The following is a 55,852-nucleotide window of genomic DNA, read 5'->3' as shown; positions in this document are numbered from 1 at the left end:
GCTCCGTCCCAGGGGTCTAGCCGAGGAGCCTCGGCGTCAGGGCGCCGCACGGGAGCAGTTCGACCTCGGCGCCCGCGTCCCGCAGGTCCGTCAGGACCAGTTCGTCGTACATCAGGAGGCCGGACTGCTCGGGCCAGACGATCGCCCAGAGCCAGAGGCCGCGCGCCTCCCCCGCGAACACCGCGCGGTCGTGGGGCGTGCCGTTGACGTGCCAGAGCGGGGTGGGCCGTCCTGCGGCGAGCACCTTCGTCTGCGGGGGCTTGTCGATGGCCATGCCGGCGCCCGGGTCGGGGCCGTCGATGCCCGCGTACCGCGCGCCGAGGCCGACTCCCAGTTCCTCCGCGATCAGCAGCAGCTCGCCGAGGCCGCCGAGCGGTCCCGGGCCCGAGCAGGCGACGGCGGTCGCGCGTCCCCCGCTGCGGTCGTCACCGGCGTACGCGACTCCGGTGAAGAGCCAGCCGACGGGCAGGGGCCACGGCATCCACACCGGCACCTGGGACCGATGCACCACGACGCCGAGCGCCTCGACACTGGGCGGGATCACGGGCTGGAGCGGGTGCACCGAGCCGTGCACGTCGCACTGCCAGGAGTCGGCGAACAGCCCGGGCGCCCTGACCCGGCCACCACACTTCGGACAACTGGGTTCGCCCCTCATAGGGCTCAACGGTCCTACCCCCGGAGCCCGGCGTCAAGGACGGCCACGGACGATCACCCGTCCGGCCCGTGCCGTTCACCCTCGGTCGCCGGCGCGACCCGCGGCGCCCGACCGGGGTTCACGGACCCCGGCCGCCGGTGCGGACACCGTCGTCCGGCCGGGGTTCACGGACCTCGGTCGGGCGCGGGCCCACGTCACTCGGCCGGGGTTCACGGACCTCGCTCAGTCCAGGTTCACGGACCTGCGCAGCGGGTCGCGCAGGTCCGTGCCCTGCGCGAGCCAGCGCTCCTCCAGGGCCTGCGCCCCGTGCACCCGCTTCCACGCGGCCTCGTTCGAGGTCATCGGGAGGAGCGGCAGGAAGCGCACGGGGTCCATCGGCTCGTCGAGTTCCAGGTCCTCGATCAGGCCGCCGGACTCCGCGACGAGGACGGAGCTGAAGGCGGCGCCCGGCCAGAGCGGCTCGCCGACGTCGAGCGAGGCGCCGGGGGCCACGATCACGCCCTCGACCTGGGGGGTGGAGGCGAGGACGGCGAGCGGGCGCAGCACCTTGTCGGTGTCGGCGAGTCCGCCGCGCACCGTCAGGACGAGCTCCGCGCGCGGGCCCTTCACGGGGTCGGCGAGGGCGGCGGTCGGGTCGGCCATCGGCTGGGCCGACATGCCGAGGGTCGCGTACCGCACGAGATCGCCGTCCATGAATCGGAGCACCTCGATCCGGTCCGTGCCGAGAAACGTCACCGCGGCGCGCGCGTCCGGTTCTCCGAGGGCCGTACGCAACCGGGCCTCGACCAGAGCAAGAACTTCTCCCATGGGTTGAGCATAAAGCGCGTACGGAACGGGCAAAGGAAGGGATTGACCCTCTGTCGGCTGATAGTCTTGGCCGCTGGTCGGGAGTCCCGAACTCCTGACTACTCGTCACACGTCATCCCTCACGAGGGACCGGCCGGAGGAGGTGGGGCTGCGATGGACCGAAGTCGGTCGGGCAGTACCAGCCGCTCTTCCGCCCCGCACCCGAGCCCGGTGCGTACGACTCTCCGGTGATTCCGGCCCGTACCTCTCCGTACGGACTCCGCTCCCCGGCATCTCGCACGACGGAAGAGCATCTCGCCTTTGCCTGTCTGTAGCGAACGCCGTCACCGCGATCCCTCGGTGCCGCCCGCTTTGTGGACGACCTGACTCCCCGTCCCCATTCCGGGCTGTGCCACGCTCGCCGACGGCCTCTCCGTGAAGGAGCACGCCCATGTCGATGATCCGTGACCTGCGCGCAGCCGTCCGTCCGAGCCTGCGGCACCCCCTGCGCAAGACCCCCACCACGTACACCTCGTACGACCCCACCCGTGACCACTCGGCCTCAAGCGCCGTGGTCGACTGCGCGGTCTACCGCGACGGGCGCCGTGTCGACGACAGCGAGTGCCTCACCCCTCGGGGCGCGATGCGCCAGGTGAGCGAGAGCGGCGGCTTCACCTGGATCGGTCTGCACGAGCCGACGGAGGCCGAATTCGCCGGTATCGCCGCCGAGTTCGGGCTGCACCCGCTGGCCGTCGAGGACGCCGTCCACGCCCACCAGCGGCCCAAGCTGGAGCGGTACGACGACACCCTCTTCACCGTCTTCAAGACCATCCACTACGTGGAGCACGCCGAACTCACCGCGACCAGCGAGGTCGTGGAGACCGGCGAGGTCATGTGCTTCACCGGCCCCGACTTCGTCATCACCGTCCGGCACGGCGGCCAGGGCTCCCTGCGCAACCTCCGGCACCGCCTCCAGGGCGAGCCCGAGCTGCTCGCCAAGGGCCCCTCGGCCGTGCTGCACGCCATCGCCGACCATGTCGTCGACGGCTACATCGCGGTCGCCGACGCCGTCGAACTCGACATCGACCAGCTGGAGATCGACGTCTTCTCGCCGGCCGCGAAGGGCGCCACGCGGGGTACGGACACCGGCCGGATCTACCAGCTCAAGCGCGAGGTGCTGGAGTTCAAGCGGGCCGTCACGCCGCTGCTCCGCCCGATGCAGCTGCTCAGCGAGCGGCCGATGCGGCTGGTCGACCCCGACATCCAGAAGTACTTCCGTGACGTCGCCGACCACCTCGCCCGCGTCCAGGAGCAGGTCGTCGGCTTCGACGAGCTCCTGAACTCGATCCTCCAGGCCAATCTGGCGCAGGCGACCGTCGCGCAGAACGAGGACATGCGCAAGATCACCTCGTGGGCGGCGATCGTCGCCGTCCCCACGGCGGTCTGCGGCGTCTACGGCATGAACTTCGACCACATGCCGGAGCTGCACTGGAAGTACGGCTACCCGATGGTGCTGACCGGCATCGTGGCCATCTGCTTCACCATCCACCGCACCCTGAAGCGCAACGGCTGGCTTTAGGGCGGGTCCGGCGGATCAGGGCCGGATAGGGCGCGGCGTCTGGTGCGGTACATCGCAAGGCGCCGGAGCGCCTTAATAGCGGAGCTATTCAGGCGTTTCGGCAACGCGGCGAGGTGCCGTGCCAGGCGTCGCGACCCCGGCCATGATCCGCCGGACCCGCCCTCGACGTGCCGTTAGGCTTCGGGCCATGACCGAAGAGCTCTTCCTCGTCGAGGAGGCCACCAAGAAGTCCGGCCTCGTCTGGGTGCGCGGCACCGGCCCCGTCCGCGCGCTCTGGCACGTCTGGCACGACGGCGCCGCGCTCGTCGTCGGCGACGGCCCCGGCGAGCAGCCGCTGCCCGGTCTGCTCGACGGCGGTACGGCCGAGGTGACGGTCCGCAGCAAGGACAAGGGCGGCCGGCTCGTGGCGTGGACGGCCGCCGTACGGGAACTCTCCGCCGGAACCGAGGAGTGGGACGCGGCGGTCGCCGAGCTCAAGGGCAAGCGGCTCAACGCGCCCGACGGCGAGGCCATGACGGGCCGCTGGGCGCGCGAGTGCCGGGTGCTGCGGCTCGACCCGCGCGCGGTGACCACGGAGCTGCCGGACGGCTCCCTGGCGGCCGTACCGCCGCCCTCGGGGGCCACGACCCGCGACCCGGTCCCGGCCGGTCTCCCGAGACTGCTCCTCAAGCTCCGTCGGCGGTAGTCGGTCCCGGCGGCGAGCGGTCTTTCCCGGACCGGTGCCCGGGCGCCGCCGGCGGTCGTACGTCCGGGGCTAGGTCCGGGGCAGCTGCTTGCCGTAGTCGAGGGTCTCCTCCTTCGACGGCGGGGCGAGCGGGAAGTCCTTGTTCCACTCGGAGAGCACCACGACCCCCGCTCCCCCGCCCCGCGCGAACTGCAGCGGGTACGGGGAGCCCTCGAGGGCCACGTCGAGGGTGCCGCCCTCGCCGCCCTCGCCGCCCTTGACCTTGACCGTTCGGACCCCGCCGATCCGGTCCCGGTCTCCCTTGACCTTGTCGCCGTGCAGGCCGATCAGCCCGTCGAGGAGCAGACCCATGTCGGTGAAGCCGCGCAGCTGCTTGTACGAGGGGTCGCCCTGCGGCACCTTCACGTACATGTCGTCCAGCTTGTCGGCGGCCTCCGCGTCCGCCTCCGTCGGCCCGCCGCCGTCCTCGGTGTCGTGCGCCCAGAAGCCCGCGTCGGCCTTCAGATAGAGCGCGTCGCCGACCCGCAGCAGCTCGAAGGTGCTGTTCTTCGTCGTCACGGAACCGGTGGCGCCGTCCTGCTTGAGGCGCATGTTCAGCTTGAAGGTGTCGCCCTTGCTGACCAGGGTCCCGGAGAGCCGTACGGCCTTCGCCGTGTCCGCGGCCGACCGCGCCTTGCCCTCGATCTCGGGCGCGGAGAGCTTGCCGACCCCGTTGGTCCCCTCGTCCGGGTCGGCCGCGCAGGCCGAGAGTCCCACCGTCAGTGCGGCGCAGAGCGCCAGGGGCGTGGCAGCCCCGCGGATACGCGATGACGGGGTACGGACGGTCATCTGCGCGCCTCTCGTGTCGTGGGGGTGGGCGACGGGCCGTGGGCCCGTACCGAGTGCCGGGCCGGGGAGACTACCGCGCTTCCGGCCCGGCGGAAGCGCCGGGTCCGGTGTCGGAGCCGAGGTGGGGGGAACGGCAGACCGCAGCGTACCCGGGCCGGGTGACGGACCCGGCGGCAGCCGTACGGAGGCGCTGCCGGGGCGGGGCGGAACGGCACGGGCTAGCCTGAACCCGGCAGAGCTCCGCAGGGATCTGCGCCGATCTGCAGTGATTCGAATCGTGCGGCACCGAGGAGGCGCGTGGCATGGCGGCAGGCGCCCCCCGGATCTTCGTCTCCCACCTCGCGGGGGTCCCCGTCTTCGACCCCGTCGGCGACCAGGTCGGCCGGGTCAGCGACCTGGTGGCCATGCTCCGGGTCGGGCGCAGGCCGCCGCGGCTGCTCGGCATGGTCGTGGAGGTCCTCAGCCGCCGCCGGGTGTTCGTCCCCATGACCCGGATCACCGGCGTCCAGTCCGGGCAGGTCATCACCACCGGCGTGGTCAACATGCGCCGCTTCGAGCAGCGCCCGACCGAGCGGCTCGTCCTCGGCGAGCTCCTCGACCGGCGGGTGACGCTGGTGGAGACGGGCGAGGAGGTCAGCGTCCTCGACGTCGCCATCCAGCAGCTGCCCGCCCGCCGCGACTGGGAGATCGACAAGGTCTTCGTGCGGCGCGGCAAGGGCGGGGCGCTGCGCCGCAAGGGTGAGACGCTGACCGTCGAGTGGTCGGCCGTCACCGGTTTCTCCCTGGAGGAGCACGGGCAGGGCGCCGAGAGCCTCGTCGCCACCTTCGAGCGGCTGCGTCCCGCCGACGTCGCCAACGCGCTGCACCACCTCTCCCCCAAACGGCGCGCGGAGGTGGCCGCCGCGCTCGACGACGACCGGCTCGCCGACGTCCTCGAAGAGCTTCCGGAGGACGACCAGATCGAGATCCTCGGCAAGCTGAAGGAGGAGCGCGCGGCCGACGTCCTGGAGGCGATGGACCCCGACGACGCGGCCGACCTGCTGTCCGAGCTGCCCGAGGAGGACAAGGAACGGCTCCTCACCCTGATGCAGCCGGACGACGCGGCCGACGTGCGCCGGCTCCTCGCGTACGAGGAGCGCACGGCGGGCGGTCTGATGACGACCGAGCCGATCGTGCTGCGGCCGGACGCGACGGTCGCGGACGCGCTCGCCCGGGTCCGGCAGCAGGACCTGTCCCCGGCGCTCGCCGCGCAGGTGTACGTGTGCCGGCCGCCGGACGAGACGCCGACGGGCAAGTACCTGGGCACGGTCCATTTCCAGCGGCTGCTGCGCGATCCGCCGTTCACGCTGGTCAGCTCGCTCGTGGACAGCGATCTGCCGCCGCTGGGCCCGGACACCCCGCTGCCCGCGGTCACCAGCTATCTCGCCGCGTACAACATGGTCGCGGCGCCCGTGGTGGACGAGGGCGGTTCGCTGCTCGGCGCGGTCACCGTCGACGACGTACTGGACCACCTGCTGCCGGAGGACTGGCGCGAGACCGAGTTCCACGAGGAGGGGGCCGGACATGGCCGCTGAGCGTACGCAGGACCGGGAGCGCGAGCGGGACAGGGAGCGGGACCGGCCGGGCCCCCGCATCCGGCTCGACCTGCCGCGCGAACGGCGGGCGAGACTCCTCCCGGAGTACGACCCCGAGGCCTTCGGGCGGCTCTCGGAGCGGATCGCCCGGTTCCTGGGGACGGGCCGGTTCCTCGTCTGGATGACCCTGACGATCATCGTCTGGGTCGCGTGGAACATCTTCGCGCCCGGAGCGCTGAAGTTCGACGAGTACCCGTTCATCTTCCTGACGCTCGCGCTGTCCCTCCAGGCCTCGTACGCGGCGCCGCTGATCCTGCTCGCCCAGAACCGGCAGGACGACCGGGACCGGGTCAATCTGGAGCAGGACCGGAAGCAGAACGAGCGGTCGATCGCCGACACCGAGTACCTGACGCGGGAGATCGCGGCGCTCCGGATGGGCCTCGGCGAGGTCGCCACGCGCGACTGGATCCGCTCGGAGCTCCAGGACCTCATCAAGGACCTGGAGGAGCAGCGCGATCTATTCCCGTCCGGCGACACCCGGCGAAGTGACGTACCCGACCGTTGACAGGGCTTTCATGGCCCGGTGGTCGGCGCCGTACCATCGTCGGTATGGCTATGGAAGACGCGGTGCTCGCAGCACTGGCGACGGTGAACGACCCCGAGATCAACAAACCGATCACTGAGCTCGGCATGGTCAAGTCGGTGGAGATCGAACCGGACGGCAAGGTCGCCGTCACGGTCTACCTGACCGTCTCCGGGTGCCCGATGCGGGACACCATCACGCAGCGCGTGACCGACGCCGTCGCCGGTGTCGAGGGCGTCACCGGCGTCGACGTCACGCTGGACGTGATGAGCGACGAGCAGCGCAAGGAGCTGGCGGCGGCGCTGCGCGGCACGAGCGCCGAGCGCGAGGTGCCGTTCGCGAAACCCGGCTCGCTGACCAGGGTGTACGCGGTGGCGTCCGGCAAGGGCGGTGTCGGCAAGTCCTCCGTGACCGTGAACCTGGCCGCGGCGATGGCCGCCGACGGCCTGAAGGTCGGTGTCGTCGACGCCGACATCTACGGGCACAGCGTGCCGCGGATGCTGGGCGCGGACGGGCGTCCGACCCAGGTCGAGAACATGATCATGCCGCCGTCGGCGCACGGCGTGAAGGTGATCTCCATCGGCATGTTCACCCCGGGCAACGCGCCGGTCGTGTGGCGCGGCCCGATGCTGCACCGGGCGCTCCAGCAGTTCCTCGCGGACGTGTACTGGGGCGACCTGGACGTCCTCCTGCTCGACCTGCCCCCGGGCACCGGCGACATCGCGATCTCCGTCGCCCAGCTCGTCCCCAACGCGGAGATCCTGGTCGTCACCACCCCGCAGCAGGCGGCCGCCGAGGTCGCCGAGCGGGCCGGCTCGATCGCCGTCCAGACGCACCAGAAGATCGTCGGCGTCGTGGAGAACATGGCGGGCCTGCCGTGCCCGCACTGCGACGAGATGGTCGACGTGTTCGGCACGGGCGGCGGCCAGCGGGTCGCGGACGGGCTGACGCGGACGACGGGCGCGACGGTCCCGGTCCTCGGCTCGATCCCGATCGACGTACGGCTCCGCGAGGGCGGCGACGAGGGCAAGCCGGTCGTCCTCTCCGACCCGGACTCCCCGGCGGGCGCGGCGCTCCGCGCCATCGCCGGCAAGCTGGGCGGCCGCCAGCGCGGCCTCTCGGGCATGAGCCTGGGCATCACCCCGCGCAACAAGTTCTGAGGCAGGGAAAAGGGCGCCCCCGAGGGGGCGCCCTTCGCCATGTCTACGCGTACGTCCTGTCTACGCGTACGCGTCGAGGTCCTTGATCTGCGAGAACCCGAGCCCGTACGCGCTCATCCCCCGCCCGTACGCCCCGATGTGGACGCCCTCCGCGGAGCCCGCGAGGACCCACCCGAACTCCGACTCCCGGTAGTGGAACGGCATCGGAACCCCGTCCACCGGAAGCGACAGCGTCGACCACGGCGGACCGTCGAGGTCGTCGGCGAGCTCGAAGGCCGTCTCGGTCTGCTGGTCCAGCCAGTTGTCCCGCGTCGCGTGGTCGAGCGAGGCGGGCCAGGTGTGGACGAGCAGCCCCGAACCGGCCAGCCAGGCGGCCGAGGAGACGGTGGTGGCGTCGAGGACGCCGGTCCCGTCGCCGGTGCGCCGTACGGGGCTCGCCGCGACCGTCACGACGACCGCGAACCGCTCCTTCTCCGCGGCGCTCGCGTCCGTCTTTATGGTCGGCGTGTCACCGTGCCCGGTCGACCCGTGCTGCACGCTGCCGTCCGCCGCCGTGCCGACCTGCATCAGCCAGCGGGGCCCGGTGAACGCCTCGTCCAGGCCGTACCAGGCGAAGGGCGCGCGCAGATAGCCCTCGGCGGTCCGCCGGGCCGCGGGTACGCCCTCCACCCGACTCGTGGTCTCCATCTCGGCCGCCTCCTCGTTCCGTCAACAGAGGTGAGGATAGCCACCGGGACGCACCGGGACGGTGACAGCCCGTCGTCAGGTCGCGTCGGAGTCGTACGGCGGACGCTCGACAGCGCCCTGATCGTCTCGCTTGTCCTGCTTCTTGAGCAGGTCGGGAGTGGAGCCGTTGACCCCGGCGGGTGCGGCGGCGGGGGCGCTGTCCCGGCCGTGGACCGCGTCGGCGACCTCGTTCATCTCCTTCTTGAGGTCGAAGGTGCCGCGCAGCTCCTTCAACTCCTTGAGGTCCTCGTTCTGGTCCAGCTGCTTCCGCAGGAACGTCTTGGGGTTGAGGTCCTCGAACTCGAAGTCCTTGAAGTCCGGCCCCAGCTCGCTGCGGATGTCCTCCTTCGCGCTGTCCGAGAACTCACGGACCTTCCGGATGAAGCGCGAGACGTCCTGGATGACCTTCGGGAGCTTGTCCGGCCCGAAGACGAGCACGGCGAGGACCACGAGCGCCACCAGCTCGAGTGCGCCTATGTCGCTGAACACGTAGTAGCTCCTTCATGCCGGTCAAGGGCCCGGTCCACGGTACCCGCCCGAACCGCCGGACGGGTACCTCTCGATGTCGGCCACATGACGCTCAGGTGCCCTGCGAGGAGCCGAGCGTCAGCGTCTTCGTCAGCTCTTTGCCACCACGGGTCAGGGTGAGCTCGAGCCGGTCGCCGGGACGGTGGGCGCGGATCTTCACGATCAGCTCCTCGCCGTTGTGCACCCGCTGGCCGTCGACCTTGGTGATGACGTCGCCGGGCCGGAGCCCCGCCTTGGCCGCGGGGCCGCCGGGCGTGACGGAGGCGGAGCCGTCCTTGCCCTTCTCGCCGACGCGGGCGCCGTCGCCGTTGAACTGCATGTCGAGGCTCACACCGATGACCGGGTGGGTGGCCTTGCCGGTGTTGATGAGCTCCTCGGCGACGCGCTTGCCCTGGTTGATCGGTATGGCGAAGCCGAGGCCGATCGAGCCGGGCTGGGAGGCGCTGCCGCCGTCGCCCTCGCCGGAGCCGCCGCCGGCGGCGCGGATCGCGCTGTTGATGCCGATGACCCGGGCCTTGGAGTCGAGGAGCGGGCCGCCGGAGTTGCCGGGGTTGATGGGCGCGTCGGTCTGGAGCGCGTCGACGTAGCTGATGTCGCTGCCGTCGCCCTTCTCGCCGCCGGCGGTGATCGGGCGCTCCTTGGCGCTGATGATCCCGGAGGTGACCGTGTTGGAGAGGTCGAAGGGGGCGCCGATGGCGACGACGGGGTCGCCGACGCGGACGTTGTCGGAGTTGCCGAGCGGCAGCGGCTTGAGGCCCGAGACGCCGGTGACCTGGACGACGGCCAGGTCGTAGCCGGTGTCCTTGCCGACGACCTTGGCGCGGGCGGTCTCGCCGCTGGAGAAGGTCACCGAGATGTCCTCGGAGGACTCGGCCGCGTCGACGACGTGGTTGTTGGTGAGGATGTGGCCCTTGGTGTCGAGGACGAAGCCGGTGCCGGTGCCGGACGAACCGCCGCCCCTGACATGCAGGGTGACGACGCCGGGCAGGGCGCTGGCCGCGATCCCGGCGACGCTGTCGGGGGCACGGCCGGTGTCCCCGGCGTCCGCCTGCGGCAGTTCGACGGTGGTGAGCCCGCCGTTCCGCTCGACGTACGCGCCGATCCCGCCGCCGATGACGCCGGTGACGAGCGCGAAGACGAGCGCCCCCACGACGGCGAGCCCCTTGCGGGACTTCTTGACCGGCGCGGGCGGCAGTACGGGCCCGCCGGCCCCCCAGGGGTCGTACTGCACCCAGGGCGCACCGGCCTGCGGGTGCGGCTGGGGGTGCGGCTGGGGCTGGGGGTGGGCCTGAGGCGGTACGGGGGGCATGTGGGCCCCCGGCGGCGGTACGGGCGCCGACGGGCGCTGTACGGGCGGTGCGGGCGCCCAGGGGCCCGGCTCCCCGTAGGGCGGCGTCCGGTACTCGTCGGGCGCGTGCAGGGGCGCGGGCGCGGGTGCCACGGGGGCGTCGGGCAGAGGAGCGTCGGCCACCGGAAGGTCCTGGGGAGAGTGGTCCGTCGGAGAGAGGTCCGCCGGGGCGTCGACGGCCGGGGCGGGGGGCTCGCTCTTGGTCAGGAGAACGACGGGCGCGGCCCCGGGCGCGTCAGCGGCGGCGACCTCGGATGCCACCGCCGTGTCCGCCGTATCCGTCACCTCGGAACGGTCCGTCACCTCCGCCACGGCGGGGGCGTCCGGCGTTCCGGCGGCACCCCCGGCCGGTGGCTGCGGCGCGGGCAGGGGAAAGTCACCGTCGTCGGCCGTGTCCCCGGTCGGAGGCGGCGAGGGTATCCGCGCCGCCTCCGGTGTGCTCGAAGGCCGGCTCCACCAGTTCGGCTTCCCGTTGTTCATGCTCTCCCCGCACCCCGCAGACCCGTCCGCGCCCCTGGGTCGGGCGCCCGTGTCCCTGGATTCAACCAGGTCGCGGGTCAGCGGTGGGAGCCGAGCGGTCTGGTCGTCGGACTGGGCGCCGGGCTCGGCCCGGGGGCGAAGGCCAGCTGGAGGGCCGGACCCGTCGGTCGTATGAACGGCGACAGGGCGAGGAGCGACTGCGGGGCGGGGTTCTGGAGCCGCACCGCCGACAGCGGCGCGGCGGCGGAGCGCACCGCGTCCGGCGGGACCGCGCCGGCGGGAACCGTGCCCGCCGGGAGCGTGCCCGTGTTCCCCGCGGCCAGGGGCGCGTGCGGCGCCACCGGCCCGTGCGGCACCGCCGGGGCCACCGACGACAGCGGGGCGGCCGGATCCGTCGGCCCCGCGTCGACCGACTGGGCGCCGCGCTCGCCGGAGCGCGTGCCCCGGGTCACGGCGGTGCCGCCGCCGGTGCCCGTGGCGGCGGCGCGCAGCGGGGTGACGGCGCTGCCCGTGCCCTGGCCGCCCCGCCCGCTCGCGTTCACCGAGGCTTCGAGGGGCAGGGTGCCGCCGAGGGCGATCGCCGCGAACGAGACGGCGCTGGCCGCCGCGAAGGCGAAGCGCCGCCCGCGCCAGGAGGATCCGGAGGCGCGGTCGCCGACGTCGTGGATGCGGAAACCGGTGTGCGGGGGGTGCGGGGTGACGACCGCCGCCGTGGCGAAGCCGTCGGACTTCACCCCGCCGGAGCCGAGGAACTGCTCCAGGGGCCCTCTCGGGCCTCCGGGCGCTCCCGGTTCGCCGGGGCCTCCGGGGAGGCCCTGGAGCCGGGCGAGGAAGCCCTCGGAGGGCGGCGGGGGCGCGGCGGACGCGAAGACGCTCTTCAGGGTGCGCTGCGCGTCGGCCTCGGCCTTGCAGCGGGCGCAGGTCGCGAGGTGGGCGAGGACCCGCTCGCGGGCGTCATGGCCGAGTTCGCCGTCGACGAGCGCGGCCAGCCGGTCCCCGAGGTGGTGTTCCGCGGGGGTCGGTGACGAGGGACGTGTGCCGCTCACGCTGTCCCTGCCTCCCATCCGACGGAGGCCAGGGCACGCTCCGCCCGTGCCTCGGGCGAGCGGTGCTTGAGCGCCTTGCGGAGGTGGGAGCGCCCGCGGTGGATCCGGCTGCGGACGGTGCCGAGCTTCACGCCGAGGGTCGCGGCGATCTCCTCGTACGACAGGCCTTCGATGTCGCAGAGGACGACCGCGGCACGGAACTCGGGCGCGAGGGTGTCGAGGGCCTGCTGCACGTCGGCGTCGAAGTGCGTGTCGTTGAAGACCTGCTGCGGCGAGGGCTCGCGGCTGGGCAGTCGCTCGGCGGCGTCGTCGGCGAGCGCGTCGAAGCGGATGCGCTGCTTGCGGCGGACCATGTCGAGGAAGAGGTTGGTGGTGATGCGGTGGAGCCAGCCCTCGAAGGTGCCCGGCGTGTACGTCGACAGCGAGCGGAAGACGCGGACGAAGACCTCCTGCGTCAGGTCCTCGGCGTCGTGCTGATTGCCCGTGAGGCGGTAGGCGAGGCGATAGACCCGGCCACTGTGCGTGCTGACGATCTCCTCCCAGGTGGGCGGAGTCCACGCCTGCGATTCCGCATCCGATGCGAAGGTCGCGGTGGTGGGAGCGGAGTCGGTGGAGCGGAATCGGTCAGCGGTCTCGGTCACGGATTTCGGCTCACCCGCCGACCTGAGAAGACGCCGAAGCACTCCTCCCCGATCCACAGGCGCAGCCGCACCTCCCCTGTCGGCTCTGGTGGTGTCCAGTGGAGCCCCTACCATAGCCACCCCGCCCGTTAGCTCCGGATAAGAATCTTTACGCGAATTTGGAACCCGGTCGCCCGGCTGTCCCCTGTCGCGTCCCACCCCTGGTGAACGCACGGTCCCATCAGCGGGTTCCCGCTGACAGCGGATACAGTCACCGTTGCGTCAACTACGGGGACAGGAGAGGGCCATTACCGCCAACCGGCAGACGAGCTGGTCGTTCGCCGACGCCTTTGTCGCCGAGGACGATGCTCTGCGCTGGGCCCGGGAGCGGGCCCAGGAGGCACGGCTGCCCTCGGTGTCGCCGGGCACCGGTGGTGCGCTGCGCCTGCTCGCCGCGACGGCGGACGCCAAGGCGGTGGCCGAGATCGGGACCGGCACGGGCGTGTCGGGCATCTATCTGCTGCTCGGGATGCGGCCGGACGGCGTCCTGACGACGGTGGACCTCCAGCCGGAGCGCCAGCAGCTCGCGAAGACGGCGTTCCGCGCGGCCGGCTTCGCCGGGAACCGGGCCCGTTTCATCCCGGGCCGCGCCCTCGACGTCCTGCCGCGCCTCGCGGACGGCGGGTACGACCTCGTGTTCTGCGACGGCGACCGGCTCGAGTACCTGGACTACCTCGCTGAATCGTTGCGCCTGCTCCGGCCTGGGGGTCTCGTCTGCTTCGAGGGTGTCTTCGCGGACGGCCGCACGGTCGACTCGGGCGCGCAGCCGGCGGAGGTCCAGCGGGTCCGTGAACTGCTGCGCGCGGTGCGCGAGAGCCAGGAGCTCGTCCCCTCCCTGCTGCCGGTGGGCGACGGCCTGCTCTGCGCGGTACGCCGGGGCTGAGGCGCCCGGCGCCCCCTGGCACGCGCACGCGTCATCCGTACGAGACACCCGCACGACGAGATCGACCCTCTCCCGCGCCCCGACGCACCGCTGCCCCGGTACGGGCGGGCCGTACCGGGGCAGCGGTGGGGAATCGTGGAGAAGAGGGTCAGCCGACGACCTGCTTCAGAGCGTCGCCCAGTGCCTGGGCCTCGTCCGGGGTCAGCTCGACGACAAGCCGACCGCCGCCTTCGAGCGGAACGCGCATGACGATGCCCCGCCCCTCCTTGGTCACCTCGAGCGGGCCGTCACCCGTCCGCGGCTTCATGGCCGCCATGCTTGTTCCCCTTCCTGAAACCAGCTCTTTGTCAGCCGGGCAGCTCCATGATGTGGAGCACGCTTCACCGGCTTCGAACACATTGCTTCCAGGTCATTATCCCGCATGGCAGGACCCGATGACCAACATCGAATGGCATCGCTTGCGCAACGCGCTCTCGCAAAACCCCACATTTCGGCGATCGGCCTGCGATACTTCGCCGCTCGGCGTCCGGTTGAAGCCTCTCGGCCTTTGACGCAGCTCACATGTGCGGTGGGGGTGATCTCCGCCATGCTGGGCTGGTCAACCACGCAAAGAGGCGAAGGGAACCCCATGGCCGACACGGTCCTTTACGAAGTGAGCGACGGACTCGCGACCATCACGCTCAACCGGCCCGAGGCCATGAACGCCATGAACGTGGCGGCGAAGGTCGCGCTCCGGGACGCGGCGGAGACGGCTGCGGCGGACCCCGCCGTACGTGCGGTCCTGCTCACGGCGGCCGGCGAGCGGGCGTTCTGCGTCGGGCAGGACCTGAAGGAGCACGTGGGTCTCCTCATGGCGGACCAGGAGAACGGCACGCGCGCGACCATGAACACGGTCCGCGATCACTACAACCCGATCACCAAGGCGCTCGCGGGGATGCGCAAGCCGGTGGTGGCGGGTGTGAACGGCGTCGCGGCCGGGGCCGGCTTCGGCTTCGCGCTCGCGGCGGACTACCGGGTGGTCGCCGACACGGCCTCGTTCAACACCTCGTTCGCGGGCGTCGCACTGACCGCCGACTCGGGCGTGTCCTGGACGCTGCCCCGGCTGATCGGCGCGAGCCGGGCGTCGGACCTGCTGCTCTTCCCGCGGTCGATCAGCGCCCAGGAGGCGTACGAGCTCGGCATCGTGAACCGTCTGGTCCCGGCCGCCGACCTGGCCGCCGAGGCCGAGAAGGTCGCCCGCACCCTCGCGGAGGGCCCCACCGTGGCGTACGCGGCCCTGAAGGAGTCCCTCGCCTACGGCGCCGACCACTCGCTCGCCGAGGCCCTGGAGAAGGAGGAGGAGCTCCAGACCCTGGCGGGCTCCTCGGAGGACCACACGATCGCGGTCCGCGCCTTCATCGCCAAGGAGAAGCCGAAGTACCTGGGCCGCTAGGGGCCGTCTTCCGGGCAGGCCGGATCGGCTACCTGCCGCCCCGGGCCACGCACTCCTTCAGGTGGTCGTCGACGAGGCCGCAGGCCTGCATCAGGGCGTACGCCGTGGTGGGGCCGATGAAGCGGAGGCCTCGCTTCTTGAGGGCCTTCGAGAGGGCCGTGGACTCGTCCGTGACGGCCGGGACGTCCGCGACCGTGCGCGGGACCGGGCGGCCCGCCGGATCGGGGGCGTACGACCAGATCAGGGTGTCGAGTTCGCCGGGGGACCAGGTGGCGAGCAGCTTCGCGTTGGCGAGGGTCGCGTCGATCTTGGCGCGGTTGCGGATGATTCCCTCGTCGGCGAGGAGCCGCTCGCGGTCCTCGTCCCCGAACTCCGCGACGGAGGCGATCTTGAAGCCGTCGAAGGCCTGCCGGAAGCCCTCGCGGCGGCGCAGGATCGTGATCCAGGAGAGGCCCGACTGGAAGGCCTCGAGGCAGAGCCGCTCGAAGAGGGCGTCGTCGCCGTGGACCGGGCGGCCCCACTCCTCGTCGTGGTACGCCACGTAGTCCTCGGTCGACAGGCCCCAGGGGCAGCGCAGCCGGCCGTCGGGTCCCGGGACCGCCTCACCGGGCGTCATGACCGGTCGTCCTCTCCGTGGCCCTCGGTGGCCGCTCCCGCGAGCGCGTCCTCGAGGTCGGCGATCCGGGCGTCCCGCTCGGCGAGTTCGGCGCCGAGGCGGACGAGGACGTCGTCGACGTCCGCCATCCGGTAGCCGCGGACCGCGACGGGGAGGCGGAGCGCCTCGACGTCGGCGCGGTCGACCGGGCGGGCCGTCGGCAGCGGGTCGACGAGCTGCTCGGGCGCCACCTCGGGCAGCACCTCGCTGTCGCCGCCGCCGACCACGGCCAGGGTCACCGCGGCCACGACCACGACCATCGTGATGAGCAGAAACCAGAACACCTGCGCGCCTCTCCCCGGAGTGGAAATCGTCCCGTGCCGATCGTGCCATGCGCCACCGACAGTTAGGGTCGCAGGCGAACGTACGCGAGGGAGGACAAAAGGGATGCTGCGCTTGGGACGGCGTGAATTCGGGCCGCACGAGCCGGTGATCATGGCGATCGTGAACCGGACCCCTGACTCCTTCTACGACCAGGGCGCCACCTTCCGGGACGAACCGGCGCTCGCCCGGGTCGAGCAGGCCGTGGCCGAGGGCGCGGCGATCATCGACATCGGCGGGGTCAAGGCGGGCCCCGGCGAGGAGGTGACGGCCGAGGAGGAGGCGCGGCGCACGGTCGGTTTCGTCGCTGAGGTCCGCAGGCGTCACCCCGACGTGGTCATCAGCGTGGACACCTGGCGGGCGGACGTCGGCGCGGCGGTCTGCGAGGCCGGGGCGGACGTCCTCAACGACGCGTGGGGCGGGGTCGACCCGGGTCTCGCCGTGGTGGCCGCGAAGTACGGGGCCGGGCTCGTGTGCACGCACGCGGGTGGCGCCGAACCGCGGACCCGGCCGCACCGGATCGCGTACGAGGACGTGATGGCCGACATCCTGCGCGTGACGGTGGGGCTCGCGGAGCGTGCGGTGGCCCTGGGCGTGCGCCGGGACGCGGTCATGATCGACCCGGGCCATGACTTCGGGAAGAACACCCGGCACAGTCTGGAGGCCACCCGGCGGCTCGGGGAGATGACGGAGACGGGGTGGCCGGTGCTCGTGTCCCTGTCGAACAAGGACTTCGTCGGGGAGACGCTGGACCGGCCGGTGAAGGAGCGGGTGCTCGGGACGCTGGCGACCACGGCGGTCTCGGCCTGGCTGGGCGCGCGGGTGTATCGCGTGCACGAGGTGGCGGAGACGCGGCAGGTCCTCGACATGGTGGCGTCCATCGCCGGACACCGGCCGCCGGCCGTCGCGCGGCGCGGGCTGGCGTAGGGCGACGGAAGGGGGCGCCGCGCGGCGGCGCCCCCGGCGGACCTACTTGCCCGTCTCCTTCGTCACCAGCGTGACCGCCTCCTCCACGTCGTCCGTGACGTGGAAGAGCAGCAGGTCGCGCTCCGAGGCCTTGCCGCCCGCGACGACCGAGTCACGGAGCCAGTCGACGAGGCCCTTCCAGTACTCCGTGCCGAACAGGACGATCGGGAAGCGCGTGACCTTGCGGGTCTGGACCAGGGTCAGCGCCTCGAAGAGCTCGTCGAGGGTGCCGAGTCCGCCGGGCAGGACGACGAACCCCTGCGCGTACTTCACGAACATCGTCTTCCTGACGAAGAAGTAGCGGAAGTTCACGCCGATGTCGACGTGCGGGTTGAGCCCCTGCTCGAAGGGGAGCTCGATGCCGAGCCCCACCGAGATGCCCTTGGCCTCCCTGGCCCCCTTGTTGGCCGCCTCCATGGCGCCGGGGCCGCCGCCCGTGATGACCGCGAAGCCGGCCTCGACGAGCGCCCGGCCGATCCGTACGCCCGCCTCGTACTCGGGCGAGTCCGGCTTCGTGCGGGCCGAACCGAAGACGCTGATCGCGCTCGGCAGTTCGGCGAGGGCGCCGAAGCCCTCGACGAACTCGGACTGGATGCGCATGACCCGCCACGGGTCGGTGTGCACCCACTCGGAGTCGCCCTCGGTGTCGAGCAGCCGCTGGTCCGTGGTGCCCGGCTGGATCTGGTCCCGCCGCCTGAGCACCGGACCGAGTCGCTGTTCCTCGGGCTTCGCCATTCCCTCGGGAATGCCCATGGCCTGCTCCCTCCGCCGATCGGCGGTCCGTTCCGACCGCCAACTGATCTTCTGGTCCGGTCAGCGTAGGACCACAGAGGTGACGAAACGCGAAATTACGGAAGTCAGGCGGTCAGCCAGTCGCGGAGCCGTGCCTCGCAGTGGTGGATCCGGTCGACGGGAACGTGCTCGTCCCGCTTGTGCGCGTAGATCGGGTCGCCGGGCCCGTAGTTGACGGCGGGCACGCCGAGGGCGCTGAAGCGGGAGACGTCCGTCCAGCCGAACTTGGGCTGGGCGCTGCCGCCGACGGCCTTCATGAAGGCTTCGGCGGCCGGGTGGGAGAGGCCGGGCAGCGCGCCGGGGCTCTCGTCGTCGACGACGAACTCGGCGATGTCGCAGTCGGCGAAGACCTCGCGGACGTGGGCCAGGGCCTCGGCCGGCGAGCGGTCGGGGGCGTACCGGTAGTTGACGGTGACCGTGCAGGCGTCGGGGATGACGTTGGTGGCGACGCCGGCCTGGATCGCCACGGCGTTGAGGCCCTCGTGGTACTCCAGGCCGTCGATGACCGGCTTGCGCGGCTCGTAGGCGGCGAGGCGGGCGAGGATCGGGGCGGCGGTGTGGATGGCGTTGGAGCCCATCCAGGAGCGCGCGGAGTGGGCGCGCTCACCGGCGGTGTGCAGGATGACGCGCAGCGTGCCCTGGCAACCGCCCTCGACCTGGGCGTCGGACGGTTCGAGGAGGACGGCGAAGTCACCTTCCAGCCAGTCGGGGTGCGCGGCGGCGATCTTCCCGAGGCCGTTGAGGTGCGCGGCGACCTCCTCGTTGTCGTAGAAGACGAAGGTGAGGTCGCGGTTGGGCTCGGGGACGGTGGCGGCGATCCGCAGCTGGACGGCGACCCCGGACTTCATGTCGGAGGTGCCGCAGCCCCAGAGGATGCCGTCCTCGTCGAGCCGGGAGGGCACGTTGTCGGCGATCGGCACGGTGTCGATGTGGCCGGCGAGGACGACCCGCTCGCCGCGGCCGAGGCGGGTGCGGGCGACGACGTTGTTGCCGTACCGGTCGACGGTGAGGTGCGGCAGGCCGCGAAGCGCCTGCTCGATGGCGTCCGCGAGCGGCTGCTCGGTCCCGCTGACGGACGGGAAATCGACGAGGGCGGCGGTGAGCGCGGCCCCGTCCTGGGACAGGTCGAGGGGCGTGTCGAGCGGGGTGATGTCAGCCATGTGCCGACCCTAACGCGGCCTCCAGTACGGTGGGCCCCGTGTCCGAGCCCACCCACCCCGCCCGTCGCGGCCGCCTCGCCCGTTCCGCGGCCGCCTTCGCCGTGCTCCTCGGCCTCGCCGCGTACGTGGCCGTGCACCAGACCACGGGGAGCAAGGGCACCCCACGGTGCAGTGTGGGCAGTGGCGAGAACCGGTACGAGTTCACTCCGGAGCAGGCGTCGAACGCGGCCACGATCTCGGCCGTGGGCACCACCCGTGGGCTGCCGGAGCGCGCGGTGACGATCGCGCTCGCGACCGCGCTCCAGGAGTCGGCGCTGCGGAACATCGAGCACGGTGACCGGGACTCGCTCGGTCTGTTCCAGCAGCGGCCGTCGATGGGCTGGGGGACGCCGGAGCAGATCATGGACCCGGTGTACTCGGCGGGGAAGTTCTACGAGGGCCTGGAGAAGGTCCGGGGGTATTCGCGGCTGCCGCTGACGGTGGCGGCGCAGAAGGTGCAGAAGAGCGGTTTCCCGCAGGCGTACGCGAAGCACGAGCCGGACGCCACGCTCCTTTCGGCGGCGCTGACCGGACGGGCGCCGGCGGCGCTCTCCTGTACGGCGAACGAGACGGAGGGCCGGCCGGGCGACCCGGAGCTGGTCCGGGACGAGCTGGTGCGGGCCTTCGGCGAGAAGGCGGCGCCGCGGGCGGTGACGGGCGGTCCGAGCGCGGGCCGGTCGGTGAGCGAGCCGCCGGTGCTCGTGGTGCCGGTACGGGCGTCGGCCGGCGCGGCGCGGGTGGCCGGCGAGGACGAGCGGCGCGGCTGGGAGCTGGCGCAGTGGGCGGTGGCGCGGGCGGACGCGCTGCGCATCACGGAGGTCACGTACGGAGACCGGGTGTGGCGGGCCGGCGAGGCCGCCGGAGGCTGGTCGACGTCCCCGGGCACGTCCGGCGGGAGCGACGAGACGGTCCGGATGCGGCTCGCTCAGTAGCGGAGACGGTCGGGACACGTGCCTTGACCGTCGCGATCGGGCCCCTCAAGGAGTCGCGCACCCGTGCGGTCCTTCACTCGGTCGTGGCCCTGTGCCGGTCCGGGGTCCGAAGAATTCACCACCCTTCCGAGCCGCTTTCCGCACCCTGCGCCCCACCCTCCCCACGGCCTTGCGGGACAAGAGAAGTGACGGTTCGGCAGGGGCCTGCGCAATGACGCGTTCGTCCGTTTTCCTCCCCACCCGACAATACGACGCATTACCAACTCTTTACCTTCGACCTCCGCAACCTCTCCCGCCCCAGGGCCGGTTGTCACTGCGTCCGAACCACACCTCGCACCTCGTCGAAGGAGCACCATGTCCCTCCCCCTGACCCGCCGGATCGCCCGCGCCGCCCTCCTCATCGCGGCCGGAGCAGCCCCCGTGGTCGGTGCGGCCGGCTCCGCGAGCGCCCTGGACCACAACCTCGCGTCGACCGGCGCCCTCGGCAGCGTCACCGCCCTGGACGCCGCCGCCGCGGGCAGCGCCGTCGACAGCGCCTCGCAGACCGCCACCGGCGTCGTCGGCGCCACCGGCGGCCAGGCCGTCGGCACGGCCGTCCCCTCCGCCGGCAAGACCGTCGGCGCCGCGGGCAAGACCGCCACCCCGGTCGCCCAGCAGGTCGCCGGTGACACCACCGGCAGCGCGGGCGAGGTCGTCGGCAAGACCGTCGGCGCCGCGGCCGAGAGCGCCGAGGGCCCGACCGGCGGCGCCCTGGGCGGCGGCCTCGGCAACCTGCCCACCGGCCAGACCCTCGGCGGCCTGCCGATCGGCGGCTGACCCCGCACGGGAACGACGGAGGGCCCGGGGAGCACCTGCTCCCCGGGCCCTCCCCCGTGTCGGAGACGCGCGGTCAGGCGAGACGCTTGACCGCCGCCGCGACACGCTCGTCCGTCGCCGTGAACGCGACCCGCACGAACCGCTCGCCCGCCTCGCCGTAGAAGTCGCCGGGCGCCACCAGGACGCCCTTCTCCGCGAGGTACGCCACCGTCTCCCAGCACGGCTCGTCCCGGGTCGCCCACAGGTACAGGCTCGCCTCGCTGTGCTCGATCCGGAAGCCGTGCGCCTCCAGGGCCGCCCGCAGTGCCGCCCGCCGGGCCGCGTACCGCTCCCGCTGCTCGGTCACGTGCGCGTCGTCGCCGAGCGCCGCGACCGTCGCCGCCTGGACCGGGGCCGCGGTCATCATGCCGCCGTGCTTGCGGATCTGGAGCAGCTCACCGAGCACCGCCGCGTCGCCCGCGACGAACGCGGCCCGGTAGCCGGCCAGGTTGGAGCGCTTGGACAGCGAGTGGACGGCGACGATCCCCTCGTACGAACCGCCGCAGACGTCCGGGTGCAGGACGGAGACCGGGTCGGCCTCCCAGCCGAGCTCCAGGTAGCACTCGTCGGAGAAGACGAGGACGCCGTGCTCGCGCGCCCAGGCCACGATCCGGGTCAGCTCATCCTTGGAGAGGACCTTGCCCGTCGGGTTGGACGGGGAGTTGAGCCAGAGCAGCTTCAGGCCGGACGGGTCGAGCTCCGTCGGGTCGTCGTAGACGACGGGGGTCGCGCCGCAGAGCCGCGCCCCGACCTCGTACGTCGGGTAGGCGAGCCGCGGGTAGGCGACGACGTCACCGGCGCCGAGACCCAGCTGGGTCGGCAGCCAGGCCACGAGCTCCTTGGAGCCCACCACGGGCAGCACGTTCTCGTGGGCGAAGTCCACCGCGCCGAGGCGCCGCTCGCACCAGCCGGTCAGCGCGTCCCGCAGTTCCTTCGTCCCCCACACCGTGGGATAGCCCGGCGAGTCCGCCGCCGCGACCAGGGCCTCCTGGATCAGCGTGGGGACCGGGTCGACCGGCGTGCCGACCGAGAGGTCCACGATTCCGTCCGGGTGCGCCAGGGCCGTCTTCTTGTACGGCTCCAGCTTGTCCCAGGGGAAGACGGGCAGGCGCGAGGAGACTGCGCTCACGGGTGGCTCTCACTTCCTGTACGTACACGGGAGAGGCGTCGGGAAACGCCTCGGTCCCGCACGGCGGCCGACGCCGTGCGGGACCGGATACGACCTGGTGCGGTCGATCAGCCGTTCTGAGGCGGCAGGGCGGCGATGAAGGGGTGGTCACGCTCGATCTCGCCGAGCTTGGAGGCACCACCGGGCGAACCGAGCTCGTCGAAGAACTCGACGTTCGCCTTGTAGTAGTCCTTCCACTCCTCCGGGGTGTCGTCCTCGTAGAAGATCGCCTCGACCGGGCAGACCGGCTCACAGGCCCCGCAGTCGACGCATTCGTCCGGGTGGATGTACAAGGACCGCTTGCCCTCGTAGATGCAGTCGACGGGGCACTCCTCGATGCACGCCTTGTCCTTCACGTCGACACAAGGCTGCGCGATGACGTAGGTCACGCTGTCGTTCCTCCTCGATAGGGCTGGTCTGCGCGGGAGCGCGGCGTCGTCGATGCCCGCACCTAGTATCTCCGTTCTTGGGGGCGATCCGAACAGGAGGGGCGGAGAAGCTGTGGAATTCATCGGCGGAGGACGTCTTGAGGTCCGTATCACCAGGGCTGACGTGGGAAAACGAGTCTCCGTTCGGTACGTGACGGAGGCGCCGTCGGCGGGGGGCAGGTTCACCGACGCGGTCGGAGTTCTCACATCATGGGATGACGCTGTGCTGCTGATCACACGAAAGAGCGGCGAGAGCGTCCGGATCCCGGACTCCGCGCTCGTCGCGGGCAAGGTCGTCCCGGCCGCCCCCGCACGCCGGCGCGGCCCCTCGGCGACCTTCCCCGAGCTCGCACGGGCCACCGCGCGCGCGTGGCAGCCGGTCGAGAGCGAGGCCCTCGGCGAGTGGACCCTGCGGGCCTCCGAGGGCTTCACGCGGCGCGCCAACTCCGTCCTGCCCCTGGGTGATCCGGGGCTGCCGGTCGCCGACGCCCTGCTGCACGTACGCGCGTGGTACGCGGCGCGGAACCTCCCGGCGTACATACAGACGGCCACCGGCGCCGAGGGCACGCAGGAGCTGCTCTGCGCCGCGCTCGACCGGTACGGCTGGCGGCGTGAGGTCTCCGCCGAGGTCCGGATCGCGGCCCTCGCCCCGATCGGCGACCTGGACGCCGACGTCTCCGCCGTACGCCTCTCCCGCACCGTCGACGAACCGTGGCTGCGCCGCTACCAGCGCTTCGGCGAACCGGGCCCCGGCGTCCTGAAGGTCCTCACCTCGGGTCCGAGTGTGTGGTTCGCGTCCGTGGCGGGCACGGGAGAGGTACCCGCGGCGATCGGGCGGTGCGTCGTCGACGGACGCTGGGCCGGCTTCATGGCCGTCGAGGTCGACCCGGCCCACCGGCGCCGTGGCCTGGCGACGACCGTCATGACGGCGCTCGCCCGGCAGGCCCTCGACGAGGGCGCCTCGGCGGCCTGGCTCCAGATGGAGGCCGACAACGGCGGCGCGCGGGCGCTGTACGACGGCCTGGGCTTCACGGCCCACCACCACTACCACCACTACCGATGGGCGGAGGCGTGACGGACGAGGGACCACCGGAGCCGGGTGACGACGGGGCGGACGGCGACGCGGGCGGCCCCCGGGACGGCGAGGCGGGCGGCCCCCGCGGCGATGACGCCGGCGACGCGGTCGACTGGCGGCGGGAGTTCGCCGAGGAGGCTCGGGGGGAGCGGCCCGATCTCGCGCGGCTCTGTCTGCTCATCGGGGCCGTCGCCGATCCCACGGTCACCCGGCACGACCTCGACGCGGCCGAGATCGAGCTCGACCGCCTCGCCGGGCTCGTCCCGTACGCGACGCGGATCACCGGTGACTGGACCGGTGAGCTCGCCGCGCTCCTCGGCCGTCACGAGGGTTTCGTGGGCGTCCCCGCCGACTACCAGCGCCTGGAGTCCTCGCTGCTGCACGAGGTGCTCCGGCGCCGCCGTGGTCTGCCCATCCTGCTCTCCGTCGTCTGGATGGAGGTCGCCCGCCGGGCCGGTGCCCCCGTGTACGGGCTCGGGCTGCCCGGCCACTTCGTCGTCGGCTTCGGCGACCCGGCCGACCTGAACCTCGCCGACCCCTTCGCCGGCGGGCGCCCCATGACCGGCACGGACGCCGAACTCCTGGTGGCCGGCGCGACGGGCGAGGCGCTCGACCGCTCGATGCTCCGGCCCGCCGAGCCCGGCGCGATCGTGCTGCGCGTCCTCAACAACATCCGCGCCTGGGCGGCGCCCCGGCCGGAACGCTCCGACGTGGCCCTGTGGGCGGTGGAACTCTCCCTGCTGCTCCCCTCCCACCCGGCCAGGCTCCGCTACGAGCGCGCCGAGCTGCTCGTCCAGCGCGGCCAGTTCCTGACCGGAGCGGCCGAGATGGAGGCGTACGCGCAGGTGATGGACGCGGTGGACCCGGAGTCGGCGACGACGATCCGGCGCCGCGCCCAGGCGGCCCGGGCCCGGCTGAACTGACCGCTCCGCTCCGTGTCTCGCGGATCACGCGGCGGATTCGGCCTGATCGGCGTCCGCGGCCACTAGGATCCCTTCCGCGTTCACGGGGGAGGGTGATCACATGCGTCCTTGGACGCCGAACGACCCGTCACAGGTAGGACCGTTCCGTACGGTCGCGGTGCTGGGGCAGGGCGGAATGGGCCGGGTCCTGCTCGGCGTGGCCGCCGACGGACGGCTTGTGGCCGTCAAACAGGTGCACGACGACCTCGCCGACGACGAGGGCTTCCGGTCCCGCTTCCGGCGCGAGGTCGACGCCTCGCGCCGGGTCTCGGGCGCCTACACCGCGCCCGTGGTGGACGCCGACCCGGACGCGGCGACGCCCTGGCTGGCCTCGCTCTTCCTCCCCGGGCTCGCGCTCAGCGAGGTGCTCGCGGCGGGCGTCCTGCCCGAGGAGTCGGTACGGCAGGTGGCCGCCGGCCTCGCTCAGGCGCTGGCCGACATCCACCGGGTGGGTCTCGTGCACCGGGACCTGAAGCCGTCGAACGTGATGCTCACCGACGACGGCGTCCGGGTGATCGACTTCGGCATCGCCCGCGCCGCGGACCACCTCACGAAGCTGACGCACACGGGCGCCCTCATCGGCTCCCCCGCCTTCATGGCACCCGAGCAGATCCGGGGCGAGACCCCGGGCCCCGCCGCCGACGTCTTCGCGCTCGGCGCCACCCTCGCGGTCGCCTGCACGGGAAGGACACCGTTCAACGGCGCCTCCGCGCCCGCCCTGATGTACAGCATCGCCCACGAGGAACCCGACCTCGGCGCCGTACCGACCGGCCTGCGCGGTCTCGTCGCGGCCTGTCTCGCCAAGGATCCGGCGCAGCGCCCCTCCCCCCAAGAGCTGGTCGCCCTCACCGGGCCGGTCCCGCCGTCGGCACGACCCTGGCCGGAGGCCGTGCACCGGCGGATCGCGGAGCAGCGGGCGGAGATCGACCGCCTTGTGAGCGCGGTGCCGACGGCCGCGCCCGCTCCCCTCCCGCACCCTGCCCCGGTACGGAGCCGGGGCCGCCGGCGCTGGACGGCCGCCGCCGTCACCGCCGGGGTCCTCGCGGTCGCCGGGGCGGTGGGCGCGGCGACGGGCTGGGCGGGCGACGTGTACTACATGGTCGTCGACGAGCCCGTACCGACGCCGGGGAACGTGCCGCTGAGCCAGGTCGCCGACAAGTACACGGGCACCCTCCCGTCCTGCGTGGAAGCGGGCACGGCGCTGAAGACGCCGAGCGGATTCACCCTGACACGGTTCGCGGGCAACGGGACGCGCCCCCGCCCGAAGGACGGCAAGACGTCGAACCAGTGCACGTGGAACACCCGCTCCGGCGACCAGATCGTCCTCGTCTGGGATGTCTTCCGGGGCAAGGCCGGCGGCCCCACCGGCGCCGAACTCGCCAAGACCGACCACGAAGGCATGTACATGCGTGGCACCACCCACCGGACCTTCACCCTCGGGTTCGTGGAGGAGGCCCTCTGGTACAAGCCCGACGGGCAGTACTGCGTGCTGTACGCCCGGGACGTCAACCTGGACCTCTTCGTCCAGGTGAAGGGGCCGAACCACCCCCTGGGCACCTGTGAGGCCGTGACCGAGGACAGCGCGAGACAGGCCGTCGCGCTGGTGAAGACGGAGGCGAAGGCACCGTGACACGCCCCCTGGGCCCCACCGACCCGCGCACGGCCGGCCCCTACCGGCTCCTCGCCGAACTGGGGCGCGGCGGCATGGGCCGCGTCTTCCTCGGCGCCGCGCCCGACGGCCGGCTCGCCGCCGTGAAGCGGGTGCACGCCAGACTCGCCGCCGACGACGGCTTCCGCGCGCGGTTCCGGCGGGAGGTCGAGGCCTCCCGGAAGGTGTCCGGCGCCCGCACGGCGGCCGTGATGGCCGCCGACGCGGACGCGCCCACGCCGTGGCTGGCCTCCGTGTTCGTCGCCGGGCCCTCCCTCGGGGCGGCGGTGGAACGGTCCGGCAGCCTGCCCGCCGAGACGGTGCGGCGGCTCGCCGTACAGCTGGCGACGGCCCTCGACGAGATCCACCGGGCAGGGCTCATCCACCGCGACCTGAAGCCGGAGAACGTGCTGCTGTCGGACGACGGTGCCCGGGTCATCGACTTCGGCATCGCGCGGGCGGCCGAGGGCGGCGACGTCACCGAACTCACCGCGACGGGCCTGGTCATCGGTTCGCCGGCGTTCATGTCGCCCGAGCAGGCGGAGGGGAGGGAACTCACCCCCGCGAGCGACGTGTTCTCCCTGGGCTCGGTCCTGGTCCTCGCGGCGACCGGCACGAGCCCGTTCGCCGCCGCCTCGACCCTCCAGTCGCTCTACGACGTCGTCCACACCGAACCCGACCTCTCCGCCGTGCCCCAGGAGCTGCGGGGCCTCCTGACGTGGTGCCTGGCCAAGGACCCGGCGGCCCGGCCGGCCCCCGCGCAGCTCCTCGCCGCCCTCGGCCCGGCGGCGCCGGCGGCCCGCCCGTGGCCGCCCGCCGTCCACGCGATGGCCGCCGACCAGCAGCGGGCCGTCGACCACCTCCTCGCGCGGGGCGCCGACGACGATCCCGAGCGCACGGTGGTCGTGCCGCCCGGCGGAGGCTCCGCCGAGCCGACCGCCGTGGCCACCCGGCTCGCCGCCGCGCCCGCCCGACGGCGACGGCGGTGGCCCCTCGTCGCGGGCGCCGTCGCCCTGTGCGTCCTCGGCGCGGGGGCCTGGTGGTACGCGCGCGGCGAGGGCGTCGCCGGGCCCCCGGACCTCTACCTCGCGATGCCGATCTGCGCGGAGGTGGCTCCCGAACTCCCGCTCCCCGAGCGGCGGCCGGACCAGGACGCGTACACCGATTACTCGGACCACGCCGAGACCAGCTGCTCGTGGAACGACAAGGACGAACCGCAGTCGGACGGCTGGAACTACTACGCCCACGCCACCGTCCGCTGGGACCTCCGCCGCAGCGCGGGCACGGACGAGAACGCGACGGAGCGCCAGGAGAGCGAGTTCGCGGACGACGCGGAGGGCGAACGCCCGGAGAACGGCCTGGCGTTCGCGGACGAGGCCTTCTGGAGCGCCCCGGGCAACGCGCAGACGACGTGCACGCTGTACGCCCGCAAGGGGAACCTGGTCGTGACCGTGAGCCTGGGAGGCAAGAGGCATCCGGCCGAGACGTGCGAACGGGAAGCGAAGAGCATCGCGGAGGCGGCGGTGCGTGCGATGCCGCGCGCCTGAGCGGCAGATCGTCGAGGCGGAGGAAGGCCGGAGAAGAGGAAAGAGGGGGGCGGGGCGACCGGATTCGAACCGGCGTCCTCCGAGATGTCATCGCGGCGCATTACCTCTGTGCTACGACCCCGCCCTTGGACGACAGCGTAGGCGGCGGGTGACGTGCGGACGAACCTTTTTTCGGCCGCCGTCTTTCCACGCGGCGCCCGCGTCGCGCGCCGTCCCGCCCGGGGTCGGCGGCAGAATGCGGGCATGCCTCTGACCGCAGACATCCTCGTCGCCCTCGTCGCGCTGCTGCACGCCTACATCCTGGTGATGGAGATGTTCCTGTGGCAGAAGGCGATCGGCCGTCGCTTCTCCGGCTTCGACGCGGCCATGGCCCGTGACACCGCCGCCATGGCCGCCAACCAGGGTCTCTACAACGGCTTCCTCGCCGCCGGTCTGGTCTGGGGCCTCATCGCCGACGACCCCACCGGCTTCCGCGTCCGCGTCTTCTTCCTGTCCTGCGTCGTCGTCGCCGGGATCTACGGCGCCGCCACCGCCAACCGCCGCATCCTCTTCGCCCAGGCCCTGCCCGGCGCGCTCGCCCTCTCCGCGGTGCTCGTGTCCCGCTGAAGGGCCCCTGGGGACAGCGGACGCGGAAGAGCCCCCGTCCCGGGAGGGCGGGGGCTCTTGGACCGGGGGCGGGTGCGGTCAGCCCTCGCCGCTGAGGTCGATCGTCTTCGTCCGCTCCGCCTGCGTCTTGCCGCGGAGCGCGTCGCCCATCACGAAGGCGACGTCGTCGGCGGAGACCTCGTGCTTGGTGCCGTCGCCCTTGGTGATCATGATTCCGTCGAAGGTGCCGTCGAGGAGCCGGTCGATCGCCTTCTTGTCGTAGACCTCGACCAGCCGGCCGTCGACGGCCTTCATGGAGAGGATCTGCGGCAGGGACCGCGCGGGGCCGAAGTCGATGTACTTGCCGCCCGCGTAGATCCGGATCAGACCGGACATGGCCGGAGTGGCGAACTCCTTCATCGCCCGGTCCAGCTCGGCCTTGGTGATGCTCGGCCTGCGGGTCGTCACCGGCAGTTCGACGAGCCTGTTCTGGCCCGTCTCCACCTGGGCGCGGAAGGCGTCCTGGACGGAGATCATCGAGCGCTGGAGATCGACGGCCTTGCCGGGCTTGCCCTCGACGGCGGTCACCTTGTTCGGGGCGAACAGGATGGTGCCCTCGGTCGCGGAGGCGGAGGTGCCGGCGAGGTCGCGCAGGGCGACGGCGAGCTTCTCCTTGTCGACCGGGAACACGGGCTTGGCGACCCGCTCGCCGCCGAAGAGGGAGCCGATGACGGAGACGGGGTTGTAGTCGGCGCCCGCGGCGGCGCGCACGGTCTCCTGGCTGTCGAGCGACAGACCCGCCTTGTCGGGGGGCAACTGGACCTTCTGGCCGCCGAGCCCGAGCTGGAGCGGGGTGGCGGCGCGCTTGCCGAGGGCCGCCTCCAGCTTGTTGACGGCCTCCTCCTTCGTACCGCCGCCGATGTCCACGCCGAGCACCGTGGTGCCCTTGGGGACGTCGGAGTGGTTGAGGAGCAGTCCGGCGCCGTAGGCGACCCCGGCGAGGCCGAAGAGTCCGACGGCGAGGAGGACCAGCTTGGAGCGGCCCTTCTTCGCGGGCGCGCGGCCGGGCGCGGGCGTCTGGCGCGGCACGGGAGCCGGAGCGGGCGCGGGGCTCGCCTGCTCCTCGACGCGGGGGGTGAGGTTCGGGCGGGCCGCCTTCGGCGGGACGACGGGGATGCCGCTGGTGAGCGTGTCCCCGGAAATGTGGCCGCTGCCGTCGTGCGCCCCGGGTCCCGGGGCAGGGGCGGGTGCCTGCGGGGTGAGGATCGCGGTGTCGTCGGACATGCGGGGGGCGCCGCCGGGGAACGGGGAGCCCGCGCCCTGGCCCTGGCCGGGCCTCTTGGCCTGTCCCGGGCCGCCCAGGGAGGCGGTGCCGGTGACCGGGCCCGTGGTGGGGCCGGTCGGCGCGGCCGCGCCCGGGCCCCGGTACGCGGGCGTGCCGCCGGCCGGCGTCCCGGTGTACAGGGGGGTTCCGGCGGCGGGCGTGCCCTCGTAGCCGGGGGTCCCGTCGTACCTGGGGGTTCCGGCGGCGGGCGTGCCCTCGTAGCCCTGGGCTCCCGCGCCGGGCGCGCCCTCGTAGCCCGGCGTTCCGTCGTACATCGGCGTGCCCCCGGCAGGGGTCCCGCTGTACATCGGCGTGCCCCCGGCGGGGGTTCCGTCGTACCTCGGCGTGCCGCCGGCCGGCGTGCCCGTGTACATCGGCGTGCCGCCCGTCGGCGGGCCGCTGTCGTACAGCGGGTTGCCGGGGGACGGCTGGGCCGCGACCGGGCGGCTCGACGGGGTGCTGCCGACCGTCGGGACGCCGGAGGTCGCGGAGCCCGCGAAGCCCGTGCCCTGGGCGTCCCGCCCGGCGGGGGACGGCTTGGGGGCCGGGGCGGGTGCCGACGGCGGTGCGGACGCGGGGGCCGGGCTCTGGGGCGCCGCCTTGCGGGGGGCGAACCAGTCGCTCGTCGCCTTCGCCTTGGGCGCCTCCTCGGCCTGCGGCGGCTCGGGGGCCGCCACCGGCGCGGGCTCCGGCTCCACGGCGGGAGCGGGCTCGGGCGCGGGTTCCGGCGCGGGCGTCTCGTTGACCGTCTTGCGGACGACGACCGGCGGGATCGGACGCGAACCCGGGATGTTGATCCGGATACGGGTCGTCAGGGTCGTCTCGGTCTTGGGCTCCTCCGGCGGAGCGGGCGCGGCGGTCTCCTCCGGCGCGTCCTGCGAGGGGTGGAGCGACGGATACTGGCGGGATCCGTACGGCGGTGTACCCGAGGGGTACGCGGCTCCACCGCGCCCCTGGGCGCCGGAGGACGAACTGTCAGTCTCTCGACCAGTTTCACGACTCAAAGCAGGATCTCCCGGTTGGCTCCACCGCCCGCTCTTGCTGATGCTCGTATAACCCGGGCGGTTCGGCGGCGCGCACCACCATACTGGCCGCCGCCGTCATATACCCGACCCCCTGGTGACGGACGACGGGCAATCCGGCCGAAGTCAGGGCGTCCCCGGACTCAAGTCGTCCTGTTCAAGGGGTCGGTCGCGGCAGCCGGGACAACGTGGCGCACATCACAGCGAGGGCCATGCCTCCGAAGAGGAAGAGCAGCTCGCCCACGCCTCCGGCGAACACCCCGTCGCCCTCGGGGCGTCCGAGGCTGAGCAGGATGACGGCGAGGAGCCAGCCGGCGCCGCCGGTGACGACGCCGGTCTGGGTGCCGGTGGCGCGCAGTCCGCCGTAGAAGAGGGCGGCGGTCGCGAGGAGCGCGAGGAACAGGCCGCCGGGGAGCCAGGCGGCCTGGACGAGGGCGCCGGCGGTGCCGACGAGGGCGCCGAGGACGACAAGGGCCGCGTACCAGGCGAACCGGGTGTTACGGGATGTGGGCAGCGCGCCGGGCGTGGAGGTGCTCACGCGGTCACCCCCGCGAAGAGGTCCGTCTCGCGCTCGCCCGCGGGGGCGCCGGAGACGCCCTGGACCAACTCGTAGTACTCGGTGGTGAAGATCGGCTGGCCGAGGTCGTTGGAGAGGGCGAAGAAGGGGCCGTCGACGGCGACTTGGGTGGCGTGGGCGGCCATCGCCGCGCTCTTGCGGGCGGTGTGCTCAGGACTCGCGTCGATCTCGGCGGTGATGCGGTCCTCTTCGACGACGCCGGGGACGTCGTCGATCGCGGCGACGGCCGGGAAGACGGAGCCCTCGGCGCGCAGCCGTGCGAAGGCGGCCTCGGCGACGGGGCGGGGGACCCTGTTCCAGTAGATCTTGGCGATCGTGTGGGCGGGTCCGAGTCCGGGCCGGTAGGCCGGGTCGGCGGCGAGTTCGGCGGCGCGCATGGCGACGCGGTGGGCCTGGATGTGGTCGGGGTGGCCGTATCCGCCGTCGGGGTCGTAGGTGACGAGGACCTGCGGGCGGATCTCCCTGATCACCTCGACGAGGTGGGGGGCGGCGGTGTCGACGTCGGTGTTCCAGAAGGCGTTGTCGCGCTTGTTCTGTTCGGCGCCCATCATCCCGGAGTCGCGGAAGCGCCCGGGGCCGCCGAGGAAGCGGTGGTCGGTGACGCCCAGCTCGCGCATCGCGGCGGCGAGTTCGCCGACACGGTGGGGGCCGAGCCGGTCCTCCCGGTCGGGGGCCAGGTGGGCGAGGCCGGGCGGGATGACCTCGCCCTCCTCGCCGAGCGTGCAGGTGACGAGGGTGACGAGGGCGCCCTCGGCCGCGTACCTGGCCATGGTGGCGCCGTTGTTGATCGACTCGTCGTCCGGGTGCGCGTGCACGAGCAGCAGACGGCGGGCGGGGAGATCGGACATGTCCCCACCCTACGAGGTCGGACCGGGTGGCAGGTCAGTACGTGCGGGGTCTCAGAACTTGAGCCCGCCGACCATGTTCGCCACGTTCGTGGTGAGGGTGCTGATGGACGGGGCGATGGACGAGCTCGCCAGGTAGAAGCCCAGGAGCGCGCAGACCGCCGCATGTCCCGCCTTCAACCCGGATTTCCGGATCAGAAGGAAGACGACGATCGCCAGCAGCACCACCACGGAGATCGAGAGTGCCACGGCGGTTCACCTCCACACTTCTTCGGTCGGATATTCGAGCGGTTCGGTCGATCAGCATGTGCCAGGGGGCATGCCGGTCGGATGCATACCCACCTAGCGCTACGGATCATAACTATCCGTGCGGCCGCATCGATCGGCGGACAGAGGCACGAGGGGGGCGCACAGCGCTAGTTTCAGCCGCATGACCTTGTCTCGACAGCAGTCGGCCACACCCTCGGCCGGGCTCTCCTTCCCCCGCCAGCACGCCAGGACCCAGCGGTTCACCCTGGGGGTCCCGCGTGCCTTCTCGATCTCCCCGGACGCGGAGCGCGTGGTGTTCGTCAGGTCCGCCTCGGGGACGGACCGTTCGCACCGGCTCTGGGTCCTCGATCTGCCCCGGGACGGCGGCCCGCCCGCGGAGCGCGTGGCGGCCGACCCGGAGCTGCTGCTCGCGGGGGCGGAGGAGGAGTTGTCGCCGCAGGAGCGGGCGCGCCGGGAACGGAGCCGGGAGGGCTCGGCCGGGGTGGTGTCGTACGCGGTGGACGGGGCCGTGGAGTTGGCGGCGTTCGCCCTGTCGGGGCGGCTGTTCACGGCGGAGCTGCGGGCGGGGACGGCGCGGGAGCTGCCGGTGCCGGGACCGGTGATCGACCCCCGGCCCTCGCCGGACGGACGGCTCGTGGCGTACGTGACGGAGGGCGCGCTGCGGGTGGTGGGCGCGGACGGTGCGGGCGACCGGGAGCTGGCCGCCCCCGAGGACGGTCAGGTCTCCTACGGATTGGCCGAATTCATCGCCTCGGAGGAGATGGGCAGGGAGCGGGGTTTCTGGTGGTCCCCCGGCTCGGACCGGCTGCTCGTCGCCCGCGTGGACGACCGGGCGGTGCGGCGCTGGTGGATCTCCGACCCGGCGCACCCGGACCGGGAGCCGCAGCCGGTGGCGTACCCGGCGGCCGGCACGGACAACGCGGAGGTGCGGCTGTTCGTCGTGGGCCTCGACGGGGCTCGTACGGAGGTGCGGTGGGACCGGGAGCGGTATCCGTACCTGGCGCGGGTCCACTGGTCGGCGGCCGGGCCTCCCCTGCTCCTCGTCCAGGCACGGGACCAGCGCGAGCAGCTGTTCCTCGCGGTGGACGCGGAGTCCGGGGAGACGAGGACCGTACGGGAGGAGGCGGATCCGGTGTGGCTCGAGCTGCTGCCCGGGGTACCGGCGTGGGCGCCCGACGGGCGGCTCGTGCGCGTCACGGACGAGAGCGGGGCCCGTGCCCTGGCCATCGGCGATGAGACGCTCACCGGTGCCGGGCTGCATGTGCGGGCCGTGCTCGACATCGGGGACGAGGACGTCCTCGTGTCCGCTTCGGCGGGCGCGGACGCGGCCTACCCCGAGACGGGCGAGGTCCATGTGTACCGGGTGACCGGCGCGGGCGCCGAGCGGCTGTCCGGGGGCGTCGGGGTGCACGGCGCGGTGCGGTCCGGGCCGGTGACCGTCCTCGTGTCGGCGCGGCCCGAGGCCCCGGGGAGCGTGGCGCGGGTGCTGCGGGACGGCGAACAGGTCGCGGTGGTGGCCTCGTACGCCAAGGAGCCGGTGATCACCGCCCGGGTGCGGCTCACGGAGGCGGGCGCCCGGCGGATCCCGTGCGCGGTGCTGCTGCCCTCCGGGTACGAGGAGGGGGACGGGCCGCTGCCGGTCCTGATGGATCCGTACGGCGGTCCGCACGGGCCTCGGGTGGTCGCCGCCCACAATCCGCATCTGACGTCCCAGTGGTTCGCCGACCAGGGCTTCGCGGTGGTCGTGGCGGACGGGCGGGGCACGCCGGGCCGCTCCCCCGCCTGGGAGAAGGCCATCGCGCGGGACTTCTCGCCGACGCTCGACGACCAGGTGGAGGCGCTCCAGGGGCTCGCCGGGCGCTTCCCGCTCGATCTGGGGCGGGTCGCGATCCGCGGCTGGTCGTACGGCGGGTACCTGGCGGCGCGGGCGGTGCTCCAGCGGCCCGACGTGTTCCACGCGGCCGTCGCGGGTGCGCCGGTGACGGACTGGCGGCTGTACGACACCCACTACACGGAGCGGTACCTGGGCACCCCGCAGGACGATCCGGAGGTGTACGCGGCGACGTCGCTGCTCACCGACGACGGCCTGTCGGCGCCGGAGGTCCCGGTGCGGCCGATGATGATCGTCCACGGTCTCGCGGACGACAACGTGGTGGTCGCGCACGCCCTTCGGCTCTCCTCCGCGCTCCTCGCCGCCGGCCGGCCGCACGAGGTGCTGCCGCTGACCGGGGTCACGCACATGACGCCGCAGGAGCAGGTCGCGGAGAACCTGCTCCTGCTCCAGGTGGACTTCCTGAGGCGGTCCCTGGGCCTGCCGGGGGAGGGCTGAGTCACCAGCCGGGCGGCGGCGGGTAGGGCGGCGCGGGGGGAGGCATCCGGGCCGGCGGGTAGGGGCCGGGTGCGGTGGCGGGGGCGCCGCGCCCGGCGAGGAGCGCGAGCACCGCGATTCCGGCGAGCAGTCCGAAGAAGGCGCTGAGGACGTCCATCTGTGCGGCGGTTCCGATGTCCGCGAAATGGCCGACGAGTTCGTAGCGGGCGGTCCGCGCGATCTCGGCGATGCCGCCGGCCGTGAGGAAGACCCCGGCGAGCAGCCCGTAGGACCGGCTGTGGCGGGCCCGTACGAAGGCGGAGACGGCGGCCGTGCCGTACAGGGCGGCGAGGACGAGGGAGAGCCAGCCGGGCGGGGGCGCGAGGGCCGCCTTGAGGACGGACCGGCCGCCGATGAACCGGTCGACGGTGATCTCCAGGGGCAGTTCCGTGGCCCAGTACAGCTCCCACAGGACCGTGACGAGCGTGGCGACGGCGAGCAGGATCCCGGCGGTGATCGCGGGGCCGGTACGCGGGCGCGTGGCCGGCTGCTCGTACGAGGCGGTGACGGGGCGGCGGCCGACGGCCGCGGTGATGACGAGACCGGCGGCGAGGGCCAGTTCGAGGAACGCGGTGACGAGGGCCCCGCTCGTCGGCGCCCACAGTCCGGGCAGGCGCAGGGCGAGGGTGACGGCGCCGGTCGCGGCGAGCGCGGAGGCCGCGTGGCGCGAGCGGAGGGCGGCGACGGCGGTGGCGGCGGAGACGGCGAGGAGCACCGGGTCGACGAGGGAGGTGGCGGACCGCCCCCGGATGAGGAAGTGGTGGTCCCCCGCCCAGTACCACGCGAGGTCGGCGGGTGAGCCGAGCGCGGCGAGGTCCTTGAGGATCCACACGGCGGCGATGAGGGCGAGCGCGGCGCAGAGCGCGGCGCCCGTGAGACGTGCCGGTCGTGTCACAGTCACGGTCCCGATACTCTCGGTCGCCATCCGCCGAAACAAGCGGTTCCGCGTTTCCCACCGGTGACGGACAGCCGGCCGGGGCGCAAGAACGTCCCGGCCGGCTACGGCACCCGCACGGCCGTACGTTGTCGAGTGTGGGGTGTTCGTATATCGGATCCGCTTCCGTCAAGTTGCCCGGGTGTTAAGGCGTTTCGGGTTTCCGGAAGAAGCGGCGTCGTGGTGGGGTGTCGGGCTCGTCCGTGCCGTGTTCGTCCGTGTCGTGTTCCGGGGGGACGACCTGCTTCTCCTCGGCGAAGTGGCAGGCCGAGGGGTGTCTCGCCGGGCTGTCGGTGAGCCGGAACTCCGCGGGGACGGCGAGGAGCGGGACCTCCAGGGCGCAGCGTTCCTGGGCCTTCCAGCAGCGGGTGCGGAAGCGGCAGCCGGAGGGGATGTTGGCCGGGGAGGGGACGTCGCCGGTGAGGATGATGCGTTCGCGGTGGGCCCGCGCCTCGGGGTCGGGGACCGGGACGGCGGAGAGCAGCGCCTGGGTGTAGGGGTGGGTGGGGTGGTCGTAGATCTGGGTGTCGGTGCCGATCTCGACGATCCGGCCGAGGTACATGACGCCCACGCGGTCGGAGATGTGCCGGACGATCGACAGGTCGTGGGCGATGAAGACGTACGACAGGGAGAACTCGGTCTGGAGGTTCTCCAGGAGGTTGACGACCTGGGCCTGGACGGAGACGTCGAGCGCGGAGACGGGTTCGTCGGCGACGATGATCTCGGGCTGGAGGGCGAGGCCGCGGGCGATGCCGATGCGCTGGCGCTGGCCGCCGGAGAACTGGTGCGGATAGCGGTTGATGTACTCGGGGTTGAGGCCGACGACGTCGAGGAGGTCCTGGACCTTCTGCCGGCGGGAGCCCTTGGGGGCGACCTCGGGGTGGATCTCGTACGGTTCGCCGATGATGTCGCCGACCGTCATGCGCGGGTTGAGCGAGGTGTACGGGTCCTGGAACACCATCTGGATGTTGCGGCGGACGGCCTTGAGCGCGCGCGGGGAGAGTCTGCTGATGTCCTCCCCCCTGTAGCGGATCGAGCCGGACGTCGGCCGCTCCAGGTTGACGAGCATCTTCGCCACGGTCGACTTGCCGCAGCCGGATTCGCCGACGATGCCGAGGGTCTCTCCCGCGGCGAGGTCGAAGTCGACCCCGTCGACCGCCCTGACGGCGCCGACCTGCTTCTTGAAGAGGATGCCCTGGGTGAGCGGGTAGTGCTTGTGGAGGCCCCGGACTTCGAGAATCGCCTCGGACGACCCGGTCGCCCCAGTCGCCCCGGTCGCCCCGGTCGCCCCGGTCGTCCCGGTCGACTCAGCCATGGAGGCACTCCTTCCAGAAGTGGCAGGCGCTGGCGCGCGGCACGGGGGACTCGGTCACCTCGTACAGCGGGGGTACGTCGGTCCTGCAGCGGTCCCTGGCGAGGGGGCAGCGGGGGTTGAAGGCGCAGCCTGGCGGGATGTTCAGCAGGTTGGGCGGCAGGCCCTTGATCGCGTACAGCTCCTGGCCCTTCTGGTCCAGGCGCGGGATCGATTCGAGGAGGCCCTTGGTGTAGGGGTGGGCGGGGGCCTTGTAGATCTCGTGGACGGGGGCGCGTTCGACGATCCGGCCGGCGTACATGACGGCGATCTTGTCGGCGACGTCGGCGACGACGCCGAGGTCGTGGGTGATGAGGATGAGTCCCATGTGGAGTTCGCGCTGGAGCTCGGCGAGGAGGTCCATGACCTGGGCCTGGACGGTGACGTCGAGGGCGGTGGTGGGCTCGTCGGCGATGATCAGCTCGGGTTCGAGGGCGAGCGCCATGGCGATCATGATGCGCTGGCGCATGCCGCCGGAGAACTGGTGAGGGTACTGGCCGACGCGTTCCTTGGCGGCGGGGATGCGGACCCGGTCCATCAGTTCGACGGCCCTGGCCTTGGAGTCCTTCCGTGACATTCCCTTGTGGACCTGGAACATCTCGCCGAGCTGGTCGCCGACGCTGAGGACGGGGTTGAGCGAGGACAGGGCGTCCTGGAAGACCATCGCCATCTTGGCGCCCCGGACCTTGCGCCGTTCCTCCTCCTTGAGCTTCAGGAGGTCCTGGCCCTGGAACAGGATCTCGCCCTGGGTGATCTTCCCGGGGGGCATGTCGAGGATGCCCATGACGGCCTGGGCGGTGACGGACTTGCCGGAGCCGGACTCGCCGAGGACGGCGAGGGTCTCGCCGGCGTCGACGGAGTAGTCGACCCCGTTGACCGCCTTGGCGACCCCGTCCCGGGTGTGGAACTCCACGTGCAGGTCGCGCACTTCGAGCAGCATGGGTCCCTACCTCAGCTTGGGGTCGAGGGCGTCGCGGACGGCGTCGCCGAGCATGATGAAGGCGAGCACGGTGATGGCGAGCGCGCCGGAGGGCCAGAGCAGCATGTGGGGCGCGTTGCGGATGTACTGCGACGCCGAGGAGATGTCGATGCCCCAGGACACGGTCGGCGGCTTCAGGCCGACGCCGAGGTACGACAGGGTCGCTTCGAGCGCGATGTACGTGCCGAGGGCGATGGTGGCGACGACGATCACCGGGGCGACGGCGTTCGGCGTGATGTGGCGGAGCAGCATCCGGGAGTTGGAGGCGCCGAGCGCGCGGGCGGCATGGACGTAGTCGTTCTGCTTGACGGTGATGACGGAGCCTCGGGCGATGCGGGAGATCTGCGGCCAGCCGAGGAGCACCATGAAGCCGATGACGGGCCAGACGGTGTTGCTGGTGACGACGGACAGCAGGACCAGGCCGCCGAGGACGACGGGGATCGCGAAGAAGACGTCGGTGATGCGGGAGAGGACCGCGTCCCAGGCGCCTCCGAAGAATCCGGCGAGGCCGCCGAGGACCGAGCCGAGCAGGGCCACGCCGAGGGTGGCGAGGACGCCGACGGTGACGGAGGTGCGGGCCCCGTAGACCGTACGGGTGTAGACGTCGCAGCCCTGGCCGTTGAAGCCGAAGGGGTGGCCCGGCTGGGAGCCTTCCTGCGCCTTGGAGAGGTCGCAGTCCAGCGGGTTGCCGGAGGCGATCAGGGAGGGCCAGAGCGAGATCACGACGAGGAAGAGGATGATCAGGCCGGAGATGATGAAGACCGGGTTCCGCCGCAGGTCGCGCCAGGCGTCGGACCAGAGCGAGCGGGCCTTCCGGTCGGGGCCCGTGCCCTCCGGGCCGCCGGGCGTCTTCTCCAGGCTCTCGCCCTCGTCCATCGCGAGGTCGGTTCCGGCTCCGGCTCCGGTGTGGTCGATCGCGCGGCCGTCGTCGAACGGCTGAGGCTGCTCAGGCATAGCGGATCCTCGGGTCAAGGACGGCGTACAGGAGGTCGACCAGCAGGTTGGCGAGCAGGAACACCAGGACGAGGACGGTCACGAAGCCGACGACGGTCTGGGTGCTCTGCCGGAGGATGCCCTGGAAGAGCTGGTAGCCGACGCCGTGGATGTTGAAGATCTGCTCGGTGACGATGGCTCCGCCCATGAGGGCGCCGATGTCCGTTCCGATGAAGGTCACGACAGGGATCAGCGAGTTGCGCAGCAGGTGCTTGAGGACGATCCGGCGCCTGGGGAGCCCCTTGGCCAGGGCGGTGCGTACGTAGTCGGCGCGCTTGTTCTCCGCCGTCGAGGTCCGGGTGAGCCGGATGACGTAGGCGAGGGACACGGAGGCGAGGACGAGGCCCGGCACGATGAGTTCGTCGAACGTCGCCTCCGACGACACCGCTGGGTCGATCCAGCGCCACTTCACTCCCAGGACCAGCTGGATGAGGCGGCCGGTGACGAACGTCGGGATCGCGATCACGATCAGGGTGAGGACGAGCACCAGCGTGTCGACGGGGCGGCCCCGGCGCAGGCCCGTCACGACGCCCAGGCTGATGCCGATGACGATCTCGAAGAGGATGGCGACGATCATCAGTCGGATGGTGACCGGGAAGGCGTTCGCCATCAGCTCGGTGACCTCCTGGCCGTTGAAGGCCGTGCCGAAGTCGCCGGTGAAGACGTTGCCCATGTAGGTCAGGTATTGCTGCCAGACGGGCTTGTCGAGGCCGAACTCCTTCTTGAGCTGGGCGGCGGTCGCCGGGTCGCACTGGCGGTCGCCGCACAGTCCGGCGATGGGATCGCCCATCACGTTCACCATCAGGAAGATCAGCAGCGTGGCGCCGAAGAAGACCGGGATCATCTGCAGCAGTCGCCGGATCACATAACGACCCATGAGGGGCTCCGGGGGAAGGGTTGGCTCCGGGGGACGGTGTGAGGAAGGCGTACGGCCCGGCGCGGGGGTCCGCGGGCCGGGCCGTACGCCTTCGGCCTGCTACGGCGTCAGTCGACCTTGATCTGGTCGTAGACCGGGACGCTGAAGGGGTTCAGGGAGACGTTGGAGACGCGCTCCGAGTAGCCGGCGCTGCCGTTCTGGTACCAGAGCGGGATGGCGCCCATGTCGTCGCGGAGGACGCCCTCGGCCTCCTGGAAGATCCCGACGGCCTTCGCGGTGTCCGGCTCGGCGTTGGCCCGGTCGATGAGCTTGTCGAACTCGGGGCTCGTCCACTTGCCGTCGTTGGACGAGGCGTTGGTGTAGTACAGCGGCTGCAGGAAGTTCTGGATGAGCGGGTAGTCCATCTGCCAGCCGGCGCGGAAGGGGCCCTGGAGCTTCTGCGTGGTGACCTGGTTGCGGTAGTCGGCGAAGGTGCCGACGGGGTTGCCGACGCAGGCGCGGTCGTTGCCGAGAGCCCGGTTGATGGAGTTGCAGACCGCGTCGACCCATTCCTTGTGGGAGCCGGTGTCGGCGTTGTACGAGATCTTCATGGTGCCGCCGGGGATGCCGCCGCCCTCCGCGACCAGCTTCTTCGCCTCGGCCGCGTCGTACTTGCAGAAGTCGCCGCAGACGTCCTTGAAGCCCCCGTCCTCGCCGAGGACCGGGGAGGTCCAGTCGACAGCGGGGGTGCGGGTCTTCTGGAAGATCGTCTCGGTGATCTGGGCGCGGTCGATGGCCCGGGAGAGGCCCTGGCGGAGCTTCTCCTGTCCCGGCTTGTTCCAGGCCGCGTCGTAGAACGGGAACGACAGGGTCTGGATGATGCCGGCGGGGACGTTGATGTACCGGTCGCCGAGGTCGGCCTCGACGTTCTTGAGCTGGGAGGCGGGCACGTCGTCGACGAGGTCGAGGTTGCCCGCCGTCAGGTCGGTGTACGCGGTGTTGTTGTCGGTGTAGACCTTGAGGGTCACACCGCCGTTCTGCGCCTTGTCGGTGCCGGGGTAGCCGTCCCAGCGCTTGAGGGCCATCTGGGAGCCCTTGGAGTACGAGTCGACGGTGTACGGGCCGTTGCCGACGGGCTTCGAGAGCCAGCCGGCGTGGTCGTCGAAGAAGGCCCTGGGGAGCGGTGCGAAGGCGGCGTAGCCGAGGGTGACGGGCCAGGTGGAGAACTTCTGGGTGAGCTTGACCGTGAAGGTCTGCGGCCCGGTGACCTTGAGGCCCGAGAGGGTCTCGGCGGTCGGCTCGCCCTTCTCGGGGTGGACCTTGTCGTAGCCCTCGATCTGGCCGAAGAAGTAGGCGTTCTTCTGGTTGTTCTTCAGATGGGCGGCGTAGTTCCAGGCGTCGACGAAGGACTTGGCGGTGACCTTCTCGCCGTTGGAGAAGGTCCAGCCGTCCTTGACGGTGATGGTGAAGTTGGTCGAGTCGGTGGTCTCGATCTTCTCGGCGAGCATGTCCTTGGCCTCGCCGGTCTTCGGGTCGTACTGCTTGAGCCCGCGGAAGATCATGGAGAGGACCTTGCCGCCCTGGACCTCGTTGGTGTTGGCGGGCTCCAGCGGGTTCTGCGGGTCGCCCCACGAGGAACTCACGATGCCGTCGGCACCTCCGCCGCCGCCGCTGTCGTCGCCGCCACCGCAGGCGGTCGCCGCGAGGGCGACGGCGGTGGCCAGAGCGGCCCACTTGGCGTGCGTGGCTCCGCGCATGGAGTGCCTCCCGAATGTCCTAAGCATGACTTAGGCCCCAATATCACCCGATATGGAAGGGGGTGCACTTTAACGACGACCGGATGGACTCCCCGGTCTCCGTGACACGACGAAGGGCGCCCCGATCCGTACGTACGGATCGGGGCGCCCTTCGTCGTGTCACGCGCTCAACACGTCAGTGCACCGGGACGACCTGCTTCTCCTCGGCGAAGTGGCAGGCCGAGAAGTGCGCGGCCGGGGTGTCCTGGCCCTGGAAGCGCTGCGGGACCGCGAGGACCGGCGTCTCCTGCGAGCACTTCTCCTGCGCCTTCCAGCAACGGGTGCGGAAGCTGCAGCCCGATGGCGGGTTCGCCGGCGAGGGGACGTCACCGGTGAGGATGATCCGCTCGCGGTGCGCGCGGGCCTCCGGGTCCGGCACCGGCACCGCGGAGAGCAGCGCCTGGGTGTAGGGGTGCGTCGGGTGCTCGTAGATCTGCTCGTCCGTACCGATCTCGGCCATCTTGCCGAGGTACATGACGCCGACGCGGTCCGAGATGTGCCGGACGATCGACAGGTCGTGCGCGATGAAGAGGTAGGAGAGGTTGAACTCGTCCTGGAGCTTCTCCATCAGGTTGATGACCTGCGCCTGGACGGATACGTCCAGGGCCGACACCGGCTCGTCGCAGATGATGATCTCCGGGTTGAGCGCGAGGCCGCGGGCGATGCCGATGCGCTGGCGCTGACCGCCGGAGAACTGGTGCGGGTACCGGTTGATGTACTCCGGGTTGAGACCGACGACGTCGAGGAGCTCCTGCACCTTGCGGCGCCGGTCGCCCTTCGGGGCCACCTCGGGGTGGATGTCGAAGGGCTCCCCGATGATGTCGCCGACCGTCATGCGCGGGTTGAGCGAGGTGTACGGGTCCTGGAACACCATCTGGATGTTGCGGCGGACGGCCTTCAGCGCGCGCCCGGACAGCTTGGTGATGTCCTGGCCCTTGTAGAAGACCTCGCCGGCGGTGGCCCGCTCCAGGTTCATCAGGAGCTTGGCGACCGTGGACTTGCCACAGCCGGACTCGCCCACGATGCCGAGGGTCTCGCCCTGGTAGAGGTCGAAGGAGACCCCGTCCACGGCCTTGACCGCGCCGACGGACTTCTTGAAGAGGATGCCCTGCGTCAGCGGGAAGTGCTTCTTCAGTCCGCGCACCTGGAGGATCGGCTCGCCGCGACCCACGGGGGCCTCGATGGCGGCTACGGCCTCCGCCTCGGATGCGGCCACGGCCTCGTCGTTCTTGCTGAGGTCAGCCATGGATCGTCTCCTTCCAGAAGTGGCAGGCGCTCTTACGGCCCGGGAGATCCGCGCCGTCCTGCTCGGTGACCGGCGCCAGGGCCGGGATCTCCGTACGGCAGATGTCGTCGGCCTTGGGGCAGCGCGGGTTGAAGGCGCAGCCGGAGGGCACGCGGAGCAGGTTGGGCGGGAGGCCCTTGATCGCGTAGAGCTCCTGGCCCTTCTGGTCCAGGCGCGGGATCGAGTCGAGGAGACCCCGGGTGTACGGGTGGGCCGGGCGGCCGTACAGCTCGTGGACCGGCGCCTGCTCGACGATCCGGCCGGCGTACATCACGGCGATCTTGTCCGCGACGTCGGCGACGACGCCGAGGTCGTGGGTGATCAGGATCAGGCCCATGTTGTATTCCCGCTGGAGCTCCGCGAGGAGGTCCATGACCTGGGCCTGGACGGTCACGTCGAGAGCCGTGGTGGGCTCGTCGGCGATGATCAGGTCCGGCTCCAGGGCGAGCGCCATGGCGATCATGATGCGCTGGCGCATACCGCCGGAGAACTGGTGGGGGTAGTCGGAGACCCGCGCCGCGGCGGCGGGGATCTTGACCTTGTCCATCAGCTCGATGGCCTTGACCTTGGCGTCCTTCTTGGACAGGCCCTGGTGCACCCGGAACATCTCGCCGAGCTGGTAGCCGACGCTGAGGACCGGGTTGAGGGAGGACAGCGCGTCCTGGAAGATCATCGCGATCTTCCGGCCGCGGATCTTCCGCCGGTCCTCCTCGGCCATCTTCAGCATGTCCTGGCCGCGGAACAGGATCTCGCCCTGCGGGATCCTGCCGGGCGGCATGTCGAGGATGCCCATGATGGCCTGCGCGGTGACGGACTTGCCGGAGCCGGACTCGCCGAGGACGGCGAGGGTCTCGCCGGCGTTCACCGAGTAGTTGACACCGTTGACCGCCTTGGCCACACCGTCACGGGTGTGGAACTCGACGTGCAGGTCACGGACTTCGAGCAGCGGACCGTTGTGGTCGGATCCGTCGCGCGGCGCGGGGACGGCCGCGGTCTTGTCGATGATGCTCATCTTTTACGCCCTCCTCAGCGCAGCTTGGGGTCGAGGGCGTTGCGGACGGCTTCGCCGAGCATGATGAACGCCAGAACGGTGAGGCTCAGCATGATCGACGGGTACAGCAGGATGTGCTGCGACGTACGGATCGCCTGAACACCCGCGGAGATGTCGACACCCCACGAGACGGTCGGGGAGGCAAGACCCAGGCCCAGGTAGGACAGGGTGGCCTCGGCCGAGATGTAGCCGCCGAGCGCGATGGTCGCGACGACGATCACCGGGGCCATGGCGTTCGGCAGGATGTGCCGGAAGAGGATCCGGCCGGTGCCGGCGCCGAGGGCCTTCGCCGCGTGGACGTAGTCGGCGTGCTTGACCGTGATCACGGCGCCGCGCATGACGCGGGCCATCTGCGTCCAGCCGAGGAAGGCGAGGGCGAAGACGACGACCCAGACGGTGCGGTCGACGAACGCCTGCAGGACGACCATGGCGCCGAGCAGGAACGGGATGCCGAAGAAGATGTCGGTGATCCGGGACATCAGCGCGTCGATCCAGCCGCCGAAGTAGCCGGCGATCATGCCCGTGATGCCGCCGACGACGGTGACGATCGCGGTGACGGCGATGCCGACGATGATCGAGGCACGTGTGCCGTAGATCAGTCGGGCGTAGACGGAACGGCCCTGGATGTCGTAGCCGAGCCAGCCCGCGGAGCCGATGTCGCCGAGCTCCGGCTTGCCCACGTAGTGGTTGACGAGGTCACCGGTGGTGGGCGAGGCGCTGGTGAACAGGCTCGGGAAGGCGGCGATCAGCAGCAGGAAGAAGATCAGCACCGACGACACGAGGAAGTACGGGTTGCGGCGCAGGTCGCTCCACGCGTCGCCCCAGAGGCTGCGGGCCTTCTCGGCCTTGGCCTCGGACACGTCCACCGAGGGGGTGGCGACGGCGTCCTCGGCGGCCGCGGTCGCGGTCTTGGTCACGTCAGGCATACCGGATCCTCGGGTCCAGGACCGCGTACAGCAGGTCGATGAGCAGGCTGGTGATGAGGTAGACGACGACCAGGATCGTGACGAGGCCGACGAGGGTGGTGCCCTCGCGCCGGGTGATCGACTCGTAGATCAGACCACCGACACCCTTGACGTTGAAGATGCCTTCGGTGACGACCGCGCCGCCCATGAGGGCGCCGATGTCGGTACCGAGGAAGGTGACGACCGGGATCAGCGAGTTGCGCATCAGGTGGACGCCGATGACACGGTGCTTCGGCAGGCCCTTGGCGACGGCCGTGCGCATGTAGTCCGCGCGCAGGTTCTCCGCCATGGACGTGCGGGTGAGCCGTGCCACGTAGGCGAGGGAGAGGCCGCCGAGGACGATGGCCGGAGCGATCATCTCGGAGAGCAGCTGGTCGTTGCTGACGTTCGGTGCGATCCAGTCGAGCTGGAAGGCGAACACCATCTTGATGATGAAGCCGAGCACGAAGACCGGGATCGAGATGATCAGCAGCGTGAAGATCAGGATGGCGTTGTCGGCCAGACGGCCGGCGCGGAGACCTGCGATGACGCCGAGGCCGATGCCGAAGATCAGCTCGACGGCGAAGGCGAGCGCTGCGAGCTGCAGCGTGACGGGGAACGCGTCCCCCAGCACCTCGGTGACGGGACGGTCGTTGCGGATCTGTGTCCCGAAGTCGAAGTGGAAGAGGATCCCACTGATGTAGTCCCAGTACTGCTTCAGGATGTGCTGGTCGAGACCGAGCTTGTGTCTGATCTCCGCGATGGTGGCGGGCGAAGCGCCCTTGTCGCCGAACAGTCCGGCCACGGGGTCACCGGGCAGGCTGTAGACCATGAGGAAGATCAGCAGGGTTGTCCCGAAAAAGACCGGGATCATCTGGAGCAGTCGTCGTGCGACATAGCGCCCCATCATGCCTCCGTTGAGATGTGACGGCCGCAGCCGAGGGCCCTCCCGCGACGGACCGGCCCGTTTCCGGGCACGGTGATGTCGTGGAAGGGCCCCCCAGCCACTGCGTAAGGCACCGAGACGGGACTGACGATCCGTCAGTCCCGAGACGGCGTGCGGACTACGCTTGGGTGATTACTTCTTGACCTCGACGCCGGTCAGGATCGGGTCGCCGTCCTGACCGTAAGCCACGCCCGAGACCTTCTCGGAGTAGCCCGCGTTGACCTTGTAGTACCAGAGCGGGATGGACGGCATGTAGTTGACCAGGTCCTTCTCGATGGCCTGGAACTGCTTGACCGACTCGTCGAGCGTCGCCGCGGAGTCAGCCTTGGCGATCTTGGCGTCCAGCGCCTTGTTGGAGAAGTCGCCCTGGTTGCCCGCCGCACCCGTGCGGAACAGGTCCGAGATGAAGTTGGCGTTCACCGGGTAGTCGAGCACCCAGCCGGAGCGGTAGAGCGACTTGACCTGCTTCGTCTTACGAGCGGTCAGGTCGGCCTGGAAGTCCGGCTTGCCGTCGCCGACACACTGGACGGACGTGGCCTGGGTGATGGAGTTGCAGACAGCGTCCACCCACTCCTTGTGGCCACCGTCGGCGTTGAACTGGATCGAGATCTTGTTGCCGGGGACGCCGCCGCCGGCCTTGATCAGGTCCTTGGCCTTCGCCGGGTCGAACTTGGTGACGCCGGCGCCACCGTCCTCCTGGAAGCCCAGGACACCCTTGGCGACCCAGCCGGTCGCGGGCTCACGCGTACCCTGCAGCACCGTCTTGGTGATGGTGGCACGGTCGATCGCCATCGACAGACCCTGGATGACGCGCGGGTCGATCTGCTTCGGCTTCTTCCACTGGTCGGCGTAGAAGGCGACGGCCATCGTCTGGATCGCGGAGTACGGCTGGTCCACGGCACGGTCGCCGAGGTCCTGGCGGTAGACCGGGAGGTCCTTCGGCGCGATCTGACGCAGGACGTCCACGTTGCCGGACTTCAGGTCCTCGTACGCGGCCTCGAGGGTGGTGTAGTTCTTGAAGACCACACCGCCGTTCTTCGCCTTGTTCGGGCCCTTGTAGTCGTCGTAGCGGACGATCTCGATCTTCTTCTTGTGGTCCCAGCTCTTGAACTTGTAGGGACCGTTGCCGACCGGCTTCTGACCGGCGGCCTTCGTGTCCTTGTAGAAGGACTCGGAGAGCGGGGCGAAGACGATGTAGGCGAGCTTGTGGCCGAAGTACGGAACGGCCTTCGACAGCTCGATGGTGAAGGTGTTCTCGTCGACGATCTTCAGGCCGTCCAGCTTGTCCGCGGTGGGCTTGGCGCCCTCCTCGGCCGGGCTGAGCTTCTCGAAGCCCTTGATGTCGGCGAACCACGAGTTCAGACCCATGGCGTTCTTGACGTTGGCGTTCCAGTTCCACGCGTCCACGTAGGACTTCGAGGTCACCGGGGTGCCGTCGTGGAAGGTCCAGCCCGGCTTGAGCTTGACGGTCCAGGTCTTCGAGTCCGTCGTGGTGACCGACTCGGCGTTGATCATCTCCAGGGAGCCGTCAGCCTTGTAGTCGACCAGGGTCGAGAACAGGCCGGCCATCACGGCGGAGCCGTTGGACTCCATCGTGTCACCGGTGTACAGGGGCTTCTCAGGCTCGCCCAGCTCCACGGAGAAGATCCCGTTCGGGTCAACAGCGCCCTTGGCGTCGCCGCTGTCGCTCTTACCCCCGCCACAGGCGGTCGCAGCAAGGGCAACGATGATCGCGCCCGTTACCCACTTGGCGCTCTTGGCACCGCGCATGGGTTCCTCCTCATGAGTCCACTTTTGTCACTACAAGGGGGGCACTCCGAGTTCTGCCGACACCCCTGACGGCTTTGGACTCAAGTACCCCGAGTGTGCTCGTGAGTCGGCACTCCCCACAGTGCGTGACCCATTGACCCGAGCTCAATGGAGCCAACTATTAAGTACGTCCGGGCCGTAAACCACACTTAAGTGGTCTCGGTTTGACAACATCACTACACCCTCGGATACCGAAATCCGGACAAACTGATCACAGACAGACACCCGCGAAACGGACCGTTAACACACGTACCGGAGAGCGATGGCCGATATGCGGACACCTGGCCTCCGAAATGGAGTTGACGGAACTTGACGAAAAGCCCGGACCCCCACAGGTGTCTGTGGGGGTCCGGGCTCGGTGCTGACGTCATGTCAGCGGAGAGCGGCGAAGATCACAGGTCGATGACCTACCCCGCCGCACTCGGCCGTATGCGACCTTACTCAGCCGTTCTTGGCGCGGGAAGTCGCACGCCCACGCGCGTTCTGGTCCAGGATGACCTTGCGGATGCGCACGGCCTCCGGGGTCACCTCGACGCACTCGTCGTCGCGGCAGAACTCAAGCGACTGCTCCAGGGACAGCTTCCGCGGCGGGACGATCGCCTCGAAGGAGTCGGCGGAGGCGGAGCGCATGTTGGTGAGCTTCTTCTCCTTGGTGATGTTCACGTCCATGTCGTCGGAGCGCGAGTTCTCGCCGACGATCATGCCCTCGTACACCTCGGTGCCGGGGTCGGTGAACAGGACACCGCGCTCCTGGAGGTTCGTCATCGCGAAGGCGGTGACGGCGCCCGCGCGGTCGGCGACCAGCGAACCGTTGTTACGGGTCGTCAGCGTGCCGAACCACGGCTCGTGGCCCTCGTGGATCGAGTGGGCGATGCCCGTACCGCGGGTGTTGGTGAGGAACTCCGTACGGAAGCCGATGAGGCCACGGGACGGAACGACGAACTCCATGCGGACCCAGCCGGAGCCGTGGTTCGACATGTTGTCCATGCGGCCCTTGCGGACGCCCATGAGCTGCGTGACCGCGCCCATGTGCTCCTCGGGCACGTCGACCGTGAGGCGCTCGACGGGCTCGTGCACCTTGCCGTCGACCATCTTCGTGACGACCTGCGGCTTGCCGATGGTGAGCTCGAAGCCCTCGCGGCGCATCTGCTCGACCAGGATGGCGAGCGCGAGCTCACCACGGCCCTGGACCTCCCAGGCGTCCGGGCGCTCGGTGTCGAGCACGCGGAGCGAGACGTTACCGATGAGCTCGCGGTCCAGACGGTCCTTGACCTGGCGGGCGGTGACCTTGCGCTGCTTGACCGCGGACTTGGCGTCCGCGCCCTTGCCCGTGCCACCGCGGCCGACGAGCGGCGAGGTGTTGGTGCCGATGGTCATGGAGATCGCCGGCTGGTCGACCGTGATCAGCGGCAGCGCGATCGGGTTCTCCGGGTCGGCCAGGGTCTCGCCGATCATGATGTCGGGGATACCGGCGACGGCGCAGATGTCACCGGGGCCCGCGACCTCGGCCGGCTTGCGGGTGAGCGCCTCGGTCATCATCAGCTCGGTGATGCGGACGTTGGAGATCGTGCCGTCACGCTTGATCCACGCGACCGTCTGGCCCTTGCGCAGCTCGCCCTGCTCGACGCGGAGCAGCGCGATACGGCCGAGGAAGTTGTCGGCGTCCAGGTTGGTGACGTGGGCCTGGAGCGGGGCCTCCTCGTCGTACACCGGGGCCGGGACGTGCTCCAGGATGGTGGAGAAGAACGGCTCCAGGTTGTCGCTGTCGGCCGGCACGGTGCCGTCGGCCGGCTTGGTCAGCGAGGCGACGCCGTCACGGCCGCAGGCGTAGACGATCGGGAACTCGATCTGGTCCTCGTCGGCGTCCAGGTCGAGGAAGAGGTCGTAGGTCTCGTTGACGACCTCGTCGATCCGGGAGTCCGGGCGGTCCGTCTTGTTGATGCAGAGGATGACGGGCAGGCGCTGCTGGAGCGCCTTGCGCAGCACGAAGCGGGTCTGCGGGAGCGGACCCTCCGAGGCGTCCACGAGGAGGACGACCGCGTCCACCATCGAGAGACCACGCTCGACCTCGCCACCGAAGTCGGCGTGACCGGGGGTGTCGATGATGTTGATCGTGATCGGGGCCCCGCCGTCCTTGGGGTGATACTTCACCGCCGTGTTCTTGGCGAGGATCGTGATGCCCTTCTCACGCTCCAGGTCGTTCGAGTCCATCATGCGGTCGTCGAGCTGCTGGTGGGCGGCGAAGGCACCGGCCTGCTTGAGCATGGCGTCGACGATGGTCGTCTTGCCATGGTCGACGTGGGCGACGATGGCGACGTTACGGATGTCGTGGCGCGTGGGCATGGGTGCTTGCGCTTCTCTCGGATCGTGGGATGCGGCGTCAGTTCCTCGTACGCCCGCCGGGCGGACGCGCCACGGCTATGTCCTATGGTACGGGGCTGCCGCGCAAGGGGCTTCCCCGCCCGGATCCGAGAGGGTCTACTGGGGGGTTCACCGTCGCGCCCGGGGTGCGGCGCGACGGAGGTACGACAGAGGTACGACGGCGGTGCACGGGCGGGGCTACTGCGGAGTGACAGTGGACGGGCCGGGTCAAGCGGCCGACGCGATCCTGCCCGCCGGGATCACCGGCGGGCAAGGAACTTGAGCTGCTTCTGAGGTTGTGACCTGCGGTTTCAGAGCTTTCAGCGGTTTCGTTCCGCACCCTTGGCGGATGCGGCCTTCTTGTAGCCGATGTCCTGGTAGCGCGGACCGGCCAGACCCCAGGCCCCGGCGTTCACCAGATCGGCCTTGGCGGCGACGAGCTGCGGCCGCTGGTAGAGGGGGATGGAGCCGGCGGCGGCCCAGATGCGGGCGTCGGCCTGGCGCACCAGCTCGCGGGCCTCCTCCTCGTCGAGCGTCCCCGCCGCCTGATCGAACAGTTGATCGATACGATCGGTGCCGACCCGCGAGTAGTTCTGCTCGACCAGGAGCGAGCCGTCGGAGGCCGGCTCGGGCTTGGCGAAGATCGGCCGGGCGTCGGTCGCCGGGAAGGCGGAGGCCGGCCAGGAGTACAGGGCCAGGTCGTAGTCGCCCGAGGCCACGTGGTCCTTGAAGAAGCTGTCGTCGGAGACCTTGGTGACCTCGGTACGGATGCCGACCGCGTCGAGCATCCGGACGATCCGGTCGCCGACCGCGCGCAGCGACTCGGAGCCGGGGCCGGACGGCAGCACGAAGCGGAGGCTGAGCGCCTTGCCGTCCTTGCCGAGGGCGCGGCTGGTCTCGGGGACGGCGGCGGGGGCGGCGGTGCCGCGTGGGGCGTAGGCCCCGGCGACGCCCTTGTCGGTCCTGACGACGGGGTGACCGGCGCGGGCGCCGGAGCCCGTACCGGTGTCGAGGGCCTCGGCCCGCGCGAGGAGCGCGGCGCTCTGGCGTGCGGCGGCGGGGGCGGGGGCGAGGACGTGGGTGCCGGTCTCGGGGGCGGGGGCGGCGACGACGGGGGCAGTGCGGCGGTCGGCCGGCTTGTCGTCGCGGGTGGTCCCGGCCGGCTTGTCGTCGCCGGTGGTCTCGCCCGGCTTGTCGTCGCCGACGATGTAGAGGCCTTCGTCGGAGGCGGTGTCGCTGCCCTTCTCGTCCGCCGCCTTCTTCTCCGCCGCCTTCTTGTCGGCTGCCTTCTCGGAGGAGGTCTTCTCGCCGGCCTTCTCCCCCTCCTCCTTCTTCTCTCCGGCCTTCTTCTCGGCCTCGCTGCCCGCCTTCGCCGGCTTCTTCGCCGCGCCGCCCGGGACCCAGCCCGCGTCGGCGAGGAGGGCCCGCGCCTCCTCGGTGTCCTGGTCGCCGAGCGCGTCGCTGCTGTCGGCGTACGCCGCCTGCCCGGCGAGGGCCAGGTGGCTGCCGGGAGGATGCGCCGGGAGGCCGAGCGGCTTGAGGACGGATTCCGCGAGCTCCTGGCGGTTGATGGCCCGCGCCACCGCACGACGTACCCGCTCGTCGGCGAGCGGTCCGGACTCGCCGTTCAGGGAGAGCTGGGTGTAGGCGGGCTCCAGGGACTTGCGGACCACGTACTTCGCCAGGTGGTCCTGCGCGCTCGCGTACCGGGCGATCGCCTCCTGGTTCTTCTGGCGGGCGGCCCGGACCTCCTCCGCCTTCTCCTCGTCGGACCCATGGGCGAGCGCCCAGGACTCCAGGGCCTTGGAGGGGGTGATCGAGGAGCCGGGGCCGTGGGCGAGGGCGGCCTGGGCGCCGTTGCGCCCGGCGCGGGTGTCGCGGAGCGCGAGGGCGATCCGCTCTGCGGTGGACCGGTCGATCTCGGCCAGGTCGAGGGTGCCGGCGGCGAGCGCGTCCGCGCGGTCGGCGCGGGGGACGGCCTTGAGGACGATGCTGTCGAGCTTGGCGGGCTGTCCCCACCAGCGGGGGTTGCGGGCGAGGGTGACGTCGCCGCTCTTGCGGTCGGTCGCCTTGAGCAGGAACGGTCCTGCAGTGGCCTTGAGGGTGGTGCGGGCTCCGTCGTTGAAGGAGTTCGGGGAGCCCATCACCTCCTTCGGGTACAGCGGGGTGAAGAGGGACTGCCAGTCGGCGTAGGGCTTGGAGAAGGTGACCCGTACCTCCAGGTCGCTCTTGCCCCGCTCGATCTTCTCGATCCGCTCGTAGCCGGAGTTGCGGGCGGTCCAGTACGCGGTGTCGCGGCCGCTCAGCGCCCGCCACTGGGCCACGAAGTCGGGCGCCCCGATCTCGCGGCCGTCGCTCCACACCGCCTGCTGGTTGAGCTTGTAGAGGACGACCTGCTTGGGCTCGGTCTCGGCGACCTGCGCGGACTCCAGGTAGTCCGGGTTCAACCGCGGTCTGCCCCGCTCGTCGAGGGTGTAGAGCGAGGGGAGCACGGCCCCCGCGATCCGGGAGGTGGTGCCGTCGGCGTCGGCCTGGAAGGTGTTGAAGGTGGTGGGCAGCGCGTCGACGGCCCAGCGCAGGGTGCCTCCGTCGGCGACCTGCTCACGCGCCGCGGGCGCGTTGTCCTGGGCCGCGGCCGGGGCCCCGTCGTCCTCGTCGCCGGAGCTGCATCCGGCGAGGACGGTGACGGCGAGGACGGCGCTGGTCAGGGTGGCGACGGAGCGGAGCGTGCGGGAGCGGGGGCTCCTGGAGCATGTCCTCCCGCGAGGGGCGCCGATCTGGGACATGACTTGTACCCCTTCGTCCAGATTCATTCCATTTGGAGATGATCACACCTATTGCTCATACACTGAAAAGGACGGAGCAGATCCGGCCATGGCGACACGGCGGCGCGTCCGGAAAACGCCACTCGTGCGGCCCAACCCCCCGAAGGCCGGGCGCTCCGGACGAGTGGAATCCCGTGCACATGGCTTCCCAAGCGGGATGTGACGCGCGACACTCCTGCCGAAGCCGCTCGCGGAAGTGAGGGCGAACCATGTCCGTTCAGGACGATCTGGCGGCCGTCAAGCGCTGCCTCGAAGACCTGGTCCGCACGGTCGGACAGCTGGAGCGTTCCGTCACGGCGGAGCGGGGCGCACCCCCGGCCCCGGCCTCCGGACGCGCCGAGAGCCTGGTGACCATCCCCGACACGCCGTACGACAGCGGACTGTGGACGGACACGGACGACGAGGGACTGGGAGCACGCGACCGCCACGCGCCGTAGGACCCACCGGCGACCGACCGTAGGAGGACCTGTTGGCCACAGGTACGGAACCCCCCGGCGCGGCGACGGGGGTTCGCTTCCCCGGCCGCGCCGCCATCACCGCCCGCCATCTGCGCACCGACCGGTGGTGGCTCTCCCCCGCCGCCACCGCCGCCGGACTCCTCGCCTTCGTCGTGTACTCGACCTGGCGGGCCTTCGCCGGCGCCGACTACTACGCCGCCCCCTACGTCTCGCCGTTCTACTCGCCCTGTCTGGCGGAGAACTGCGTCCCCATGAAGGGCGGACCGAACTGGGAGATCTTCGGCAGCTGGTGGGGACTCTCGCCCGCCCTGCTGATCCTGGTCTTCCCGCTGGGCTTCCGGCTGACCTGCTACTACTACCGGAAGGCCTACTACCGGGGCTTCTGGGCCTCTCCCCCGGCCTGCGCGGTGGCCGAACCCCACCGCGCGTACACCGGCGAGACCCGCTTCCCGCTCCTCCTGCAGAACCTCCACCGGTACTTCTTCTACGCGGCGCTCCCGGTGGCCGGAATCCTCACGTACGACACCGTGCTCACCTTCCGGAACGCCGACTACGCCTGGGGGCACGCCGGGCTCGGGACCCTGCTCTTCCTCGTCAACATCGCCCTGATCTGGGCGTACACCCTCTCCTGCCACTCCTGCCGGCACATCGTCGGCGGCCGGCTGCGGCACTTCTCGAAGCATCCCGTCCGCTACCGGCTGTGGACCTGGACCGGCCGGCTCAACGCCCGCCACATGCTCCTCGCCTGGGCCTCCCTGATCAGCGTCGCCCTCTGCGACCTGTACGTGTACCTGCTCGCCACCGGCACCTTCGACGACCCGAGGTTCTTCTGAGATGACGCACGTCGAGCGAGAGCAGTGGGACGTGGTCGTGGTCGGCGCGGGCGGCGCCGGGCTGCGGGCCGCGATCGAGGCACGCCGTGCGGGCGCCCGTACGGCCGTCATCTGCAAATCCCTCTTCGGCAAGGCGCACACCGTGATGGCCGAGGGCGGCATCGCCGCCTCCATGGCCAACGTCCACCCGCAGGACGACTGGAAGACCCACTTCCGCGACACCATGCGCGGCGGGAAGTTCCTCAACCAGTGGCGGATGGCCGAGCTGCACGCCCAGGAGGCCCCCGAACGCGTCTGGGAGCTGGAGGCCTGGGGCGCGCTCTTCGACCGCACACCGGACGGGCGCATCTCGCAGCGCAACTTCGGCGGCCACGAGTACCCGAGGCTCGCGCACGTCGGCGACAGGACCGGCCTCGAACTGCTCCGCACCCTCCAGCAGAAGACCGTGGGACTCCAGCAGGAGGACCACCGCGAGACCGGCGACCACGAGGCGCGCCTGAAGGTCTTCCAGGAGTTCACGGTGACCCGCATCCTGAAGGACGGTGACGGGCGGGTCGCCGGGGTCTTCTGTTACGAGCGGGAGAGCGGGCGCTTCCTCGTCCTGGAGGCCCCCTCGGTCGTCCTCGCCACCGGCGGCATCGGCAAGTCCTTCAAGGTGACGTCGAACTCCTGGGAGTACACGGGCGACGGGCACGCCCTCGCCCTGCTCGCCGGGGCGCCCCTGGTGAACATGGAGTTCGTGCAGTTCCACCCGACCGGCATGGTCTGGCCGCCGTCGGTGAAGGGCATCCTCGTCACCGAGTCGGTGCGCGGCGACGGCGGCGTCCTGCGGAACTCCGACGGCCGGCGCTTCATGTTCGACTACGTCCCCGACGTCTTCAAGGAGAAGTACGCCGAGACGGAGGAGGAGGGCGACCGCTGGTACGAGGATCCCGACCACAACCGGCGCCCGCCCGAGCTGCTGCCGCGCGACGAGGTGGCCCGGGCCATCAACGCCGAGGTGAAGGCCGGGCGCGGCTCCCCGCACGGCGGGGTGTTCCTCGACGTGTCGACCCGGATGCCGGCCGAGGTGATCCGCCGGCGGCTGCCCTCGATGTACCACCAGTTCAAGGAGCTGGCCGATGTCGACATCACGGCGGAGGCCATGGAGGTCGGGCCGACCTGTCACTACGTGATGGGCGGGGTGGCCGTCGAATCGGAGACGGCGGCGACGGTGGGCGTGCCGGGGCTCTTCGCCGCCGGTGAGGTCGCGGGCGGGATGCACGGCTCCAACCGGCTCGGCGGCAACTCCCTCTCCGACCTGCTGGTCTTCGGACGGCGAGCCGGTCTGTACGCGGCGCAGTACGCGCTCTCGAAGGCCGGCGGCCCTGTCGCGGCGGCGGACGTGGAGGCCGCTGCGGCGGAGGCGCTGGCTCCGTTCGGCGGCCCGGCGTCGGGCCCCGGGGAGAACCCGTACACGCTCCACCAGGAACTCCAGCAGACGATGAACGACCTCGTCGGGATCATCCGGCGGGAGGGCGAGATGGCCGAGGCCCTGGAGCGGATCGCCGCCCTGCGGGCGCGGGTCCGGCGGATCGCCGTCGAGGGCCATCGGCAGTTCAACCCCGGCTGGCACCTGGCCCTGGACCTGCGGAACATGCTGCTCGTCGGCGAGTGCGTGGCCCGCGCCGCCCTGGAACGCACCGAGTCGCGGGGCGGGCACACCCGCGAGGACTACCCGGGGATGGACCGCGCCTGGCGGCCGGTGAACCTGCTGTGCCGGGCGAACGGCGACGGGACCGGCGGTGTCGACGGGGCCGGTGGCGACGGCGGTACGGGTGGCGACGACAGGGCTGGTGGCGTCGGCGGGATCACGCTCGAACGGACCCGTACAGAGCCCGTACGGCCCGATCTGCTCGCGCTGTTCGAGCCGGAGGAGC

At 71.3% G+C, this 55,852-nt stretch carries 51 protein-coding genes and 1 tRNA gene (1 of these 52 cut by a window edge); 19 read left to right on the top strand and 33 right to left on the bottom strand.

Annotation, left to right across the window (positions count from 1 at the left end; translation table 11 throughout):
* Nucleotides 1–16: 16 nt before the first annotated feature.
* Together ACZ4VK_RS17885 and ACZ4VK_RS17880 are read right to left on the bottom strand one after the other, a co-directional pair.
* The gene (locus ACZ4VK_RS17885) at nt 17–655 is read right to left on the bottom strand and encodes a DUF6758 family protein (protein WP_468353247.1); all 639 of its coding nucleotides are present in this window, start codon (nt 653–655) and stop codon (nt 17–19) included.
* Between the two features lie 222 nt (nt 656–877).
* Nucleotides 878–1,462 carry a suppressor of fused domain protein gene (locus ACZ4VK_RS17880; protein ID WP_468353245.1) on the bottom strand — a complete coding sequence of 195 codons (585 nt, stop codon included), beginning with the start codon at nt 1,460–1,462 and terminating at the stop codon, nt 878–880.
* Nucleotides 1,463–1,892: 430 nt separating this feature from the next.
* Here ACZ4VK_RS17880 and ACZ4VK_RS17875 point away from each other — a divergent pair, with 430 nt between their 5' ends.
* Both ACZ4VK_RS17875 and ACZ4VK_RS17870 read left to right on the top strand, forming a co-directional pair.
* Entirely contained in the window at nt 1,893–3,020 is a 1,128-nt protein-coding gene (locus tag ACZ4VK_RS17875) for a magnesium and cobalt transport protein CorA (protein WP_468353243.1), read from the top strand.
* A gap of 187 nt (nt 3,021–3,207) precedes the next feature.
* The gene (locus ACZ4VK_RS17870; protein ID WP_468353241.1) at nt 3,208–3,705 is read left to right on the top strand and encodes a hypothetical protein; all 498 of its coding nucleotides are present in this window, start codon (nt 3,208–3,210) and stop codon (nt 3,703–3,705) included.
* A gap of 69 nt (nt 3,706–3,774) precedes the next feature.
* Here the strand turns inward: ACZ4VK_RS17870 and ACZ4VK_RS17865 are convergent, their stop codons facing one another.
* Nucleotides 3,775–4,533 carry a hypothetical protein gene (locus ACZ4VK_RS17865; RefSeq protein ID WP_468353239.1) on the bottom strand — a complete coding sequence of 253 codons (759 nt, stop codon included), beginning with the start codon at nt 4,531–4,533 and terminating at the stop codon, nt 3,775–3,777.
* Between the two features lie 302 nt (nt 4,534–4,835).
* Between ACZ4VK_RS17865 and ACZ4VK_RS17860 the strand changes: the two genes are divergently transcribed.
* The 3 genes from ACZ4VK_RS17860 to ACZ4VK_RS17850 are packed head-to-tail and all read left to right on the top strand — an operon-like array spanning nt 4,836 to nt 7,850.
* The gene (locus tag ACZ4VK_RS17860) at nt 4,836–6,107 is read left to right on the top strand and encodes a magnesium transporter MgtE N-terminal domain-containing protein (RefSeq protein ID WP_468353237.1); all 1,272 of its coding nucleotides are present in this window, start codon (nt 4,836–4,838) and stop codon (nt 6,105–6,107) included.
* The gene (locus ACZ4VK_RS17855; protein ID WP_468353235.1) at nt 6,097–6,672 is read left to right on the top strand and encodes a DUF1003 domain-containing protein; all 576 of its coding nucleotides are present in this window, start codon (nt 6,097–6,099) and stop codon (nt 6,670–6,672) included. The genes ACZ4VK_RS17860 and ACZ4VK_RS17855 overlap by 11 nt, the downstream gene beginning before the upstream one ends.
* Before the next feature lie 44 nt (nt 6,673–6,716).
* Complete coding sequence (locus tag ACZ4VK_RS17850; RefSeq protein ID WP_468353233.1) at nt 6,717–7,850, top strand: Mrp/NBP35 family ATP-binding protein; 1,134 nt, start codon at nt 6,717–6,719, stop codon at nt 7,848–7,850.
* Nucleotides 7,851–7,910: 60 nt separating this feature from the next.
* Here the strand turns inward: ACZ4VK_RS17850 and ACZ4VK_RS17845 are convergent, their stop codons facing one another.
* The 5 genes from ACZ4VK_RS17845 to sigE form a co-directional block, all read right to left on the bottom strand.
* Nucleotides 7,911–8,537 carry a hypothetical protein gene (locus tag ACZ4VK_RS17845; protein WP_468353231.1) on the bottom strand — a complete coding sequence of 209 codons (627 nt, stop codon included), beginning with the start codon at nt 8,535–8,537 and terminating at the stop codon, nt 7,911–7,913.
* 75 nt (nt 8,538–8,612) lie between these two features.
* Nucleotides 8,613–9,065, bottom strand: a complete 453-nt coding sequence (locus ACZ4VK_RS17840) for a sec-independent translocase (protein WP_468353229.1) — start codon at nt 9,063–9,065, stop codon at nt 8,613–8,615.
* 91 nt (nt 9,066–9,156) lie between these two features.
* Nucleotides 9,157–10,932 (bottom strand): S1C family serine protease, encoded by a 1,776-nt coding sequence (locus ACZ4VK_RS17835; RefSeq protein ID WP_468353227.1) that lies wholly within the window; start codon nt 10,930–10,932, stop codon nt 9,157–9,159.
* 77 nt (nt 10,933–11,009) lie between these two features.
* A complete protein-coding gene (locus ACZ4VK_RS17830; protein WP_468353225.1) occupies nt 11,010–11,978 on the bottom strand; it encodes an anti-sigma factor family protein in 969 nt (322 codons plus the stop codon).
* Nucleotides 11,975–12,733 carry an RNA polymerase sigma factor SigE gene (sigE, locus tag ACZ4VK_RS17825; protein WP_468353223.1) on the bottom strand — a complete coding sequence of 253 codons (759 nt, stop codon included), beginning with the start codon at nt 12,731–12,733 and terminating at the stop codon, nt 11,975–11,977. Before sigE ends, ACZ4VK_RS17830 begins: the two co-directional genes overlap by 4 nt.
* A 142-nt stretch (nt 12,734–12,875) precedes the next feature.
* Here sigE and ACZ4VK_RS17820 point away from each other — a divergent pair, with 142 nt between their 5' ends.
* Nucleotides 12,876–13,541 (top strand): O-methyltransferase, encoded by a 666-nt coding sequence (locus ACZ4VK_RS17820; protein ID WP_468353221.1) that lies wholly within the window; start codon nt 12,876–12,878, stop codon nt 13,539–13,541.
* A gap of 148 nt (nt 13,542–13,689) precedes the next feature.
* Here ACZ4VK_RS17820 and ACZ4VK_RS17815 read toward each other — a convergent pair whose 3' ends face one another.
* The gene (locus ACZ4VK_RS17815) at nt 13,690–13,857 is read right to left on the bottom strand and encodes a DUF3117 domain-containing protein (RefSeq protein ID WP_073809075.1); all 168 of its coding nucleotides are present in this window, start codon (nt 13,855–13,857) and stop codon (nt 13,690–13,692) included.
* A 312-nt stretch (nt 13,858–14,169) separates the two neighbouring features.
* Here ACZ4VK_RS17815 and chcB point away from each other — a divergent pair, with 312 nt between their 5' ends.
* Nucleotides 14,170–14,973: a 2-cyclohexenylcarbonyl CoA isomerase gene (chcB, locus tag ACZ4VK_RS17810; RefSeq protein WP_468353219.1), complete on the top strand. Its 804-nt coding sequence runs from the start codon at nt 14,170–14,172 to the stop codon at nt 14,971–14,973.
* A gap of 28 nt (nt 14,974–15,001) precedes the next feature.
* On the opposite strand, the gene ACZ4VK_RS17805 is transcribed toward chcB, so the two are convergent.
* Nucleotides 15,002–15,589, bottom strand: coding sequence for a DNA-3-methyladenine glycosylase I (locus ACZ4VK_RS17805; RefSeq protein ID WP_468353217.1), 588 nt, complete (start codon nt 15,587–15,589; stop codon nt 15,002–15,004).
* The gene (locus ACZ4VK_RS17800) at nt 15,586–15,912 is read right to left on the bottom strand and encodes a hypothetical protein (protein ID WP_468353215.1); all 327 of its coding nucleotides are present in this window, start codon (nt 15,910–15,912) and stop codon (nt 15,586–15,588) included. The genes ACZ4VK_RS17805 and ACZ4VK_RS17800 overlap by 4 nt, the downstream gene beginning before the upstream one ends.
* 103 nt (nt 15,913–16,015) lie before the next feature.
* Between ACZ4VK_RS17800 and folP the strand changes: the two genes are divergently transcribed.
* A complete protein-coding gene (gene folP, locus ACZ4VK_RS17795; protein WP_468353213.1) occupies nt 16,016–16,876 on the top strand; it encodes a dihydropteroate synthase in 861 nt (286 codons plus the stop codon).
* A 42-nt stretch (nt 16,877–16,918) separates the two neighbouring features.
* Here folP and ACZ4VK_RS17790 read toward each other — a convergent pair whose 3' ends face one another.
* Both ACZ4VK_RS17790 and dapE read right to left on the bottom strand, forming a co-directional pair.
* Nucleotides 16,919–17,668, bottom strand: a complete 750-nt coding sequence (locus tag ACZ4VK_RS17790; RefSeq protein WP_389683624.1) for an LOG family protein — start codon at nt 17,666–17,668, stop codon at nt 16,919–16,921.
* A 104-nt stretch (nt 17,669–17,772) separates the two neighbouring features.
* Entirely contained in the window at nt 17,773–18,867 is a 1,095-nt protein-coding gene (gene dapE, locus ACZ4VK_RS17785) for a succinyl-diaminopimelate desuccinylase (protein ID WP_468353211.1), read from the bottom strand.
* Nucleotides 18,868–18,896: 29 nt separating this feature from the next.
* Between dapE and ACZ4VK_RS17780 the strand changes: the two genes are divergently transcribed.
* A complete protein-coding gene (locus ACZ4VK_RS17780; protein WP_468353209.1) occupies nt 18,897–19,838 on the top strand; it encodes a VldE C-terminal domain-containing protein in 942 nt (313 codons plus the stop codon).
* A 354-nt stretch (nt 19,839–20,192) separates the two neighbouring features.
* Complete coding sequence (locus ACZ4VK_RS17775; RefSeq protein WP_468353207.1) at nt 20,193–20,654, top strand: ATP-binding protein; 462 nt, start codon at nt 20,193–20,195, stop codon at nt 20,652–20,654.
* Nucleotides 20,655–20,727: 73 nt separating this feature from the next.
* Here ACZ4VK_RS17775 and ACZ4VK_RS17770 read toward each other — a convergent pair whose 3' ends face one another.
* Complete coding sequence (locus tag ACZ4VK_RS17770) at nt 20,728–21,822, bottom strand: bifunctional succinyldiaminopimelate transaminase/glutamate-prephenate aminotransferase (protein WP_468353205.1); 1,095 nt, start codon at nt 21,820–21,822, stop codon at nt 20,728–20,730.
* Between the two features lie 107 nt (nt 21,823–21,929).
* The gene (fdxA, locus tag ACZ4VK_RS17765; RefSeq protein ID WP_015035968.1) at nt 21,930–22,250 is read right to left on the bottom strand and encodes a ferredoxin; all 321 of its coding nucleotides are present in this window, start codon (nt 22,248–22,250) and stop codon (nt 21,930–21,932) included.
* A 112-nt stretch (nt 22,251–22,362) separates the two neighbouring features.
* Here fdxA and ACZ4VK_RS17760 point away from each other — a divergent pair, with 112 nt between their 5' ends.
* The 4 genes from ACZ4VK_RS17760 to ACZ4VK_RS17745 all read left to right on the top strand — a co-directional run bounded on the left by ACZ4VK_RS17760 (nt 22,363) and on the right by ACZ4VK_RS17745 (nt 27,521).
* Entirely contained in the window at nt 22,363–23,364 is a 1,002-nt protein-coding gene (locus ACZ4VK_RS17760; protein ID WP_468353203.1) for a GNAT family N-acetyltransferase, read from the top strand.
* Complete coding sequence (locus tag ACZ4VK_RS17755) at nt 23,361–24,287, top strand: transglutaminase family protein (RefSeq protein WP_468353201.1); 927 nt, start codon at nt 23,361–23,363, stop codon at nt 24,285–24,287. The genes ACZ4VK_RS17760 and ACZ4VK_RS17755 overlap by 4 nt, the downstream gene beginning before the upstream one ends.
* Nucleotides 24,288–24,387: 100 nt before the next feature.
* Nucleotides 24,388–25,956, top strand: a complete 1,569-nt coding sequence (locus ACZ4VK_RS17750; protein WP_468353199.1) for a serine/threonine-protein kinase — start codon at nt 24,388–24,390, stop codon at nt 25,954–25,956.
* A complete protein-coding gene (locus ACZ4VK_RS17745; protein WP_468353197.1) occupies nt 25,953–27,521 on the top strand; it encodes a serine/threonine-protein kinase in 1,569 nt (522 codons plus the stop codon). The genes ACZ4VK_RS17750 and ACZ4VK_RS17745 overlap by 4 nt, the downstream gene beginning before the upstream one ends.
* Nucleotides 27,522–27,569: 48 nt before the next feature.
* Here ACZ4VK_RS17745 and ACZ4VK_RS17740 read toward each other — a convergent pair.
* Nucleotides 27,570–27,644 (bottom strand) — tRNA-Val (locus ACZ4VK_RS17740).
* Between the two features lie 120 nt (nt 27,645–27,764).
* Here ACZ4VK_RS17740 and ACZ4VK_RS17735 point away from each other — a divergent pair.
* A complete protein-coding gene (locus ACZ4VK_RS17735; RefSeq protein ID WP_468353195.1) occupies nt 27,765–28,127 on the top strand; it encodes a DUF1304 domain-containing protein in 363 nt (120 codons plus the stop codon).
* A 78-nt stretch (nt 28,128–28,205) separates the two neighbouring features.
* On the opposite strand, the gene ACZ4VK_RS17730 is transcribed toward ACZ4VK_RS17735, so the two are convergent.
* From ACZ4VK_RS17730 to ACZ4VK_RS17715, 4 genes are all read right to left on the bottom strand, one after another.
* Nucleotides 28,206–30,434 carry a peptidoglycan binding domain-containing protein gene (locus ACZ4VK_RS17730; RefSeq protein WP_468353193.1) on the bottom strand — a complete coding sequence of 743 codons (2,229 nt, stop codon included), beginning with the start codon at nt 30,432–30,434 and terminating at the stop codon, nt 28,206–28,208.
* Nucleotides 30,435–30,609: 175 nt separating this feature from the next.
* A complete protein-coding gene (locus tag ACZ4VK_RS17725; RefSeq protein ID WP_468353191.1) occupies nt 30,610–30,990 on the bottom strand; it encodes a DUF6113 family protein in 381 nt (126 codons plus the stop codon).
* Nucleotides 30,987–31,877, bottom strand: a complete 891-nt coding sequence (mshB, locus tag ACZ4VK_RS17720) for an N-acetyl-1-D-myo-inositol-2-amino-2-deoxy-alpha-D-glucopyranoside deacetylase (RefSeq protein WP_468353189.1) — start codon at nt 31,875–31,877, stop codon at nt 30,987–30,989. Before mshB ends, ACZ4VK_RS17725 begins: the two co-directional genes overlap by 4 nt.
* Before the next feature lie 51 nt (nt 31,878–31,928).
* Nucleotides 31,929–32,123: a hypothetical protein gene (locus ACZ4VK_RS17715; RefSeq protein WP_030207665.1), complete on the bottom strand. Its 195-nt coding sequence runs from the start codon at nt 32,121–32,123 to the stop codon at nt 31,929–31,931.
* A gap of 181 nt (nt 32,124–32,304) precedes the next feature.
* Between ACZ4VK_RS17715 and ACZ4VK_RS17710 the strand changes: the two genes are divergently transcribed.
* Nucleotides 32,305–34,473 carry a S9 family peptidase gene (locus ACZ4VK_RS17710; protein WP_468353187.1) on the top strand — a complete coding sequence of 723 codons (2,169 nt, stop codon included), beginning with the start codon at nt 32,305–32,307 and terminating at the stop codon, nt 34,471–34,473.
* 1 nt (nt 34,474) lies between these two features.
* On the opposite strand, the gene ACZ4VK_RS17705 is transcribed toward ACZ4VK_RS17710, so the two are convergent.
* From ACZ4VK_RS17705 to ACZ4VK_RS17645, 13 genes are all read right to left on the bottom strand, one after another.
* Nucleotides 34,475–35,413, bottom strand: coding sequence for a hypothetical protein (locus tag ACZ4VK_RS17705; RefSeq protein ID WP_468353185.1), 939 nt, complete (start codon nt 35,411–35,413; stop codon nt 34,475–34,477).
* A gap of 178 nt (nt 35,414–35,591) precedes the next feature.
* On the bottom strand, nt 35,592–36,761 hold the full coding sequence (locus ACZ4VK_RS17700) for an ABC transporter ATP-binding protein (RefSeq protein ID WP_468353183.1): 1,170 nt from the start codon (nt 36,759–36,761) through the stop codon (nt 35,592–35,594).
* Nucleotides 36,754–37,737 (bottom strand): ABC transporter ATP-binding protein, encoded by a 984-nt coding sequence (locus tag ACZ4VK_RS17695; protein WP_468353181.1) that lies wholly within the window; start codon nt 37,735–37,737, stop codon nt 36,754–36,756. The genes ACZ4VK_RS17700 and ACZ4VK_RS17695 overlap by 8 nt, the downstream gene beginning before the upstream one ends.
* A gap of 6 nt (nt 37,738–37,743) precedes the next feature.
* Entirely contained in the window at nt 37,744–38,730 is a 987-nt protein-coding gene (locus ACZ4VK_RS17690; RefSeq protein WP_468353179.1) for an ABC transporter permease, read from the bottom strand.
* Entirely contained in the window at nt 38,723–39,646 is a 924-nt protein-coding gene (locus tag ACZ4VK_RS17685; RefSeq protein WP_468353178.1) for an ABC transporter permease, read from the bottom strand. Before ACZ4VK_RS17685 ends, ACZ4VK_RS17690 begins: the two co-directional genes overlap by 8 nt.
* Nucleotides 39,647–39,753: 107 nt before the next feature.
* Nucleotides 39,754–41,382, bottom strand: a complete 1,629-nt coding sequence (locus ACZ4VK_RS17680) for a peptide ABC transporter substrate-binding protein (protein ID WP_468353176.1) — start codon at nt 41,380–41,382, stop codon at nt 39,754–39,756.
* Nucleotides 41,383–41,557: 175 nt separating this feature from the next.
* Nucleotides 41,558–42,667: an ABC transporter ATP-binding protein gene (locus tag ACZ4VK_RS17675; protein WP_468353174.1), complete on the bottom strand. Its 1,110-nt coding sequence runs from the start codon at nt 42,665–42,667 to the stop codon at nt 41,558–41,560.
* Complete coding sequence (locus ACZ4VK_RS17670) at nt 42,660–43,718, bottom strand: ABC transporter ATP-binding protein (protein WP_468353172.1); 1,059 nt, start codon at nt 43,716–43,718, stop codon at nt 42,660–42,662. The genes ACZ4VK_RS17675 and ACZ4VK_RS17670 overlap by 8 nt, the downstream gene beginning before the upstream one ends.
* 14 nt (nt 43,719–43,732) lie before the next feature.
* On the bottom strand, nt 43,733–44,683 hold the full coding sequence (locus ACZ4VK_RS17665; protein WP_468353170.1) for an ABC transporter permease: 951 nt from the start codon (nt 44,681–44,683) through the stop codon (nt 43,733–43,735).
* Nucleotides 44,676–45,608 carry an ABC transporter permease gene (locus ACZ4VK_RS17660; protein WP_468353301.1) on the bottom strand — a complete coding sequence of 311 codons (933 nt, stop codon included), beginning with the start codon at nt 45,606–45,608 and terminating at the stop codon, nt 44,676–44,678. Before ACZ4VK_RS17660 ends, ACZ4VK_RS17665 begins: the two co-directional genes overlap by 8 nt.
* 171 nt (nt 45,609–45,779) lie before the next feature.
* Nucleotides 45,780–47,417 (bottom strand): peptide ABC transporter substrate-binding protein, encoded by a 1,638-nt coding sequence (locus ACZ4VK_RS17655; protein ID WP_468353168.1) that lies wholly within the window; start codon nt 47,415–47,417, stop codon nt 45,780–45,782.
* A 480-nt stretch (nt 47,418–47,897) separates the two neighbouring features.
* Nucleotides 47,898–49,799 carry a translational GTPase TypA gene (gene typA / locus ACZ4VK_RS17650; protein WP_468353166.1) on the bottom strand — a complete coding sequence of 634 codons (1,902 nt, stop codon included), beginning with the start codon at nt 49,797–49,799 and terminating at the stop codon, nt 47,898–47,900.
* Between the two features lie 338 nt (nt 49,800–50,137).
* The gene (locus ACZ4VK_RS17645) at nt 50,138–52,603 is read right to left on the bottom strand and encodes an ABC transporter family substrate-binding protein (protein ID WP_468353164.1); all 2,466 of its coding nucleotides are present in this window, start codon (nt 52,601–52,603) and stop codon (nt 50,138–50,140) included.
* Between the two features lie 248 nt (nt 52,604–52,851).
* Between ACZ4VK_RS17645 and ACZ4VK_RS17640 the strand changes: the two genes are divergently transcribed.
* The 3 genes in view from ACZ4VK_RS17640 to ACZ4VK_RS17630 are tightly spaced (at most 32 nt apart) and all read left to right on the top strand, a layout consistent with a single transcriptional unit that may run on beyond the window.
* Nucleotides 52,852–53,079: a hypothetical protein gene (locus ACZ4VK_RS17640; RefSeq protein ID WP_468353162.1), complete on the top strand. Its 228-nt coding sequence runs from the start codon at nt 52,852–52,854 to the stop codon at nt 53,077–53,079.
* A 32-nt stretch (nt 53,080–53,111) separates the two neighbouring features.
* Nucleotides 53,112–53,933 carry a hypothetical protein gene (locus ACZ4VK_RS17635; protein ID WP_468353160.1) on the top strand — a complete coding sequence of 274 codons (822 nt, stop codon included), beginning with the start codon at nt 53,112–53,114 and terminating at the stop codon, nt 53,931–53,933.
* Nucleotide 53,934: 1 nt separating this feature from the next.
* On the top strand, nt 53,935–55,852 hold the 5' portion of the coding sequence (locus ACZ4VK_RS17630; protein ID WP_468353158.1) for a fumarate reductase/succinate dehydrogenase flavoprotein subunit. The gene runs 50 nt beyond the window's last position; only the first 1,918 of its 1,968 coding nucleotides appear in the window; its start codon is at nt 53,935–53,937; the stop codon falls past the right edge of the window.

The organism is Streptomyces sp. NPDC028711, assembly GCF_055565415.1.
The sequence above is the reverse complement of the archived record's forward strand: the minus strand, read 5'-3'. Positions and strand labels throughout refer to the sequence as shown.

Bases quoted from the DNA above. Each gene is read 5' to 3' on its own strand.
- ACZ4VK_RS17805 (WP_468353217.1), bottom strand. From the start codon at position 15,589: ATGACGCCCGGTGAGGCGGTCCCGGGACCCGACGGCCGGCTGCGCTGC.
- mshB (WP_468353189.1), bottom strand. From the start codon at position 31,877: ATGTCCGATCTCCCCGCCCGCCGTCTGCTGCTCGTGCACGCGCACCCG.
- ACZ4VK_RS17860 (WP_468353237.1), top strand. From the start codon at position 4,836: ATGGCGGCAGGCGCCCCCCGGATCTTCGTCTCCCACCTCGCGGGGGTC.
- ACZ4VK_RS17680 (WP_468353176.1), bottom strand. From the start codon at position 41,382: ATGCGCGGAGCCACGCACGCCAAGTGGGCCGCTCTGGCCACCGCCGTC.
- ACZ4VK_RS17655 (WP_468353168.1), bottom strand. From the start codon at position 47,417: ATGCGCGGTGCCAAGAGCGCCAAGTGGGTAACGGGCGCGATCATCGTT.
- ACZ4VK_RS17790 (WP_389683624.1), bottom strand. From the start codon at position 17,668: ATGGGCATTCCCGAGGGAATGGCGAAGCCCGAGGAACAGCGACTCGGT.
- ACZ4VK_RS17775 (WP_468353207.1), top strand. From the start codon at position 20,193: ATGTCCCTCCCCCTGACCCGCCGGATCGCCCGCGCCGCCCTCCTCATC.
- ACZ4VK_RS17885 (WP_468353247.1), bottom strand. From the start codon at position 655: ATGAGGGGCGAACCCAGTTGTCCGAAGTGTGGTGGCCGGGTCAGGGCG.
- ACZ4VK_RS17845 (WP_468353231.1), bottom strand. From the start codon at position 8,537: ATGGAGACCACGAGTCGGGTGGAGGGCGTACCCGCGGCCCGGCGGACC.
- ACZ4VK_RS17870 (WP_468353241.1), top strand. From the start codon at position 3,208: ATGACCGAAGAGCTCTTCCTCGTCGAGGAGGCCACCAAGAAGTCCGGC.
- ACZ4VK_RS17640 (WP_468353162.1), top strand. From the start codon at position 52,852: ATGTCCGTTCAGGACGATCTGGCGGCCGTCAAGCGCTGCCTCGAAGAC.
- ACZ4VK_RS17645 (WP_468353164.1), bottom strand. From the start codon at position 52,603: ATGTCCCAGATCGGCGCCCCTCGCGGGAGGACATGCTCCAGGAGCCCC.
- ACZ4VK_RS17665 (WP_468353170.1), bottom strand. From the start codon at position 44,683: ATGCCTGACGTGACCAAGACCGCGACCGCGGCCGCCGAGGACGCCGTC.
- ACZ4VK_RS17875 (WP_468353243.1), top strand. From the start codon at position 1,893: ATGTCGATGATCCGTGACCTGCGCGCAGCCGTCCGTCCGAGCCTGCGG.
- ACZ4VK_RS17690 (WP_468353179.1), bottom strand. From the start codon at position 38,730: ATGCCTGAGCAGCCTCAGCCGTTCGACGACGGCCGCGCGATCGACCAC.
- chcB (WP_468353219.1), top strand. From the start codon at position 14,170: ATGGCCGACACGGTCCTTTACGAAGTGAGCGACGGACTCGCGACCATC.
- ACZ4VK_RS17850 (WP_468353233.1), top strand. From the start codon at position 6,717: ATGGCTATGGAAGACGCGGTGCTCGCAGCACTGGCGACGGTGAACGAC.
- ACZ4VK_RS17700 (WP_468353183.1), bottom strand. From the start codon at position 36,761: ATGGCTGAGTCGACCGGGACGACCGGGGCGACCGGGGCGACCGGGGCG.
- ACZ4VK_RS17710 (WP_468353187.1), top strand. From the start codon at position 32,305: ATGACCTTGTCTCGACAGCAGTCGGCCACACCCTCGGCCGGGCTCTCC.
- ACZ4VK_RS17685 (WP_468353178.1), bottom strand. From the start codon at position 39,646: ATGGGTCGTTATGTGATCCGGCGACTGCTGCAGATGATCCCGGTCTTC.
- ACZ4VK_RS17695 (WP_468353181.1), bottom strand. From the start codon at position 37,737: ATGCTGCTCGAAGTGCGCGACCTGCACGTGGAGTTCCACACCCGGGAC.
- folP (WP_468353213.1), top strand. From the start codon at position 16,016: ATGCTGCGCTTGGGACGGCGTGAATTCGGGCCGCACGAGCCGGTGATC.
- dapE (WP_468353211.1), bottom strand. From the start codon at position 18,867: ATGGCTGACATCACCCCGCTCGACACGCCCCTCGACCTGTCCCAGGAC.
- ACZ4VK_RS17855 (WP_468353235.1), top strand. From the start codon at position 6,097: ATGGCCGCTGAGCGTACGCAGGACCGGGAGCGCGAGCGGGACAGGGAG.
- ACZ4VK_RS17750 (WP_468353199.1), top strand. From the start codon at position 24,388: ATGCGTCCTTGGACGCCGAACGACCCGTCACAGGTAGGACCGTTCCGT.
- ACZ4VK_RS17865 (WP_468353239.1), bottom strand. From the start codon at position 4,533: ATGACCGTCCGTACCCCGTCATCGCGTATCCGCGGGGCTGCCACGCCC.
- ACZ4VK_RS17675 (WP_468353174.1), bottom strand. From the start codon at position 42,667: ATGGCTGACCTCAGCAAGAACGACGAGGCCGTGGCCGCATCCGAGGCG.
- typA (WP_468353166.1), bottom strand. From the start codon at position 49,799: ATGCCCACGCGCCACGACATCCGTAACGTCGCCATCGTCGCCCACGTC.
- sigE (WP_468353223.1), bottom strand. From the start codon at position 12,733: ATGGTAGGGGCTCCACTGGACACCACCAGAGCCGACAGGGGAGGTGCG.
- ACZ4VK_RS17735 (WP_468353195.1), top strand. From the start codon at position 27,765: ATGCCTCTGACCGCAGACATCCTCGTCGCCCTCGTCGCGCTGCTGCAC.
- ACZ4VK_RS17815 (WP_073809075.1), bottom strand. From the start codon at position 13,857: ATGGCGGCCATGAAGCCGCGGACGGGTGACGGCCCGCTCGAGGTGACC.
- ACZ4VK_RS17835 (WP_468353227.1), bottom strand. From the start codon at position 10,932: ATGAACAACGGGAAGCCGAACTGGTGGAGCCGGCCTTCGAGCACACCG.
- ACZ4VK_RS17670 (WP_468353172.1), bottom strand. From the start codon at position 43,718: ATGAGCATCATCGACAAGACCGCGGCCGTCCCCGCGCCGCGCGACGGA.
- ACZ4VK_RS17880 (WP_468353245.1), bottom strand. From the start codon at position 1,462: ATGGGAGAAGTTCTTGCTCTGGTCGAGGCCCGGTTGCGTACGGCCCTC.
- ACZ4VK_RS17660 (WP_468353301.1), bottom strand. From the start codon at position 45,608: ATGGGGCGCTATGTCGCACGACGACTGCTCCAGATGATCCCGGTCTTT.